The sequence below is a fragment of the Herminiimonas glaciei genome (genome assembly GCF_042664955.1).
Classification (GTDB): Bacteria; Pseudomonadota; Gammaproteobacteria; order Burkholderiales; family Burkholderiaceae_D; genus Oxalicibacterium; species Oxalicibacterium glaciei.
The window spans coordinates 1,627,960-1,685,630 of sequence record NZ_JBHTBU010000001.1; the positions used below are offsets into that span (position 1 = coordinate 1,627,960).

At 54.7% G+C, this 57,671-nt stretch carries 49 protein-coding genes, 1 tRNA gene and 1 riboswitch (2 of these 51 only partly in view); of the genes, 16 read left to right on the top strand and 34 right to left on the bottom strand.

What is annotated here, in order from left to right; translation table 11 throughout:
• Together ACFQPC_RS07320 and ACFQPC_RS07325 are read right to left on the bottom strand one after the other, a co-directional pair.
• Positions 1–330 carry the start of an HAD-IIIA family hydrolase gene (locus tag ACFQPC_RS07320; RefSeq protein WP_382271157.1) on the bottom strand. It extends 330 nt beyond the left edge of the window, so 330 of the gene's 660 nt are visible here — the first part of the coding sequence; it begins with the start codon at positions 328–330; its stop codon lies off the left edge, out of view.
• An 82-nt stretch (positions 331–412) separates the two neighbouring features.
• Complete coding sequence (locus ACFQPC_RS07325) at positions 413–1,432, bottom strand: RluA family pseudouridine synthase (RefSeq protein WP_012079204.1); 1,020 nt, start codon at positions 1,430–1,432, stop codon at positions 413–415.
• 709 nt (positions 1,433–2,141) lie between these two features.
• On the opposite strand from ACFQPC_RS07325, the gene ACFQPC_RS07330 reads away from it, so the two are divergent.
• A complete protein-coding gene (locus ACFQPC_RS07330) occupies positions 2,142–5,072 on the top strand; it encodes an Rne/Rng family ribonuclease (RefSeq protein ID WP_382271158.1) in 2,931 nt (976 codons plus the stop codon).
• A gap of 126 nt (positions 5,073–5,198) precedes the next feature.
• On the opposite strand, the gene ACFQPC_RS07335 is transcribed toward ACFQPC_RS07330, so the two are convergent.
• The 4 genes from ACFQPC_RS07335 to ACFQPC_RS07350 all read right to left on the bottom strand — a co-directional run bounded on the left by ACFQPC_RS07335 (position 5,199) and on the right by ACFQPC_RS07350 (position 10,543).
• Complete coding sequence (locus ACFQPC_RS07335; protein WP_382271160.1) at positions 5,199–5,702, bottom strand: 6,7-dimethyl-8-ribityllumazine synthase; 504 nt, start codon at positions 5,700–5,702, stop codon at positions 5,199–5,201.
• 76 nt (positions 5,703–5,778) lie between these two features.
• Positions 5,779–5,953: riboswitch (FMN riboswitch) on the bottom strand.
• 102 nt (positions 5,954–6,055) lie between these two features.
• Positions 6,056–7,537, bottom strand: a complete 1,482-nt coding sequence (locus ACFQPC_RS07340) for a DNA recombination protein RmuC (protein WP_382271162.1) — start codon at positions 7,535–7,537, stop codon at positions 6,056–6,058.
• Between the two features lie 48 nt (positions 7,538–7,585).
• Positions 7,586–7,990 (bottom strand): group II truncated hemoglobin, encoded by a 405-nt coding sequence (locus ACFQPC_RS07345; protein ID WP_382271164.1) that lies wholly within the window; start codon positions 7,988–7,990, stop codon positions 7,586–7,588.
• A gap of 51 nt (positions 7,991–8,041) precedes the next feature.
• A complete protein-coding gene (locus ACFQPC_RS07350) occupies positions 8,042–10,543 on the bottom strand; it encodes an ABC transporter permease (RefSeq protein ID WP_382271165.1) in 2,502 nt (833 codons plus the stop codon).
• Positions 10,544–10,829: 286 nt separating this feature from the next.
• On the opposite strand from ACFQPC_RS07350, the gene ACFQPC_RS07355 reads away from it, so the two are divergent.
• Positions 10,830–11,114, top strand: coding sequence for a hypothetical protein (locus ACFQPC_RS07355; protein WP_382271167.1), 285 nt, complete (start codon positions 10,830–10,832; stop codon positions 11,112–11,114).
• A gap of 13 nt (positions 11,115–11,127) precedes the next feature.
• Here the strand turns inward: ACFQPC_RS07355 and ACFQPC_RS07360 are convergent, their stop codons facing one another.
• The 3 genes from ACFQPC_RS07360 to ACFQPC_RS07370 form a co-directional block, all read right to left on the bottom strand.
• Positions 11,128–13,788: an autotransporter outer membrane beta-barrel domain-containing protein gene (locus tag ACFQPC_RS07360; RefSeq protein ID WP_382271168.1), complete on the bottom strand. Its 2,661-nt coding sequence runs from the start codon at positions 13,786–13,788 to the stop codon at positions 11,128–11,130.
• 127 nt (positions 13,789–13,915) lie between these two features.
• Entirely contained in the window at positions 13,916–14,602 is a 687-nt protein-coding gene (locus ACFQPC_RS07365; RefSeq protein ID WP_382271170.1) for an RES family NAD+ phosphorylase, read from the bottom strand.
• The gene (locus ACFQPC_RS07370) at positions 14,602–15,039 is read right to left on the bottom strand and encodes an antitoxin Xre-like helix-turn-helix domain-containing protein (RefSeq protein WP_382271171.1); all 438 of its coding nucleotides are present in this window, start codon (positions 15,037–15,039) and stop codon (positions 14,602–14,604) included. Before ACFQPC_RS07370 ends, ACFQPC_RS07365 begins: the two co-directional genes overlap by 1 nt.
• A 165-nt stretch (positions 15,040–15,204) precedes the next feature.
• On the opposite strand from ACFQPC_RS07370, the gene ACFQPC_RS07375 reads away from it, so the two are divergent.
• The 3 genes from ACFQPC_RS07375 to ACFQPC_RS07385 all read left to right on the top strand — a co-directional run bounded on the left by ACFQPC_RS07375 (position 15,205) and on the right by ACFQPC_RS07385 (position 18,439).
• Positions 15,205–15,603 (top strand): helix-turn-helix domain-containing protein, encoded by a 399-nt coding sequence (locus tag ACFQPC_RS07375; RefSeq protein ID WP_382271173.1) that lies wholly within the window; start codon positions 15,205–15,207, stop codon positions 15,601–15,603.
• A gap of 247 nt (positions 15,604–15,850) precedes the next feature.
• A complete protein-coding gene (locus tag ACFQPC_RS07380) occupies positions 15,851–16,435 on the top strand; it encodes a hypothetical protein (RefSeq protein WP_382271175.1) in 585 nt (194 codons plus the stop codon).
• A 321-nt stretch (positions 16,436–16,756) separates the two neighbouring features.
• The gene (locus ACFQPC_RS07385) at positions 16,757–18,439 is read left to right on the top strand and encodes a methyl-accepting chemotaxis protein (RefSeq protein ID WP_382271177.1); all 1,683 of its coding nucleotides are present in this window, start codon (positions 16,757–16,759) and stop codon (positions 18,437–18,439) included.
• Positions 18,440–18,994: 555 nt separating this feature from the next.
• Here ACFQPC_RS07385 and ACFQPC_RS07390 read toward each other — a convergent pair.
• From ACFQPC_RS07390 to ACFQPC_RS07415, 6 genes are all read right to left on the bottom strand, one after another.
• Positions 18,995–19,084 (bottom strand) — tRNA-Ser (locus ACFQPC_RS07390).
• A gap of 152 nt (positions 19,085–19,236) precedes the next feature.
• A complete protein-coding gene (gene hemW, locus ACFQPC_RS07395; protein ID WP_382271179.1) occupies positions 19,237–20,481 on the bottom strand; it encodes a radical SAM family heme chaperone HemW in 1,245 nt (414 codons plus the stop codon).
• Positions 20,478–21,062 carry an RdgB/HAM1 family non-canonical purine NTP pyrophosphatase gene (gene rdgB, locus ACFQPC_RS07400; RefSeq protein ID WP_382271180.1) on the bottom strand — a complete coding sequence of 195 codons (585 nt, stop codon included), beginning with the start codon at positions 21,060–21,062 and terminating at the stop codon, positions 20,478–20,480. The genes hemW and rdgB overlap by 4 nt, the downstream gene beginning before the upstream one ends.
• Before the next feature lie 127 nt (positions 21,063–21,189).
• Positions 21,190–21,924, bottom strand: coding sequence for a ribonuclease PH (rph, locus tag ACFQPC_RS07405; protein WP_382271182.1), 735 nt, complete (start codon positions 21,922–21,924; stop codon positions 21,190–21,192).
• Between the two features lie 6 nt (positions 21,925–21,930).
• A complete protein-coding gene (locus tag ACFQPC_RS07410; RefSeq protein WP_012079188.1) occupies positions 21,931–22,860 on the bottom strand; it encodes a PP2C family protein-serine/threonine phosphatase in 930 nt (309 codons plus the stop codon).
• A gap of 33 nt (positions 22,861–22,893) precedes the next feature.
• Positions 22,894–23,901, bottom strand: coding sequence for a serine/threonine protein kinase (locus tag ACFQPC_RS07415; protein ID WP_382271184.1), 1,008 nt, complete (start codon positions 23,899–23,901; stop codon positions 22,894–22,896).
• A 179-nt stretch (positions 23,902–24,080) separates the two neighbouring features.
• Between ACFQPC_RS07415 and ACFQPC_RS07420 the strand changes: the two genes are divergently transcribed.
• From ACFQPC_RS07420 to ACFQPC_RS07435, 4 genes are all read left to right on the top strand, one after another.
• Entirely contained in the window at positions 24,081–24,983 is a 903-nt protein-coding gene (locus tag ACFQPC_RS07420) for a YicC/YloC family endoribonuclease (protein ID WP_382271883.1), read from the top strand.
• 66 nt (positions 24,984–25,049) lie between these two features.
• Positions 25,050–25,694 (top strand): guanylate kinase, encoded by a 645-nt coding sequence (gene gmk, locus ACFQPC_RS07425; protein WP_382271186.1) that lies wholly within the window; start codon positions 25,050–25,052, stop codon positions 25,692–25,694.
• 22 nt (positions 25,695–25,716) lie between these two features.
• Entirely contained in the window at positions 25,717–25,920 is a 204-nt protein-coding gene (gene rpoZ, locus ACFQPC_RS07430; protein WP_012079184.1) for a DNA-directed RNA polymerase subunit omega, read from the top strand.
• A gap of 41 nt (positions 25,921–25,961) precedes the next feature.
• Entirely contained in the window at positions 25,962–28,241 is a 2,280-nt protein-coding gene (locus ACFQPC_RS07435) for a RelA/SpoT family protein (protein WP_382271187.1), read from the top strand.
• Between the two features lie 19 nt (positions 28,242–28,260).
• Here the strand turns inward: ACFQPC_RS07435 and greB are convergent, their stop codons facing one another.
• From greB to metE, 4 genes are all read right to left on the bottom strand, one after another.
• Positions 28,261–28,815, bottom strand: coding sequence for a transcription elongation factor GreB (greB, locus tag ACFQPC_RS07440; RefSeq protein ID WP_382271189.1), 555 nt, complete (start codon positions 28,813–28,815; stop codon positions 28,261–28,263).
• A 107-nt stretch (positions 28,816–28,922) separates the two neighbouring features.
• A complete protein-coding gene (locus ACFQPC_RS07445; protein WP_382271191.1) occupies positions 28,923–30,200 on the bottom strand; it encodes an EAL and HDOD domain-containing protein in 1,278 nt (425 codons plus the stop codon).
• 378 nt (positions 30,201–30,578) lie between these two features.
• The gene (locus tag ACFQPC_RS07450) at positions 30,579–31,496 is read right to left on the bottom strand and encodes a 23S rRNA (adenine(2030)-N(6))-methyltransferase RlmJ (RefSeq protein ID WP_382271193.1); all 918 of its coding nucleotides are present in this window, start codon (positions 31,494–31,496) and stop codon (positions 30,579–30,581) included.
• A gap of 217 nt (positions 31,497–31,713) precedes the next feature.
• Positions 31,714–34,002: a 5-methyltetrahydropteroyltriglutamate--homocysteine S-methyltransferase gene (metE, locus tag ACFQPC_RS07455; RefSeq protein ID WP_382271195.1), complete on the bottom strand. Its 2,289-nt coding sequence runs from the start codon at positions 34,000–34,002 to the stop codon at positions 31,714–31,716.
• 100 nt (positions 34,003–34,102) lie between these two features.
• Here metE and ACFQPC_RS07460 point away from each other — a divergent pair, with 100 nt between their 5' ends.
• From ACFQPC_RS07460 to ACFQPC_RS07470, 3 genes are read left to right on the top strand one after another with little or no spacing between them, the layout of a single operon-like run.
• Positions 34,103–35,023 carry a LysR family transcriptional regulator gene (locus ACFQPC_RS07460; RefSeq protein ID WP_382271197.1) on the top strand — a complete coding sequence of 307 codons (921 nt, stop codon included), beginning with the start codon at positions 34,103–34,105 and terminating at the stop codon, positions 35,021–35,023.
• Positions 35,024–35,070: 47 nt separating this feature from the next.
• Positions 35,071–38,781: a bifunctional proline dehydrogenase/L-glutamate gamma-semialdehyde dehydrogenase PutA gene (gene putA / locus ACFQPC_RS07465; RefSeq protein ID WP_382271199.1), complete on the top strand. Its 3,711-nt coding sequence runs from the start codon at positions 35,071–35,073 to the stop codon at positions 38,779–38,781.
• Positions 38,782–38,812: 31 nt separating this feature from the next.
• Entirely contained in the window at positions 38,813–39,409 is a 597-nt protein-coding gene (locus tag ACFQPC_RS07470; RefSeq protein ID WP_382271200.1) for a hypothetical protein, read from the top strand.
• Positions 39,410–39,504: 95 nt separating this feature from the next.
• On the opposite strand, the gene clpB is transcribed toward ACFQPC_RS07470, so the two are convergent.
• From clpB to ACFQPC_RS07510, 8 genes are all read right to left on the bottom strand, one after another.
• Positions 39,505–42,087: an ATP-dependent chaperone ClpB gene (gene clpB / locus ACFQPC_RS07475; protein ID WP_382271202.1), complete on the bottom strand. Its 2,583-nt coding sequence runs from the start codon at positions 42,085–42,087 to the stop codon at positions 39,505–39,507.
• 217 nt (positions 42,088–42,304) lie between these two features.
• Positions 42,305–42,679, bottom strand: a complete 375-nt coding sequence (crcB, locus tag ACFQPC_RS07480) for a fluoride efflux transporter CrcB (RefSeq protein WP_382271204.1) — start codon at positions 42,677–42,679, stop codon at positions 42,305–42,307.
• Positions 42,676–43,143 carry a molybdopterin synthase catalytic subunit MoaE gene (moaE, locus tag ACFQPC_RS07485; RefSeq protein ID WP_382271206.1) on the bottom strand — a complete coding sequence of 156 codons (468 nt, stop codon included), beginning with the start codon at positions 43,141–43,143 and terminating at the stop codon, positions 42,676–42,678. Before moaE ends, crcB begins: the two co-directional genes overlap by 4 nt.
• 18 nt (positions 43,144–43,161) lie before the next feature.
• Positions 43,162–43,419 carry a molybdopterin converting factor subunit 1 gene (gene moaD, locus ACFQPC_RS07490; RefSeq protein WP_382271208.1) on the bottom strand — a complete coding sequence of 86 codons (258 nt, stop codon included), beginning with the start codon at positions 43,417–43,419 and terminating at the stop codon, positions 43,162–43,164.
• Positions 43,420–43,426: 7 nt separating this feature from the next.
• Positions 43,427–44,668, bottom strand: a complete 1,242-nt coding sequence (locus ACFQPC_RS07495; RefSeq protein ID WP_382271210.1) for a molybdopterin molybdotransferase MoeA — start codon at positions 44,666–44,668, stop codon at positions 43,427–43,429.
• A gap of 95 nt (positions 44,669–44,763) precedes the next feature.
• Positions 44,764–46,224, bottom strand: coding sequence for a threonine synthase (gene thrC, locus ACFQPC_RS07500; RefSeq protein ID WP_382271884.1), 1,461 nt, complete (start codon positions 46,222–46,224; stop codon positions 44,764–44,766).
• A 215-nt stretch (positions 46,225–46,439) separates the two neighbouring features.
• Positions 46,440–47,750: a homoserine dehydrogenase gene (locus tag ACFQPC_RS07505; protein ID WP_382271212.1), complete on the bottom strand. Its 1,311-nt coding sequence runs from the start codon at positions 47,748–47,750 to the stop codon at positions 46,440–46,442.
• Between the two features lie 80 nt (positions 47,751–47,830).
• Entirely contained in the window at positions 47,831–49,054 is a 1,224-nt protein-coding gene (locus ACFQPC_RS07510; RefSeq protein ID WP_012079168.1) for a pyridoxal phosphate-dependent aminotransferase, read from the bottom strand.
• 278 nt (positions 49,055–49,332) lie between these two features.
• Here ACFQPC_RS07510 and ACFQPC_RS07515 point away from each other — a divergent pair, with 278 nt between their 5' ends.
• The 3 genes from ACFQPC_RS07515 to ACFQPC_RS07525 all read left to right on the top strand — a co-directional run bounded on the left by ACFQPC_RS07515 (position 49,333) and on the right by ACFQPC_RS07525 (position 52,363).
• Positions 49,333–49,701 (top strand): Mth938-like domain-containing protein, encoded by a 369-nt coding sequence (locus ACFQPC_RS07515; RefSeq protein ID WP_382271214.1) that lies wholly within the window; start codon positions 49,333–49,335, stop codon positions 49,699–49,701.
• Positions 49,702–49,974: 273 nt separating this feature from the next.
• Positions 49,975–50,469, top strand: a complete 495-nt coding sequence (locus ACFQPC_RS07520) for a peroxiredoxin (RefSeq protein ID WP_382271216.1) — start codon at positions 49,975–49,977, stop codon at positions 50,467–50,469.
• A 214-nt stretch (positions 50,470–50,683) separates the two neighbouring features.
• On the top strand, positions 50,684–52,363 hold the full coding sequence (locus ACFQPC_RS07525) for a PhoH family protein (protein WP_382271217.1): 1,680 nt from the start codon (positions 50,684–50,686) through the stop codon (positions 52,361–52,363).
• A 67-nt stretch (positions 52,364–52,430) separates the two neighbouring features.
• Here ACFQPC_RS07525 and ACFQPC_RS07530 read toward each other — a convergent pair whose 3' ends face one another.
• The 7 genes from ACFQPC_RS07530 to rpsF form a co-directional block, all read right to left on the bottom strand.
• A complete protein-coding gene (locus ACFQPC_RS07530) occupies positions 52,431–53,438 on the bottom strand; it encodes an inorganic phosphate transporter (protein WP_382271219.1) in 1,008 nt (335 codons plus the stop codon).
• A gap of 129 nt (positions 53,439–53,567) precedes the next feature.
• A complete protein-coding gene (locus ACFQPC_RS07535) occupies positions 53,568–54,194 on the bottom strand; it encodes a DUF47 domain-containing protein (RefSeq protein WP_012079163.1) in 627 nt (208 codons plus the stop codon).
• 106 nt (positions 54,195–54,300) lie between these two features.
• Complete coding sequence (locus ACFQPC_RS07540; protein WP_012079162.1) at positions 54,301–55,686, bottom strand: replicative DNA helicase; 1,386 nt, start codon at positions 55,684–55,686, stop codon at positions 54,301–54,303.
• 111 nt (positions 55,687–55,797) lie between these two features.
• Entirely contained in the window at positions 55,798–56,250 is a 453-nt protein-coding gene (gene rplI, locus ACFQPC_RS07545) for a 50S ribosomal protein L9 (RefSeq protein WP_382271222.1), read from the bottom strand.
• Between the two features lie 26 nt (positions 56,251–56,276).
• The gene (rpsR, locus tag ACFQPC_RS07550; protein WP_012079160.1) at positions 56,277–56,561 is read right to left on the bottom strand and encodes a 30S ribosomal protein S18; all 285 of its coding nucleotides are present in this window, start codon (positions 56,559–56,561) and stop codon (positions 56,277–56,279) included.
• Positions 56,562–56,576: 15 nt separating this feature from the next.
• The gene (priB, locus tag ACFQPC_RS07555; RefSeq protein ID WP_012079159.1) at positions 56,577–56,870 is read right to left on the bottom strand and encodes a primosomal replication protein N; all 294 of its coding nucleotides are present in this window, start codon (positions 56,868–56,870) and stop codon (positions 56,577–56,579) included.
• A gap of 27 nt (positions 56,871–56,897) precedes the next feature.
• On the bottom strand, positions 56,898–57,266 hold the full coding sequence (gene rpsF, locus ACFQPC_RS07560) for a 30S ribosomal protein S6 (RefSeq protein WP_012079158.1): 369 nt from the start codon (positions 57,264–57,266) through the stop codon (positions 56,898–56,900).
• Between the two features lie 271 nt (positions 57,267–57,537).
• Here rpsF and lexA point away from each other — a divergent pair, with 271 nt between their 5' ends.
• Positions 57,538–57,671, top strand: the 5' portion of a protein-coding gene (gene lexA / locus ACFQPC_RS07565; protein WP_012079157.1) for a transcriptional repressor LexA. The gene runs 526 nt beyond the window's last position; only the first 134 of its 660 coding nucleotides appear in the window; the start codon lies at positions 57,538–57,540; its stop codon lies off the right edge, out of view.

Genomic DNA, 57,671 nt, shown 5'->3' on the forward strand with positions numbered 1-57,671 from the left:
TGCCACCGCCAGGAAATAGCCCTGCTGTGACAAATCTTCCAGCATCTCGCGCACGCCCTTGAACAGGGTCAGCCCGCCATCCTGATTTAAATAGTGATAGCGGTAACGCTCGACCATGCGTGGGTAATATTTTGGATCGATGCCCGGCAACGCCGCTTCCATCGCTTTTTGCAAACTCAGGCCTATCACATGCGCGGCGGCTTTTTCGCCCGGGATCGGTAATCCCAGGTCTTTGGCTGCTGCTTGTATACAGTTGACGATGACCGCGGTGCTATCCATCAAAGTGCCATCCCAATCGAAAACGATGAGATCAAATTGCTTTCTTGCCATGTAACCTGACAGCGCGCTGCCAGCTCCTTTAACTATATATACGGGAATTCTGCGCTGCCTGGCGGCGGCAACGCAGCATCAATTAATTAGCGGTCTTCTTCAAACTTTTCAGGAAGCGCTCGCATTCCGGCGGCAAAGGCGCGTTCAGGGTCACAGGCTTGCCGCTTTCCGGATGGATGAATGTAATCTGATGTGCGTGCAAAAACATGCGTTTCAAGGCCACGCGCTCGCCATCGGCTTTTTGCAAATCACGGTTCAGCGCGAAATCGCCATATTTATCATCGCCGGCAATCGCAAAACCGCTGGACGCCAGATGCACGCGAATCTGGTGTGTGCGGCCGGTTTTCAATTCAGCCTCCAGCAGCGAAAACGGACCATAGCGCTGGATCAGGTTGAACACCGTATGCGATTCCATGCCGTCGGCCTGCACGCGTACGCGGCGCTCGCCTTCCGGCGTCGTGTATTTATGCAAGGGAAGTTTAATGTGCTGACGTGCATTCTTCCAGTCGCCATGCACCAGCACCAGATAACGCTTGTCAGGTTCGCCGCCGCGGATTTGTTCATGCAAATTTGTCAACGCCGAGCGTTTCTTCGCCAACACCAGGACACCCGAGGTATCCCGATCCAGCCGGTGTACCAGTTCGAGGAACTTGGCGTCCGGACGCGCCGCCCGCAATTGTTCGATCACGCCATAGCTGACACCGGAGCCGCCATGCACGGCAACGCCGGCCGGTTTATCGATGACGAGCAAATGATTGTCTTCAAGCAATATTTTGAATTCGGCACCCGGCGCAGTGGATGGCGCTTTTTCGGCAATCCGGATGGGCGGGATGCGCACGATATCGCCTTCGACCAGACGATAGGTTTGATCTATGCGACCTTTATTAACGCGCACCTCTCCGGAGCGCAGCACGCGATAAATATGGCTTTTTGGCACGCCTTTACAAATACGCAACAAAAAGTTATCTATCCGCTGCCCAGCGTCTTCATCATTGATCGTGACAAGCTGGACTTGTGCCGGAACTTGAGAATGGACCTGTGATGACCGGGAGGGCGATAGGGTTTGAGCCTCTTTCCCAGAAAATATCGCTAAGTCCTTCATTTTGAATATATAATCAATTCGCAATGGTTACCAAACCATTGCAGGTGTAAGAATAAAAAGCACATTCTACACAGGGGCGTCTCCATCGGCCTCGCCAATTTGCAAATTCGATGGAAAAGATGTGTATGCACCGCCCCTGTGCGAGTCAAGGTTGCACCGTTGTTGTAATCGGATAACGCGCAAGGGTGTTGGTCAAGAATGTTTGGATTGTTAGGATAAGTCCGGCAAGCTCACTATATTTAATAGCGAGCTTGCTGGTTGATAAAGTTGAAACTGTTTGCCGATTCTGCCCATGCTTTGTATGGCTCAACCAATTTGCTCACCACTCGCGATTGTGTTCGTTGCGCTCGATTCATTCGACGCGCACGATGCGGATCAAGTGCGCATTCGGCATCCGATTCACTTTATCCGCGCCCCGTTGTGACTACAGCGCGTTTGCGCTAAGTATCACACACCAAGGCAATTCCCTCCCCAAACCTTCCTGCCCCGCGTACATCCCTGTACTGTTGCTGTAGATGGCGCATATCGCCGTTGATGCCACATGGAAACGCACTGTAGCCTGCAGTTTGCTGCGAATTTCCCCGATAGCCGAGCTATCGCCGCTATTCGCTTCACGCAGTCCGCATGTTCGCGATTCGCTTGTGCACCAATGTAAATATGTAGCGCTACCGCACATAAAAAAACGGCCTTAGAGCCACGGAGCACTTACATGAAACGCATGTTATTTAATGCAACACAGCAAGAAGAATTGCGTGTTGCCATTGTCAATGGGCAAAAACTCATAGACATTGATATCGAAACAACCGGACGCGAACAACGCAAGTCCAACATCTACAAAGGCGTCATCACCCGTATCGAGCCTTCGCTCGAAGCCTGCTTTGTCAGCTACGGTGAAGATCGCCACGGCTTCTTGCCATTCAAGGAAGTCGCCCGCACCTACTTCAAGGAAGGCGTCGATGTCCGTAACGCTTCCATTAAAGATGCGTTGCGCGAAGGCCAGGAAATCATGGTCCAGGTCGAAAAGGAAGAACGCGGCAATAAAGGCGCTGCGCTGACCTCCTTCATTTCGCTGGCCGGTCGTTACCTGGTCCTGATGCCGAACAACCCGCGCGGCGGCGGTGTATCGCGTCGCGTCGAAGGTGAAGATCGCCAGGAACTGCGCGAAACCATGGACAAGCTGGACTTGCCGCAAGGCATGTCGGTCATCGCCCGTACCGCTGGTATCGGCCGCAATGTCGATGAATTGCAATGGGATTTGAATTACCTGATGCAATTGTGGCGTGCGATTGAAGGTGCCGGTCAATCCGGTGGCGGCGCATTCCTGATTTACCAGGAATCCTCGCTGGTCATCCGCGCAATCCGCGACTACTTCCAGCCGGATATCGGCGAAATCCTGATCGATACCGACGAAATCTACGAACAAGCGCAGCAGTTCATGAGCCACGTGATGCCCGACATGGTGCACCGTGTGAAGCGCTATCGTGACGACGTGCCGCTGTTCTCGCGTTTCCAGATCGAACACCAGATCGAAACCGCCTACTCGCGTACCGTGCCCTTGCCATCCGGCGGCGCCATCGTCATCGATCACACCGAAGCCCTGGTATCAGTCGACGTCAACTCGGCCCGTGCCACCCGCGGCAGCGACATCGAAACCACTGCATTCCATACCAACTGTGAAGCGGCCGAAGAAGTTGCCCGCCAATTGCGCTTGCGCGATCTGGGCGGCCTGATCGTCATCGACTTCATCGACATGGAAAACGCGAAGAATCAGCGCGAAGTCGAAACCCGCCTGAAAGACGCACTGCACTACGATCGTGCCCGCGTCCAAATGGGCAAGATTTCACGTTTCGGCCTGATGGAGTTGTCGCGCCAGCGCCTGCGTCCGTCGCTGTCCGAAGGCAGCCATGTGACCTGCCCGCGTTGCAACGGCACCGGCCATATCCGCGATACCGAATCGTCCGCATTGCAAGTCCTGCGCATCATCCAGGAAGAAGCAATGAAGGAAAACTCGGCTTCCATCCACGTCCAGGCACCAGTCGACGTTGCAGCTTTCCTGCTCAACGAAAAACGTGGCGAAATCCTGAAGATCGAAACACGCCACCGCGTTTCCGTCATCCTGATCCCGAACAAGCACCTGGAAACACCGCACTACAAGCTGGAACGCATCAAGCATGACGATCCACGCCTGGAAGAAACACAAGCCAGCTATGCGATGACGGAAGAAGCAGATACCGACATCAGCTATGGCAAGCGCCAAAAAGAAGAAGGCAAGCCACGTCAGGAAGCCATGGTCAAAGGCATTACGCCGGATCAGCCAGCTCCTATCGTCGAACGCAAACCAGTCGAAGCAGCCAAGGCAGCACCGGTCGAAGCCAAGGGCTTCTTCCAGAAACTGTTTGCTTTCCTGGGCGGCGGTGCTGAACAGCCAAAAGCGGCAGCAGCCCAACCGGCAGCGGAAGAAAAACAATCGCGCAACCGCGAACGCGGTGAACGCAATGCGAATGGTGGTCGCAACCAACGCAACCGCAGCCGTGGTGGCCGTGGTCGCGAACGTGAAGAACGTGACGAAACAGCCAAACCTGCACAAGCACCGGCTGCAACCGAAACGCAAGCAGCACGTCCGCCACGCCCACCGCGTGAGCCACGCGAGCCGCGTGAACCACGTGAAAACAATGCAGAAGGCCAAGGTCGTCGTGAACGTACACCGCGTCCACCACGCGAAGAACGCAAGGAAGTCGTGGCGGAAGATCCGGCCTTGTTGCAAGGCGCAGCGATTGCTGCCAGCGTCGCTCCAGCCCGCAATGCGGTTCCGGCCGGCGAAGCAGGTGAAGCGATCGTGGTACTGGATGCAAACGGTATTCCGGTTCCAGCCGCAGAAGGCGAAGAACAACCACGTCGCCGTCGTCGTCGCGGTGGCCGCAACCGTAATCGCCGTGATCGTGACAATGCAGAAGCAGGCACTGAAAACGAAGGCAATGAAGATGGTGTAAATGCAGCGCAAGAACAGCAGGATGATGGCGAACAAACCGCCGCCGCGCCACAAGTTCAGCCACGCGAAGTCGCTCCTGCCGCAGTGAACGCAGCAGTCGCAACGGAAGCACCTGTCAGCGCCCTCACCGCCGCCATCGCAGCACCGCTGGTGCCACAGGAAGTAGCACGTGAAGAAGTCGCCGTACCTGCAGTCGTGTTTACCCACGAACCAGTCGCAGAGGCAGTCGAAGCTGCCCCAGCACCGGTAGTTGCAGCCGCGCCGGTAGCAGAAGCCGCTGTAGCGGAACCAGCAGCAGTAGTTGAAGTTGCTGCAGTTGAAGTCGCCGCAGTGGTGGTAGAAGCTGCACCGGCACCAGTCGTTGCCGCAGCAGTGCAGGAAGCGCCAGTCGCGGCTCCGGCTGCTGCACCAGCACCAGTTGCTCCAGCCCCGGCACCAGCAGCACCAGTCGCTGCGGCACCGACGTCAGACAACCTGACAGCAGTCTTGCAGGCAGCAGGCCTGGTACTGGCATCGACCAATCCTGAAAAGCTGCGCGCAGCCCAGGAAGAAGCTGCCAAGTATGTAGCGCCAGCACGTGTACCACGTGAACGCAAACCACTGCCGCCGCAATCGACGGAACCATTGATTCAAATGGAAACAAAACGGTAAGCAGCACATGCATCCCTTACGGATGCATAGCCGCAAAAAAGGGAGCCTCGGCTCCCTTTTTTATTTGCTGTACCAACCAGACGCATCGGAACGACGAGGCGCGGCCTCATCGCTCATGGATAGACATCAGGCAGCAATACGTTCCTGCGTCAGTGCTTCGATCTTTTGCAAGCGCGCAATGGTATCGGCGCAAGCGTGTGCGGCTTCCTTGCCCTTGACCAGGAAGTGCTGGAAGAAGAAGTTTTGATGTTCGTCGTGCGAATGGAAATGATGCGGGGTCAGCACGGCTGAAATCACCGGCACTTCCGTTTCCAGTTGCGCCTGCATCAAGCCGCTGATGACAGCCTGCGACACGAATTCATGGCGATACACGCCGCCATCGACCACCAGGCCGGTACCGACGACAGCGGCGTAACGACCGCTCTTGGCCAGCACTTTGGCGTGCAAGGGGATTTCAAAGGCTCCGGCTACTTCAAAGAAGTCGATACTGTCTTCCGTATAACCACGCTCGGCCATCTCGGCGATGAATGCGATGCGGCATTGGTCAACAATTTCCTTGTGCCAGCTGGCTTGTATAAAAGCGATACGACGTACTGCAGATTTGGTTTTGATATCAATCGGATGTTGCATGCGAAGCTCCTGTTTACAAATAAAATACAGGGCGTACAGGAATGGCAAAGCGCACCTTACAGTGCGTGGAAAGTCATTCCGTTCTCTATCATCCGGACTATGACCGTCGGCCCCGGGATCACACCGGGTCTGCTGACCTTGTCGAAGATGCCTGCAGAAAGCAGGCAGAGAACTTCGCCAAGCGCTCGCGGGCTATACGCCTAAACGTAATTACCGCCGGTGGGGAATCGCACCCCGCCCCGAGAACGTTAAACTGATGAAATGAATGCATCGGTGAAGCTATACATTCATTGCATCAGGTGTCGACAATTTATCATGATTTAAAAAAGGCTGCTGACGAGCACCGGATTTGCCTATTCCTTGTCGTCCAGCAGGTCACCCAGAGGCAGGTCGACACCGAGCAATTGCTGCGCCGTTTCACTCGGCAATGCTTCCACCGATTTGAGTTTGCGTGTCATCTGGCGGCTGCGTGTTTCAGCCTGTTCGATATTCTTTGCAGCACGCTCCAGCGTGGCCTTGGTCGCGGCGAGCACATCACCAAACTTGCCGAACTCAGTCTTGACCGCACCCAGCACCTGCCAGACTTCGGATGAGCGTTTTTCCAGCGCCAGCGTGCGGAAGCCCATCTGCAAGCTATTCAGCAATGCCGACAAGGTCGAAGGTCCGGCAATGCTGACGCGGTGCGTGCGCTGCAAATCGTCGGCGAGGCCGGGACGCCGCATGACTTCGGCATACAAGCCCTCGGTCGGCAGGAACAGGATCGCGAAGTCAGTCGTCAATGGTGGCGATAAATATTTCTCGGCAATCTTCTTCGCTTCAAACCGCACGACGCGCTCCAGTTCGCGTCCGGCCAACGACACACCATCGGCATCAGCACGATCCGCCGCTTCCGCCAGGCGCTCGTATTGTTCTTTTGGAAATTTCGCATCGATAGGCATCCAGATCGGTGTCTGCCCGTCATCGGTACCCGGCAACTTGATCGCGAACTCGACGCGTTCACCGGTGCCGGGAACGGTTTCCACATTCTTCGCATACTGATCAGGCGTCAACACCTGTTCCAGTAACATCTCCAGTTGCACTTCGCCCCAGGTGCCGCGTGTCTTCACATTCGTCAACACGCGTTTGAGGTCGCCGACGCCGATTGCCAGCTGCTGCATCTCACCCAGGCCTTGATGCACTTTTTCCAGGCGGTCCGACACCAGTTTGAAGGATTCACCGAGGCGCTGTTCCAGCGTCGCATGCAGCTTCTCATCAACCGTCTTGCGCATCTCTTCCAGGCGCGTGCCGTTATCGGTTTGCAAGTCCTTGATCTTGGCTTCCAGCGTCGCCCGCACTTCCGCCATGCGCTGCGCATTCGATTCGGTCAACGTGGTCAATGTCTGGTTCAGCGTATCGCCAAAATGCTTGAGCGCAGTCGCCTGCTCTTCGCGCCCCGCTTGCGCCTGTGCGCCGATGGCGAGACGCATCGCTTCCAGTTGCTGGGCATTGGCTTCATTGAGTTTCGCCAATTGCTGCGCAAAGGAATCGATCTGATTGTTTTGCAGCGTCGCGACACTGGTCATTTGAGTCGACAATGCCTGTTGAAACTGCGTAAAGTTGCTACCCAATTCCTGCCGCGTGGATTGTGCCGTCGATTGCACCTGCTCACGCAGTTCACGCTCTATGCGCTCGCTGCCTTGTTGCTGGTGCGCTTGTACTTCATTCTGCAATTGCTTTAATTGCGGCGCGAGTTGTGCTGCGAGGTCCGTGCCGCGTGCGCGCAAGAGGAGCACTACCTGCAAGCCAATGATGACTACAGCAAGCACTGCCAGGATGATGAAATGCAGTTGAGTCATGGTTGGACTTTATCCGGGTGAAACGCGTTAGGGAAAGACTGAGACTGCTTAGCCATGCGTGTTGCGCATCCAGTCAGCGGTGTCATAAAAAGCCTGTTGCAAGCGCTTTTGTATCCGCTCTTCTATGCCGACATCCTGCATCGCCGTTTCCATGCAGCGCAACCACTGGTCACGTTCATCAGTGGCTATCGCGTAAGGCAAATGGCGTGCACGCAGGCGCGGGTGGCCGAAGCGTTCGACGAACATATTCGGACCGCCGGTCCAGCCGGAGAGGAACCAGTAAAGTTTGTCGCGTGAACCTTCCAGTGTGGTCGGATGCATCGCGCGAATGCCGGCAAAGGCCGGCTCCAGGTCCATCAAGTCATAAAACCGGTCGACCAGTTCGCGTACTTTGGCATCGCCACCTATCAATTCATAGATGCTTGCAGGCTGTGTTTCTTGTTCAGTAGTCATAGCCTGCATGATACCGCATCGCTATTCGATACGGCATCCCGCCGCGCGAAATCAGGCTTCGCGCAGGGTCTGCAACGGAGGTTGCTTGAGGACATGGCGCAAGCCTACCCAGCCGCCGATAAAGGCACAGGCCGCGCCAATTCCAAGGCCTGCCAGCCATACGACAGGGCTGAATATCCACTCGAAATCAAAGACGAAATGCGCGAGGCTCCAGCCGACTGCAGTGGCTCCGGTTGCCGCCAACAAACCGGCCAGGCCACCCACCAGCGCAAATTCTATCCATTGCGATTGCGACAACTGCTTGCGGGTCGCCCCCAATGCGCGCAACAGACCTGCCTCACGCGTCCGCTGATCCTGCGAGCTGGCCAATGCGGCATACAAGACCAGCATGCCAGAAGCCAAGGTGAACAGGAACAGGAATTCAACCGCTGTCACTACCTGGTCAACCACATCCTGGATCTGCTTCACCACGCTGCCGATATCGACCACCGTCAGGTTCGGGAAATCACGTGTTAACTGATTTTCCAATCCGGTATTTGTTTGCGGTAAATGGAAGGCGGTAATCCAGGTTTGTGGCATATCCTTCATCGCAGCCGGATTGATGATCACGAAGAAATTCACCCGCATCGAACCCCACTCCAGCTTGCGCAAACTGGTGATAGGTACATCAACTGTTTCACCGGCGATATCGAATTTCAAATGATCACCAAGCTTCAGGTTCAGGGTCTTGGCCAGTCCCTCTTCCACCGATGCTTCCGGCTTGCTGTTGTCATACCAGCGGCCGGCGGTAATTTCATTTTGTTCCGGAATCTGCGTCATCGTCGACAGATTGAATTCCCGGTCAACCAGGCGCTTGGCGCGGTCTTCGATGAATGTTTCGCCGGTAATTTCCTTGCCGTTAATCGCCAGCAAACGACCACGTATCATCGGATACAGATCGGCGCCGACAATATCGTTTTGTTTCAGGCGCGCTTCGATTTGCGCTTTTTGTTCCGGCTGGATATTGATCACGAAGCGATTTGGCGCATCCGGCGGCGTCGCACTACGCCAGGCGGCAACCAGATCACCGCGTATCACTGTCAGCAACAGTAAAGCCATCAAACCCAGGGCCAGGGCCACCACCTGCACCACTGTCGCGCCGGGACGCCGCTGCAAAGCGGTCACGGCAAAACGCCAGCTCGGATGATTGATCATGCCGCGCAAGGATTGCAGCGATTTCAAGGCAAACCAGCTAATGACTGCGAATCCGGCCAGACCACCGAGGAAACCGGCTGCAGTCAGCAAACCGAGTTTCACATTCCCCGCCTGCCACAAGAGCAAGCCGACAAAGGTAGCCAAACCCAGCGCATACGTCGCGATGGTGATCGGCTGCGGCATATCCTGCTCACGGCGAATCACGCGGTTATGCGGCACATTGCGCAATTGCAGGATAGGCGGCACGGCAAAACCGATCAACAAGAGCAAGCCGGTGGCGATGCCCTGCAATGCCGGCAGGAAGGACGCGGCAGGCAAGACATTCGTCACCAGCCGGCCCAGCCATTCGATCAGGACGAAATGCGCGGCAAAACCGATCGCGGCACCAAGCGCACTACCCAGCAAGCCGACGATCAGGAATTCAATCAGGTACAAACTCGTCACCTGGTTTTGCGTCATGCCGAGGCAACGCAGCATCGCACAGGCATCCACATGGCGCAGCATGAAGCGACGTGCCGCCATTGCCACTGCGACGGCGGCCAGCATCGCCGACAGCAAGCCAACCAGTGACAGGAATTGCTCGGCGCGCTCCAGTGTGGCGCGCATTTCCGGGCGGCCCGACTCCAGCGATTCTGTACGCAGGCCCTTCAGGTTTTGTTTCTCTATCTGCTCCTGCACCTGTTTATCGAAGGCGCTGACGTCCGCCTGCTTGCCGGCCAGCAGCAAGCGATAGCTGACGCGCGAACCGTTCTGTACCAGGTTGGTGGCAGCGAGGTCGCTTTGCGCCAGCATCACGCGTGGCGCGAAGTTCATGAAGCCGGCACCGCGATCCGGTTCAAAATTCAGTACCTTGGCAATCGTGAACGTCTTGTCACCCAGTTTCAGCGGACTGCCGACTGCGACATTCAGACTTTCCAGGATGCCCGGATCCACCCATACCGTGCCGGCCGCAGGAATCGTATCGGTCACCTCGCCCTCGCCGACCAGGGTCTCCGATACCTTCAGCTTGCCGCGCAGCGGATAACCGGTGGTAACAGCCTTGATCGAAGCTAGCTTGGAGACGGCCTGCTCCCCTTCACCGGCAATCGCCATGCTCGGGAACACCGTGGTATCGGCCAGTTGCAAGCCGCGCTGTTGCGCTTCCTTGCGCATGGCAGCGGCAATCGGTTCATCGGCACGTATCACCAGGTCCGCACCCAGCAATTGATGGGCATCGCGATTCAAACCGGCGCGCATGCGATCGACAAAGAAACCGACCGAGGACAAAGCAGCTACCGCGACTATCAGTGACACCAGCAGGAAGCGCAACTCACCGGCGCGCCAATCGCGCTGCGTCATACGTAGGGATTGCAGGAACATGGATACAGATGCTTTCTAAAAACGGGTACGCCAGCCGCGACGCAGATGCCGGTCGGCAAATCCACGCTGCTCATGAATTCTGCTGGGAAAGAAATAAGCCAGGTTGCGTAAGACTAACTGAAAAACGCCGGTCTTGTGGCAGACGCCTGAAACAGCGATGTTGATAGTCGGCAAATGGAATTTTTGCCAGGCGGCAGAGTCGGTACTATATTAAGCATTGAAGCGTAACAAGACGAGTAGCCGCCAGGAAATTCGTCCGCCCACCTCGTAGAGGAAAGGATAGCGCATGACTGTCAGTAAAAATAAATTCGGGGTACCGCAATATCCGCTGGATGATGCACGCAGGCTATTCGTGCTGGCTTCCGCCATTGATTTGCTGGAACGCCCTACCCCTACCGCTATCGACGACCTGACCGGCATCGACAAAAGCTCTATCGATGAACAGGTCGACAAACTGCGCGAGCAATACGGCATGGTGATACACAAGTTCGGCGATATCTACCGTATCGAATCGTGGGGCGATGTCTTGAACAAGGAAAGCGTGGCAAAAGCCATGCGGCAGGATGCCTGATCTGGGGCAAGCACTACCAGGCATAACGCAGGCCAGCAGTCACTGTATGCGCCGTGTCGCGTTTGGCAACGGTTGCATCGTAACTAAGGTAGACATGCATATTCGCGCTATTGGCATAAATCAGGTTCATACCCAATAGTGCCGCATCGCGCCACGCTTCCGCACCCTTGATAGTGAAAGTCTGGCCGGTCACATCACCGGCAAAAGCCGCCTGGAATTGTGCTGTGCGATCGGCAAACTCGTGCAACCAGCGCGCCTTGCCTTCTACCGTCAACACGCCGCCACTAACTGCAAAATCCTTAATCAAGGCCGCACCCAGCCCGGAGCGAACACTTTGCGTCGTCGCGCTCTGTCCATTCAAGCCTATCTCGCCGGCACCGTTTTCACTGAAACCCGGTTCACGTTGCCGCACATAGCCCAGGGATGCCAGGGGCTTGAGGACCAGTTGCCCTGACAATGGCAGCTTATAGCCGGTCTCTAAATAGAGATTCACATGCTGGCCGGTGTAGGCGGCATTGGCACGTGCATTCGTACCGGCGAAACTGATATTGCGATCGACGGTATTCTTTTGCCGCCCGGCGCTAAGAATGCCATCCACATAAAAATCATCGCGTTGATAACTGCTGTACACACCAAGCTGGTAAGCATCGGTTTTCGCATGCGCATCATAAGACGAAAAATTGCCGTGCAGCTGCGATATATCAATACCCGCACCCAGCAACCATTCCGGATTGACCCAGCGATCCATACCGGCAGCCACCCCACTGATGCGGTAATCCGCGTCAGCCACGACATCGCTACGGACGCGACCGTCGCTGTAATAAGGTCGAACCCACAGCCCGCTATCGCGCGTCATGTCACGCGGCAAGGGACCCGACAAGCGTTGCGTCAAGGCGCGTGCAAACATGCCACTCTGGCGCATATTCAAACCGGCCAGCGTGGCGTGCACATCACCGCCACCCAGACTATTGAAAGCACTTTGCGCCTGCGCGGCTGACATCACCACCAATTGATTAACAATACTCGTCATGCCACCGGCATTCGCGTTTGCATCGAGCGAAGCAGCCAGGGCCTTGTCGTTTTCGGTAGTCGCTACATCGGCGAAATCGACATCGTTACGCTGATAGCCTATGAATACACTGTTGTTACCCACACCGTTGAATACGGTGGTATCGACAAATGCAGAAGGCGTATATGCGGTGAAGCTGCCGGTCACGCAATTGCCGGTGCAATGTATGATTTCCTGCTGCTGGAAGGCGTCATAGTTACCTGGCTTGAAATTCGCCGTCACCTGTCCGCCTTGCAGATTCACGTTACCTGTCACGTTCAGCTTGCCAGCAGAGGTGGGCGTGAGATCGATCGCCAGTGTGCCGGAACTCAGATTGGCGTAATTGCCGTTGATCGTCAGCGCACCAGTACCGTCGCCTGCCCCTGGGTGCACGGTACCGCCATTCACCAGATTGCCTGCCACACTCCCTGTGCCGGACAACACACCAACCACGGTGCCGGGCGCAGCGCCTGCCGCACTGCCGGCCACTGTGGTGGTCCCGCCTGTGGTCGCCAGCGTTCCTGCGGTATCGATATACACCGGGCTGGTCAATACACTGTCCAGCGTCAGGGTGCCGGTCTGGATCGTGGTGTTATTGAAAGTCGCATCGGTAGTCCAGTTCCACGCCGTACCGCGCATCGTCAATGTATTGAAATTACGGAATGCGCTATCAACCAGGCCGTTGCCTTCCAGGTAAACATTGCTGTTGCCACGCCCGCCGTCGGCCGCACCGACAATCTGTGAACCGGTGCGCAAGATCAGTGAATTATTGACGCTGTTACCGAGGATGATGGCGGTATCACCGGCTGCCCCGCCATGCCCTTCCAGATAACCGGAATTGATCACCGTATCACTGCCGTTGAGGCCCCGAATCGCATACGAATTCGCGCTGGTGATACTGCCATTATTCGTGATACTCGATGTGAAAGTCGAGCTCACCGTATTCATGAAAACGCCATCGGAACCATTGCCCACCACATTGATGGTACCGTTATTGGTAAAGCTGTTGGCATTGCCCTGTGCGTACACAGCTGTCGACGAAGAACCGCTGGTGCTGATCGTGCCGTCGTTCGTGATCGTATTATTACCACCCACCACATGGATCGCATCGGAGCCGCTATTGAGCGTAGTGATCTGGCTGCCTGCGCTGTTGACGATCGTGTTGCCGACACCGCCACCACCGGCGGCCGAAGTACCGATGGAAATCCCATAAATACTCGGTCCGGTGACCGCAATCACGCCATTATTGATGATCGTATTATTGTTGGTCAGCGCCGAGATCGCCGCCTTCAAGCCACTGCCCGAACCGGCAGCCGTCGTAATGGTGCCGTTATTGGTAACGTTGCTGCCACCAACCACTTGTATGCCCATGCGCGCAAATGAAATGGCGCCTGAGGAATTGACGGTAACGCCGGTGCTGCCCGGCACGGCAATCACGCTGGTGGCGGTGCCAACCGAAGCGGTACAAGTGACAGTGTTGCCGGACGTTGGCGCGGTATTGTCGCAATCGGCCCAGGCACTTGTTGCGAACAAGACACTGATACCGAAAGCAAGGTGATAGCCAATCCGATGCGGATGGCCCGGAGTAAGGATGGCGGATGGCAGCGTGACTAAAAATATTCTCAATATTTTCTCACCGGCAAGAGCAATTCTGATTGCTTCTCTTCAATCCCTGTTTGTGCGCTCCAGTATAGATAAACAAAAACAATATTGTCTATGTTTCATCTAAAAAACGACAAACTGTCAGCAGACGTTAACGACGGACTGCCTTTACCTTGGCTTGCGGCGTACCGGACCATGACAGCTCATACACCTGTCCACGCCGTACATTCCCTACCAGTGCCGGACGGAAGCAAGCCAGGTTGGTGCCCCCAGCGTGGCGTACGCTGGGATAAATAATCCCCAACGAACCCGCTTCCAATAATTGCACCGCCAGCTTTTGCGAAGCAATATAACTATCCGGTGCCAGGCATTTGGCATAGCGTGTCGCACCGCGCAAATCATGGAATTCATTATTGAAATCTGCGAGTAAAACCTGGTAACGGACGGTATCGTCAAAACGGTCAATCTCGACATACTCGACGGTCTTGTGAAAAATGATTTCATCGAGTGCCGTCTGCACGTCAAAGGCGCAATACCAAGCACCGCGCTCATCGGTATTGAAACGACTGCCTTCGGGCCGGGCATAGGTATAGGCCGCATTAATCATGCGAAAGTTGGGTACGCCGAAGACCAGTTCATCCACACCTATGCCGGTCGCACGACCATGTTCGGCGATCAGGCGAGCATTGGTAGCATTATCCAGTTCAAAGATATCGGCCAGATGCTTCGCATCTTCCGACAGCGGCACCAATACCGAATCTTCCTTATCGACAAAACGTGATGGAATCAAACGACAGGTATCAAACTGACGCAACTGCACAAGCGGAGGTGCAGCCATTACAGCCCTCCGCGCCGGGCATCCAGCAACTTGCGCACGACTTGCATCGCCAGCAAACCACCGGCCTGCATATAAGCAAGCGGCGACAAACCGGAAAAGATCGCATTTTTATTTGGCAAACCAACCCACTCGTTTGCCAGCTTCTCGCCATACAGGATGTGCAAAGCCTTATAGATCCCGATCAGGTAAGAAATACGTGTGATGCGATCGACCTCGAGCAGGCGGTCAGGGTTCTTCTTCCATTCATAGAAAGCACTGCTGGATAAACCACCCAGCAATTCACGCGCATCTTCATCGCGCAAGTTCCAGGCATCTGCCAGCAAGAAAAAACCTTTGAGCGCGGAACGGGACAAGCGCTCCCTTTCCGACTTCGCATTCAGGTCCACCAGCGCGGCCGGTTCAAAACGACTCTTGGGATAAGCGTATGCTGCACTCATGATTTCCTCCGTATATGGATATAATATACTCCACATTTGGAATTTCAAGTTTAAGCCGGAAGGATACAAACGTAGAAAAAGACATGCAATACACGAATGACTAATTATCCATGCATAAATGGTTATTGCTTTGATCGTGTTTATGCGCATATGTATAGTCGGCACATGACTATTGGAAACCGCCTGGATCAGGCCATGAAGGCCGCAAGGATCAAATCGCAAAGCGAACTCGCGCGTACTTCGGGCGTGCCGCAAGCGACGATCAGCCGCATCCTGAAAGGCGTGGGCAGCAAAGGGCCGGAAACAGAAACCGTCAAGAAATTGGCGAAGGCTTGCCGCGTTTCTTTCTCATGGCTCAATGAAGGCAGCGCTGACGATAGCGAGCATCCAGGCTCACAAGAAGCCGGTAAAGACAGCTATCCTGCGATGGATAAACGCATAGCACATGCAGTCAAGCTGATGCAGCAAATGCCGGAATACAAACTGAATCAAACCATTAAAATCATCGACACCATTGCCGAACCGCTGCCGGATACAAGCCCGGACAAACCTGCCGACAACTGATTTTTCATTCAGCGCATACATCCCCAAGTCCCCTGCTTTACCGCCCCTTTTCAACCGTCCTTCACATCTTCCTGCACTACCTCTCAACTTCTTCCAGATGATTCCCGCTTAACTTTTCAGGAAAAACACGCATTATTCTATTCATTCACGAATAATTATCCGTCGGGATGCGATTTATACAAGGCCGGTGCAACAGTTTGAATAGTGTGACTACATCTGACCGGCATCATCAGGGAAAGTGACGCGCATGAAAAAAGCAGGCCATCAATATTCACCTCGTCCAGGCAGCAAGATTGCGGAAGCAATTGATGCAATCCGCAACGGCCCAATGACGCCAAGGGAATTGGCCAAGGTACTGCAACGAGATAGTTCCGCAATTAATACGTTATTGCTGCGTGCCTTAACGCATGCCGCCATCATCAAGGTCAAGGACCAGCGTGGCCGCCTCTACTTCGCTGCGCCGGATACGGTACTGGATCGCCAGTTCACCGTAGTAAGTAAAGACGACTCCGAAATCACGGTTGCAAACTCACGGTCGAAACAAAACATCTTGCGCTTGCAGCACACGCAAACTGGGGAAGGGGCGACATTGATCTCGTCGAACGTGCATCCGATCACCGGCCATGAACATGGTGGCAGGTATACGCCAGACCACAGTGACACTGAGGCAGTGGCGCCGATTCCCGTCAACTCAACGTCGACGCCTGTCATTGCAGGTTTATTTTCAGACGGCGAATTGACCATCTCGATAGGCGGCGAATGCCTGCAACTCGATACCGCACAACGCCAGCAGCTCTATGCGTATCTGCACAAAATCAGATACCTCGAATAACACCCGTCACCACTCCTGCCCTATCACCAATCCAAACAAGCATGTGAAGATTTCGATAAATAACTTGTAAAGCTCACATTAAAAGATGTGGGTCTTTCCCTAACTCCCGATATTTATCGCCAAAGTCGTCGCAATTACGCATCAAATCCTCTCAAAATCTCATATTTATGGGAGCGTTTATTTCCATAGCACATGGTAGCGTCATGAAAATTTCCTCATGGCATCAACCATGTTTGGGCCTTTGTATCCTTTTTCACAAACGCGTTTCGTACTAACCATCACTCAGCGAAGTATTTCAATGACGTAAATTGGGAGATAACGATGTTTGCAAATATGAAGGTAGGAAGCAAGCTAAGCCTCGGATTCGGCATCACCGCCCTGCTCACATTGCTGATCGCGGTATTTGCCTTGATGCGAATAAACCAGATCGACGGCGTCATCGCTACCCAGAACGAAATCCGTACCCAACAGCTCGAGCGTCTTTATACGGCACGCGAAGCGCTCGGACAAACCGGTCTGGCGGCACGTAACGCGTACATCTTTACGAACAAGACAGACGCCCTGAGAGAGCTGGATATCCTGGATGAGCAAAAGGCCATCTACCTGGATGCGCTGGCCCAGATGACACCGTTCTTCAAAGGTGACGCCAACTTCGAGAAAGTCAGCAAAGGCTTGCTGGCCATGGCGGAAGAGCTCAAACGTCCGCGCCAGTTCCGCGATGCCGATCAAATGGAAGCCTTCGGCAAATTCCTGGTCAATGAATGCAGCCCGCTGCGTCGGCAAATCGTTGCTGATATCGGCACCGTCGTCACTTCGATGCAAAAAGTGGTAGATGCAAAAAGTGCTGAAGCCGACCTCGCAGCGAGACAATCGATCACTATCATCATTGCGATCTCCGCAGTGGCGCTACTACTCAGCATAGGCCTAGGCATCATCATCAGCCGCTCGATTACACGTCCGCTGAACGAGGCAGTGCTGGTGGCACAAACGGTTGCCAGCGGCGACCTGACCAGCCAGATCAACGTCAAATCCAAAGATGAAACCGGCCAGTTGCTGCAGGCACTCAAGGATATGAATCAAAGCCTGATCGGTATCGTCGACGAAGTACGCAGCGGTACCGCCACCATGGCGACCGCTTCGAACCAGATCGCCAGTGGCAATATGGATCTCTCTTCACGCACCGAAGAACAAGCCAGCTCGCTGGAAGAAACCGCATCGTCGATGGAAGAACTGACCTCCACCGTCAAACAAAATGCAGACAACGCGCGCCAGGCCAACAGCCTGTCATTGTCAGCCTCGGAAATCGCGGTCAAGGGTGGCCAGGTTGTCAGCGAAGTCGTCGTCACGATGAATGGCATCAATGACTCGGCGAAGAAAATCACCGACATCATCGGCGTCATCGACGGCATCGCCTTCCAGACCAATATCCTGGCATTGAACGCGGCAGTCGAAGCAGCCCGCGCCGGTGAACAGGGTCGTGGCTTTGCGGTAGTCGCCAGCGAAGTACGCAACCTGGCGCAGCGCTCGGCGGCAGCGGCGAAAGAAATCAAGGCATTGATTGATGATTCGGTAGGTCGCGTCGATACCGGCAGCAAGCTGGTAGTACAGGCAGGCTCCACCATGACCGAGGTTGTCGACAGCGTGAAACGCGTGACTGACATCATGGCGGAAATCATGGCGGCCAGCCAGGAGCAAAGCGCCGGCATCGAGCAAGTCAATCAGGCAATTGCGCAAATGGATCACGTCACGCAGCAAAACGCTGCATTGGTAGAGGAAGCTGCCGCAGCCGCCGGTTCGCTCAAAGACCAGGCGGTCAAACTGGAACAAACCGTCAGCGTCTTCAAGATCGACGCCAGCGCACCACAACAAGTCGAGCAGCAGGAAACATCCGTACGCTCCACTCCTGTTCGCCCGGCACTCGCCTCCAAACTATCCAGCATCAAACGCGCGGTAACGCCACCGCGTCGCCTGGCTGTCGTCGCATCGGCAACCGGTATCGATTGAACACAATTCAAATCGGTTTCGGATTAACAAGAGCGGCCAGGGTCATCACCTGACCAGGCCGTACAAATAGCTATAAAGCATTTCCCGCCTTGAGTGATCTTGGCGGGATTTTTTTTAATAGAAAGGTAGCAGGCATCCATGAAAAGCATGACCGCCTAAACATCTACCTCTGGATAGATCTCGTGAAAGACATCCCCACGCACATAATCGCAATAAGCACGCCAGCATGTAACGATTATTCCAAGTATAAAAGCGGCGTAGCAAAGATAGTCAATGGCGTCATGAAGAAATTGTCCGGCAGGATAAGAAACGCCACCTCCGCATGGACATGTAACACTTGATAAGGAATATAAAAAATGGGGAATTTCCGTATCAAACCTGTATAGGAAACTGGAAATTTCCGTATCAAACTTGTTATACGCAATGACCAGAACAAATGCCGGGAAAGAAACGCAGATGAGCGGATAGAGAAATCGAATACGCAGCTTGAGTACTGAAAATTTGTGGTGTGACATGGCCAATCAATGACAAGTCAGCATGAGCGTTGCAGCCAGTTGGCGGAAGCGGTGAGATTCGAACTCACGAACGGGATAAACCGTCGCCAGTTTTCAAGACTGGTGCCTTCAACCACTCGGCCACACTTCCGTTTTGGGATATTGACGAATGAACCACATTCATCCGGTTTACTGCGCATTGCACGAGCGTGCAATTAACCGGCGAAGCAGTCCATCAACTTCCAAGAGGTCGCATTATACCTAACTCCCCTGGAATTGCCGACTGTCCGACGATTATTTGTTTCAATCCGCCAGAAACATTTCCTGCAAATCATTCAGGAAACGCTGGCCCAGCACTGTCGGCTTAATCGTTTTATGGTCGCGGTAGAGCAAACCCTTGGCTTCAGCCTCGTTTAGCGCCCGCTCCACTGCATTCAGCGGCATGCCGGTGCGTTCGGCGAACATATTGACCTCCACGCCTTCCACCAGGCGCATCGCGTTCAGCATGAATTCAAAGCCTAGTTCGTCGCGCGTGATTTCCTTTTCTTCCTGGATAGGGTTGCCCAGGCGCATTTGCTCCATATAGCTCTTGGGCTGCTTGTAACGCGCCTGCCGGATCACGCGATGCGGAAATGACAGTTTGGTGTGCGCCCCTGCGCCTATGCCGAGGTAGTCGCCGAACTGCCAATAGTTGAGGTTATGCCGCGCCTGACGCTTAGGCTGCGCGTAGGCTGAGACCTCGTAGTGCTGGTAACCGGCGGCACTGGTTTCCTGCTCGATCATATCTTGCATATCGGCACTCGCATCGTCGTCGGGCACTGCCGGCGGGTACTTGGCGAAGACCGTGTTCGGCTCCATCGTCAGGTGGTATAGCGACAGATGCGGCGGTGCATAGGCAATCGCGGTCTGCACATCGAGGCGCGCTTCGTCCAGCGTTTGTGACGGCAAGGCATACATCAAATCAAGATTGAAGTTATCGAAGTTGCTGGCGGCGATATCGACCGCGCGCTGTGCCTCATCGCCGTTGTGGATGCGACCCAGTGCATCCAGGTGACGTGAGTTGAAACTCTGTATGCCTATCGACAAACGATTGATGCCGCTGGCACGATAAGACTTGAATTTCTCGGCTTCGAAGGTACCGGGATTGGCCTCCATCGTAATCTCGACTGCGCCATCCAGCGGCAACAAGGTACGGATGTCGGACAGCAAACGATCCAGTCCGGCTGCAGACAACAGGCTGGGTGTACCGCCACCGATGAAGATCGTATAAATCTTGCGCCCCCAGATCAGCGGCAAAGCCATCTCGAGGTCGGCACGCAAGGCGGACAGGTATTCATCTTCCGGGAAACCGCCAGTCGCTTCATGCGAGTTGAAATCGCAATAAGGACACTTCTTCACGCACCACGGGAAATGCACATACAGCGACAGCGGCGGCAATGCAGTCAGGCTTAACGCACCTGGCTTCAGATAGGTCGTGGCAACGCGTGCCGGTCCCGAGTGATCGAGCGCAGCAGCGACATCGGCGCTGATCGGTTTAATCGGGATCATCGCAATTTTTCTATCAACGCACGCAAGGCCTGGCCGCGATGCGACAGGCGATTTTTTTCTTCAGCTGTTAATTCTGCCGCAGTTTTTTGCTGCTCGGGCAGCCAGAAGTAGGCATCGTAACCAAAGCCGCCCTGCCCGCGTGGTTCTGCCAGCATTTCGCCATTCCAGCGTCCTTCTGCAATCACAGGTTGCGGATCGTCCGCATGACGCACAAAGACCAGCACGCAATAGTAGTAAGCGGATTTATCCGCGTATGCCGCGAGATCAGTGATGAGCTTTTCATTGTTACGTTGATCTGATTTAGGCTCACCGGCATAGCGCGCCGAGTACACACCCGGCGCACCACCCAATGCATTGACGCAGACGCCAGAGTCGTCGGCCAGTGCCGGCTTGCCGGTCAGGCGTGCCGCGTGACGCGCCTTGGCGATCGCGTTTTCCACGAAGGTGACATGCGGCTCTTCCGCTTCAGGTACGTTGAATTCGCCCTGTGCATGCACATCAAAATTGATGGACGACAGCAAGGCACCGAATTCTTTCAATTTACCGGCATTATTGGAGGCAAGGATAAGGGTACGCGACATGATGATCCGAAAATAAAAACGATAAAAAACCCGGCCTCAAAAACAGCCGGGTGATTTGCAACTATCCGCTGGGGCCAGGCGCTGCGACATTTACATAAAAGCAAGTCTGCGCAGTGCAGGCTCTATTTTACGCAGCTATTGCCAAGGCCTGTTTTTGCAGCACGATCAGGTCACTGATGCCGTCTTGCGCCAGGTCCAGCAATTTATCCATGGTCGCACGATCAAATGCCGCACCTTCCGCCGTGCCCTGCACTTCAATGAAGTGGCCGGCATCGGTCATGACGATATTCATATCGGTATCGCAATCCGAATCTTCGTCGTAATCAAGATCCAGTACCGGCTGGCCTTTGTACACGCCGACCGAGATCGCCGCGACAAAATGCTTGAGCGGGATCGCCGGGATGACGTTTTGCGCGACCAGCTTGCTGAACGCATCGTAGGCGGCAACCATGGTGCCGGTAATCGCTGCGGTACGGGTGCCACCGTCGGCCTGGATAACGTCGCAATCCAGGTGCAAGGTACGCTCACCGAAAGCCTGCAAATCGAAGGCGGCGCGCAGCGAGCGACCGATCAGGCGCTGGATTTCCTGCGTACGGCCGGATTGCTTACCGCGTGCGGCTTCGCGATCCATACGGGTGTGGGTCGAACGCGGCAGCATGCCGTATTCGGCCGTCAACCAACCCTGACCTTTGCCCTTGAGGAAGCCGGGGACGCGGTCTTCGATGCTGGCGGTGCAGATGACTTTGGTGTCGCCGCACTCGATCAGGACCGAACCTTCGGCATGCTTGGTGTAGTTACGGGTCAGTTTGATGGCGCGCAAGGCGTCAGCGGCGCGTCCGCTGGGACGATTTTCATACGACATGTGGCTTTAATTCCTGGAAGTGATACGTGATGATTTATCGATCGCGTTGCGGATTTCCTCAATCGCTTTTTCGATTTCTGAATCGTTATAGGTGTCGGCATTCTCCAGATCGAGGTGCCGTGGTGCCTGGATCGTGGTAGTGACACTGCCTATCGGCAAGGTATGCGTGGTGATGGTGCTATTGCCATGCAGGTTTTCGCTGCTTTCCCACATCATCGCCAAAGCGGTGACATTATCCCCTGTTTTGCCGGCAATGCCAGTAGCGGTGGTCAGTAATTCCGGTACCGCCCGCACGATGGTGTTGTTGTGCAGGCGTTGCGCCAGCTCATGGTCCGGCAGCACCGACCACAAGCCATCCGAGCACAAGAGCATGATATCGCCGGCCTGCAGGCTGGCGCGGCGCGAGATTTCTACGATGGGCATATTCGGCGCACCGAGGCAGTTGAACAGCTTGTTGCGTTCCGGATGCGTGTCGCGCTCAGACGGATCGACCTTGCCTTGCGCAATCAGGGTTTCTATCCGCGAGTGGTCGCGGGTGCGCGCCAGGATCTGGCCATTGCGCATCCAGTACAAACGCGAATCGCCGCAATGCGCCCACATCGCACTATTGTGCTGGATCAGGCAGGCAACAATGGTGGTACGCGGCGTTTCCGGCAAATTATTGATGGCGCGGTAACGGTGGATCTCGCGGTGCGCGGCGAAGAAGCTGTCTTCGAGGAAGCGCTCCGGTTTCTTGACGTAAGGGGTGGCGTTTTCCTGGAACAGTGAAGCAATGGTTTGCATCGCGATCTGCGCCGCCATCTCACCCATGATGTGACCGCCCATACCATCCGCCACCAGCAACAACAGAGCGTCGCGGGTGAAGCTATAGCCCATGCGGTCCTGGTTATTTTTGCGACCGCCTATATGGCTTTCTTGGTAAACAGAGAATCGCATGGCTGCTTTGGATAGGGATGGTTAAGGATAAGTTTAACGCGTATGTTCTTGTATCGTGGTCGATACATTTGCCGAGCGCTTACCCATATTGTTGAATATATTTTTGATCTTGCGTGCCACCTGCTGCAGCCTGGCATCGCCCTGCTGTTCCTGGATCGGTTCACGCAAGGCTTTTTGCAAGGCAAACACGCTTTGCGGGCGTTCCAGCGGATCAACCATCAGGCTCCAGCGGATCACCTTGATCAGGTCGGACGAATACACGCCTTCCAGTTTGTTGAAATGACCGTCCATCTTGTCATTCAGCTTGCGCTGGTCTGCCGGTTGCGGCGGCGCTCCGACCATGCAGGCAAACATCGACGCGCCTATGCTGTAGATATCTGTCCACGGCCCCAGGCTGCCATTCTTCACATACAGTTCCGGCGCGGCAAAGCCCGGCGTGTACATCGGGTAGAGCTTGGGCATATCGGATTGCAATGTCTGGCGTGCCGCACCGAAATCCAGCAGGATGGGTGTACCGTCCACGCGCAGGTAAATATTCGCCGGCTTCAGGTCCAGGTGCAGTAGTTTATTCGTGTGGACTTCACGCAAGCCGTTCATCACATGGCTGAACATCTTGCGGATGAAACGCTCGGACACCAGCGGCTTTTCGCCCTTGTCACGACGGCGCAGGATGTGGTCCTGCAGCGAACGGCCGGACTCGTAACCCATCACCATATAAACGGTTTCATTGGCACGGAAGAAGTTGGTCACGCTCACCACATTCGGATGGGCAATGCGTGCCAGTGCACGGCCTTCTTCAAAGAAGCATTTCAGGCCGATACGGAAGACCGGCAGGTTTTCCGGCGAAATAGCCGGTACCAGTTCGCCCGGCTGGCGCAGTGCCAGCGAGCTCGGCAGGTATTCCTTGATGGCGACTGCATTACCATCTTCATCGTAGGCCAGATAGACAATACTGAACCCGCCAGACGCAATCTTCTTTACAATGCGATATCCAGCGATTTCCAATCCATCCGGCAACGGGGCATTGTTTTGCGCAGCCATGTCGTCCTATAAATAATGTCCAGCGAGCTTGGGAAATACAGCACGGCAAAAGCGAGACGGCAGCAAGGCCAGCCTCTTTTACGGCTGCCTGAATCCGGCAACCTTGTTCGTTCTGGATTGTGTGGACAAATCGCCGCTTTGTAAAGAAAAACGAGGAACTCATTTTGACAATCTGCAGCATGACCGGCTATGCCGTCACCACCCATGAGACCAGCAGCGGCACCTTGACCATAGAGGTCAAAAGCGTCAACTCGCGTTTCCTTGATTTGCAATTCCGCATTAACGACGATTTACGCGCGCTGGAACCGGTGTTGCGCGAAGCCATCATGGCCCGCATCACGCGCGGCAAAGTCGAATGCCGCCTCAGTTTCGGCCGCAAGGTTGCCGGTGGCACCACCCAGGCGCTGAATTCGGGGGCATTGGACGCGCTGGCCACCCTGCAAGCGGAAATCCGCCGCTACTTTGCCGATGCGGCACCGCTGTCAGTCAATGAACTATTGCGCTGGCCGGGCATCATCGAAGAAGCTGAAATGAGCCAGGAAACCCTGCAGGCGGATGTCGCCGCCGCGATGCAAACCACCATGAATGCATTCGTCGACAGCCGTGAACGCGAAGGCAATGCGCTGCAAACCATGTTGTTGTCCCGTGTCGACGATATGGAAGCCATCGTGCTGCGGATTACGCCATTGATCCCGCAAGTCGTCGCGCAATTCCAGCAAAAAGCCACCGAACGCATGCAGGAAGCACTGGGCCTCGCTGCCGGCAATGGCAGTGGCGCCGCACAAGCCAGCGTGACACGCGAAGAAGCATTGGATCGCATCCGCCAGGAAGTCACGCTGTACGGCATACGCGTCGATGTCGCGGAAGAATTGACCCGCCTCGGCGCCCATTTGAGCGAAACCCGCGCCATCCTGAAAAAAGGCGGCCAGGTCGGCAAGCGCCTGGATTTCATGATGCAGGAGCTCAATCGCGAAGCCAATACGGTCGGCTCCAAGGCCGCCGTCAAGGAATTGTCGGATGCGTCGATGGCGATGAAACTGCTGATCGAGCAAATGCGCGAACAAGTACAAAATCTGGAGTAAATCCGGCGCTACAATCACTGAGCACCGATTGCCACTTTAATATTCAACCATTCATCAAGGACACCGATGTCTGAGCAAGCCCATTCTTCCGGCAGCCTGTTTTTAGTCGTAGCGCCGTCCGGCGCCGGCAAATCCAGCCTGGTCAACGCCCTGTTGCAACAGGAACCAAGCATCAAGCTGTCGATTTCCTACACCACGCGTCCACCGCGCCCGGGTGAACAACATGGCCGCGAATATTTCTTTACCTCGCCAGATGACTTCCTGGCACGCCGCCAGAGCAATGAATTCCTCGAATCGGCTGAGGTTTTTGGCAACTATTACGGTACTTCACGGATACAAATCGCCGACCAGATGGCGGCCGGCACCGATGTTTTGCTCGAAATAGACTGGCAAGGCGCGCAGCAGGTGAAAAAGCAATTCCCGCATGCAGTCGGCATTTTCATCCTGCCACCGTCGATTGCCGCACTGGAAGAACGCCTGAAAAAGCGCGGACAGGACGAAGATCACGTCATTACCCGCCGTATCCTGGCTGCCGGCGGTGAAATCGCCCACGCTTCCGAGTTCGAATATGTTATTATCAATCAAGAGTTTACAGTTGCTTTAGCTGAGTTGAGCGCGATCGTAAAAGCCACTCGTTGTCGGTTTGCACAACAATCAACTCGGAACGCATCCCTGTTCGCCCAATTGGGCATTCATGCCAATTTAAGCTGATATCGAATTTTTAGGAGTACGTATGGCCCGCATTACTATCGAAGATTGCCTGAAACAAATCCCAAATCGCTTTCAATTGACCTTGTCCGCTACCTATCGCGCACGTCAGTTGCTGCAAGGCCACACGCCTAAAGTCGATGCGAAAGACAAACCAACCGTGATCGCACTGCGCGAAATCGCTGCCGGCCATGTCGGCATTGAAATGTTGAAAAAAGTCCCAAGCTAATAATCTCTGGCTAACCGCGATGCGGCTGATAGACTATCAGTATGAACCTGACACCTACAGATTCAACAGCATCCATCGCTTCAACTAACCGAGCGGTTCCTGACCGCTCGGCCAAAATGCCCCAGAAAAAAACCGCATCTGCTGCCTCAACGCCCGCCCCAGTCGCAGGCGTTGCATCGGTCACGCAACTCACGACCAAGCTCGCCGAATACCTGACACCTTCCGAACTGAAGAAGGTCAAGGAAGCCTATCGCTTCTCGGACGAGGCACATCTGGGCCAGATGCGCATGTCGGGCGAACCATACATCTCGCATCCTATCGCTGTCGCCGAAATCTGCGCCGACTGGAAGCTGGACGCGCAAGCCATCATGGCCGCGCTGTTGCACGATGTCATGGAAGACCAGGATGTCCGCAAGGATGAGCTGATCGAACGCTTCGGCGCACCGGTCGCAAACCTGGTCGACGGCTTGTCCAAGCTGGAAAAAATCGAATTCCAAAGCCAAGTCGAAGCACAGGCGGAAAACTTCCGCAAAATGCTGCTCGCCATGGCACGTGACGTCCGCGTCATCCTCGTCAAGCTGGCCGACCGCCTGCACAATATGCGCACGCTCGGTTCGATGGCACCGGCCAAAAAGCGCCGGATCGCACGCGAAACGATGGAAGTCTATGTGCCGATTGCGCATCGTCTCGGCTTAAACAATATTTATCGCGAGCTGCAGGACCTCGCCTTTTCCCATCTTTACCCTATGCGTTACAAAACGCTGGGCAAAGCAGTCAAGGCGGCACGCGGCAATCGCCGCGAAGTGGTCAGCAAGATACTCGAGTCAGTCAATAACACGCTGGACGCAACCGGCATCCCGGCGCAAGTCTACGGCCGTGAAAAGACGCTGTACGGCATTTACACCAAGATGCTGAACAAGCGCCTGTCCTTCTCGCAAGTGCTGGATATTTACGGCTTCCGCGTGGTGGTCGACAGCTTTGCGAATTGCTACGTCGCGCTCGGTACCCTGCATGCGCTGTTCAAGCCTATGCCCGGCAAGTTCAAGGATTACATCGCCATTCCCAAACTGAATGGCTATCAATCGCTGCACACAACATTGATCGGCCCTTACGGCACCCCGATTGAATTCCAGATCCGTACCCAGGACATGCACCGTGTCGCCGAATCCGGCGTCGCCGCACACTGGTTGTACAAGGATGACGAAGGCAGCCTGTCAGACCTGCAGCAACGTACGCATGCCTGGCTGCAATCGCTGCTCGATATCCAGAAACAGACCGGCGACTCGGCCGAGTTCCTCGAACACGTCAAGGTCGACCTGTTCCCCGACTCGGTCTATGTGTTCACGCCGAAGTCCAAGATCATTGCATTGCCACGCGGCGCAACTGCGCTCGACTTCGCCTACACCATCCATACCGATATCGGCGACCAGACCATCGCTGTCAAGATCAACCTGGAACAGGTACCGCTGCGCACTGAATTGCGCAACGGCGATATCGTTGAAATCATTACCTCGCCAAGTTCACGCCCGAATCCGAACTGGCTGGGCTTTGTCCGTACCGGTAAAGCACGTTCGGCAATCCGCCATCACCTGCGTACCATCAACCTGACGGAATCGATAGAACTGGGACGCCGCCTGCTGTCGCAAGCGCTGGTAACCCTGAACCTCGATCCTGAATTGCCTGCACCGGTAGCGGAGCGCCTGCTGAATGAATCGAGCGCAAAATCGCTGGACGATTTGTATGCGGATATCGGCGTCGGTAAACGCATGGCGGCACTCGTCGCGCGCCACATCCTCGGCATGGTCGAGAACGATCAACTGGTACCACGTCCGCAGATCGATGTGAACGGCGAAGTCCTGCCGAAGAAAATCGATCCGGTTGTCATCTACGGCAGCGAAGGCGTGTCGGTACAACTGGCATCCTGTTGCCAGCCTATCCCGGGTGACGCCATCATCGGCCAGATGAAACGCGACCAGGGCCTGACCATACACACGCATGATTGCGACGTCGCCAGAAGGCAGCATTCGAAAGAACCGGATCGCTGGATAGATGTGGTCTGGGGTTCAGACATCGATCGTCGCTTCGATTGCAGCATCACGCTGCTGGCACGCAATGAAAAAGGCATCCTCGCGCGCGTCGCTGCAGAGATCGGTGAGTCCGACTCGAACATTACGCATGTCGGCATGGATGAAGACAAGGATCACATGATCACTTACCTGCACTTCACGGTACAGGTCGAGGATCGCGTGCATCTGGCGCGCCTGATGCGCAACCTGCGCAGCATCCCGGGCGTCACCCGCCTGCTGCGCGACAAAGGCTGATCAGCCCTGCTGTCCGGCCTCATTGCGGGGCCGGATAACTCACTTCCAGTATCAATAGTTCTTCCAGACCACCTGGCGTTTTCAGGATCACGGTATCGCCTTCACGCGCCTTGGTCAGTGCACGCGCCACCGGTGAAATCCAGCTGATCTTGCCATTCAGCGGATCCAGCTCATCAATACCCAGTATCGTGACCGTGTGTTCATCACCGGCCTGCGTTTCATAGCGCACAGTCGCGCCAAAGAAAATCTGGTCGCTGCCATGGTGGATGCTCGGGTCCACCACTTCCGCCAGGTCCAGCCGTTTGGTGAGAAAACGTATACGCCCGTCAATCTGGCGCAAACGGCGCTTGCCATAAATGTAGTCACCGTTTTCAGAGCGATCACCATTCGATGCCGCCCACGAAACGATTTGCACCACTTCCGGCCGCTCGACATCGATGAGCTTCAACAACTCGGTTTTCATGCGCAAATGTCCCTGCGGCGTCATATAATTTTTTGAGCCGGCAGGAATCGGCGGCGCACTGTTGTCGCCGTCTTCATCGTCGTTGTCGTTGGAATTTGCTTGATTCGTCATGTCGCTATTCTAACGTCATGCGCGACTGTGGGCAGCTATGCATGACACTTGTTTAGCGAATGATGCAGGGATTGCGGGAGGAGGGATTAGTTTGAAGCAGCAGCTACTCAAACCACGCCAGATACATTGTTGCTCCATTCAAACGCTGCCAATTGCAAGGCATACAGGTCTTCTATCGACAACTGTAACTTCTGCAAGGTAGGAATCAATAAAGCACCGGTCTTTTCAATCTGCTCTATGTATTCGGCCAGTTTCAGCAAATCACCGTAGAAGCCCTTGCGATACAGCAGGGCATCGGTCACCTCTTCCACTACCGACACCTGCTCAAGGATTTCTTCCATCGATTGGCTGAACAGCGTATCCATCAGCGACATGATGCCCACGGTAAAAGCGGTGTCTGCCATAGCCCGGTTATCCGGACGCAGTTTTTCGGTGATCAATTCCAGCAATTTGCCGCGCGTCGTCGCCAGTTGCAGCAAGGGTGAAGTGAAATGGCTGCCCTTGTTGTGTTCCGCGTACAGGATGATTTGCAACCAGCGCTGCAGTTGACGCCGTCCGAGTACCGTCAGGGCCTGGCCCAGCGAATCTATTCTTTGCGTAACGCCGACACCAGGCGTATTCGCCAGACGCAGCAAAGTCAGCACCAGCGAAGCGTCCTTTTTGATATTGCGTTCGATTTCGGCGGTATCCGCATCAGCCATGATGAGCGCCATCAACTGCATGATCGCGAGTTGCGACGGCGCGAGCTTCTTGCCGGAAAGGATGACCGGCCGCGCAAAATAATAACCCTGGAAATAATGGAAGCCGAGCTTCATGCATGTTTCGAATTGCTCAAGGGTCTCGACTTTTTCAGCCAGCAAGAGCTTGCCTTCGAGGCGGAAGTGGTCCGCCAGCTTACCCAGCTCAATTGTGTTCATCCCGGTGATATCGATCTTGATGATCTTGATCAGCGGCAGCAAGTCTTTCAATGCATCAGAATGCGAAATAACGTCGTCAAGTGCGAAGGTAAAACCTTGCGCAACCAGTGCCGAAACACGCTCCACCAATTCATGCGTGATCTCGACCGTTTCGAGGATTTCCAGCACCACTTTGTCGCTCGGCAGGAAGTTCACAAAATCGCACATCAGCACTGCTGCATCGACGTTGAAGAAACCCAGCGAATTGCCTATGACGTTACCTATCCCCAGCTCCGATGCGTGCGCAATGACTGAGGCGGTTGCGGCCAGGTCATCGACTACATTGGCAGGGCCCGACGAAGCGCGGCGGAACAATAGCTCATACGCGACCAGGTCCTGGTCGTTGTTCAATATAGGTTGTCGCGCCAGGAAGAACTCCTTCACGCGGGGATGGTCATCAGGCAAATGCTGATTGAGGTTGGTGATCATCAAGATTGTTGTCTCTGTCTATTAAGCAGAACGCGTAGATCAACCAAGGCACGTCCCTGTCAAATCTTGAAAAATACCTGCCATGCACAGGCATCGCAGCATACACATTCGATCAAACATTCGGTACATCCTGACAGCATCTTCATTGTTATTCATTAGACGATACTGCATGGATAGATGGTGTCTCACCACAGACTGCAAGTCACGCTCACTAACGGACCGACAATTTGTAGCTGCTGCTGCAAATCAATTCAGGCCATTATTCCGTTAATATTTCTATGACGCAAGTGTTCCAGTTCCCTTGTGTTTTCAATATTAAAAAAACGGAATTGTCTGTGGTTTTTCGGTACAACAATCGTTTCTGACTATCCCCTGCCCTTATACTCGCCGCGTTCCGGTATTGGTCGCGACAGTCTGGCCGCTTTCCAGCGTAAAGCCGGCGCCTTCATCGCCGCCCAAAGTCTTCACCAGGTAAGGCATTAACTCGCGCAACATCGGCTCCAGCGTCCACGGCGGGTTATGTACAAACATCCCGCTGCTATGCAAACCAAAGCCATCCGGTGACGGCGTGGTCACCGACAATGTGACATTCAGCCAGCCATTCGCCGGCAGGCGCTTCAATTTATCCGGCATCTGGCGTGATTCCAGGCGATTCAGCACCGGATACCAGACGGCATAGGTGCCGGTCGCGAAACGGGTCAAGGCATCCGATACGGTCTGCACCACGGTGCGGTAATCAGTCTTGTCTTCGTACGGCGGATCGATCAGCACCAGGCCGCGCCGCGATGGTGGCGGCAGCAAAGCCCTCAAGCCCTGGAAGCCGTTCCCGCGTTCTATCATGATGCGCTTGCCGCGCACGGTCGGACGCTTGCCCTGCTCGGCGGCATGCGCTTCCAGTTTGCGGAAATTATCGGCCAGCAGCTTGCTGTCGGCCGGATGCAATTCAAACAGGCGCAATCTATCCTGCTCGCGCATGACGGCATCGGCGCAATACGGTGAACCCGGGTAATAGCGTAGCTTGCCGCTCGGGTTCAGGGCCTTGATGACCTGCACATATTCAGCCAGCGGTGCCGGCAAATCCTTGCGATCCCACAGTTTGGAAATCCCGGTTTCGAATTCGGCGTTCTTGGCGGCGTAATTGCCGTCGAGCGCATATACACCGGCACCGGAGTGCGTGTCGATATACATATACGGCGTGTCTTTTTGATTCAGGTACTTCAGCAACTGAATCTGGACCAGATGCTTGAGTACATCGGCGTGATTGCCTGCATGGAAGGCATGACGGTAACTCAACATAGGGAATGTCTATCTTGGCAAGAAAAAAGGAAGGAAAGTCGCGCGGCACAAGCGGCGCAGCTCGGTAATACGCCATTCTAACAATTACCGGCTTGAATACATACGATTACCGCGTATCCGGGGCTGGCGAGGCCGGTTTAAGCTCCTGCCGTCGCCCATAAGAAAAAACGGGTACAAGGCCGACGCCCTGTACCCGTTTTACCAGGTCAACAGCTGTTTATGCCGCCTGTTCCTGCTGCGCGACTTCCTCACGCAGTGTGCGTGCGGCCAGCACCATATTTTCCAGTGCCGTAGTGGTTTCCGGCCAGCCACGGGTTTTCAGGCCGCAATCCGGGTTCACCCACAGGCGCTGGTCAGGAATCACACCACGCGCCTTGCGCAACAGGCGCTGCATTTCTTCCACTTTAGGTACGCGTGGTGAATGGATATCGTAGACGCCCGGGCCAATGTCGTTAGGATATTCAAACTCGCCAAAACCATCGAGTAATTCCATATCCGAACGCGAAGTTTCTATCGTGATCACATCAGCATCCATCGCGGCTATCCACGGCAGGATGTCGTTGAATTCCGAATAGCACATATGCGTATGAATCTGCGTATCGTCCTGTACGCCGCAGGCACTGATGCGGAAAGCCTTTACCGCCCAATCCAGGTAATGCGGCCAGTCGACGGCTTTCAACGGCAAGCCTTCACGGAAGGCCGGCTCATCGATCTGGATCATGCCGATGCCGGCTTTTTCCAGGTCCACCACTTCATCCCGCAAAGCCAGCGCGATTTGCAAGGCGGTCTGCTCGCGCGGCTGGTCGTCGCGCACAAAAGACCATTGCAGCATCGTGACAGGGCCGGTCAGCATGCCCTTCATCGGCTTGCTGGTCAGGCTTTGCGCAAATTGGCTCCAGCCGACTGTCATCGCTTCCGGGCGATACACATCACCGTAAATGAATGGCGGCTTGACGCAGCGTGAGCCATAACTTTGTACCCAGCCGTTGGCGGTGAAGGCATAACCCCACAGTTGTTCGCCAAAGTACTCGACCATATCGTTACGTTCCGGCTCGCCATGCACCAGCACATCGAGGCCGATTTCTTCCTGCTTTTGCACCACCAGGCGCACTTCTTCGCGCATGCGGTTCAGATAATCCAGATGGCCGATTTCGCCGCGTTTGTATTGTGCGCGGGTCTGGCGGATATCGGCGGTTTGCGGGAAGGAGCCGATATTGGTGGTCGGGAAAGCCGGCAATTTGAACCGCGCCTGTTGCTTGACGATACGCTCGGCAAATACATTGTTGCGCGTCGCCGGAATCAGATCGATCTGGCGCAAGCGTTTTTGCACCAATGGATTGTGGATGCGCGGCGAAATCTTGCGTGCGGCAACTGCCAGTGCAGCGGCTGTGAATTGCGCTTCGACTGCTTTTGCTTCGCCGTTCAACGCCCGTTTGAGCGCGGTGATTTCCGCCACCTTCTGTGTGGCGAAGGCCAGCCAGCCCTTGAGCTCTGCATCCAGCTTGTTTTCATGCGCCAGGTCCACCGGCACATGCAACAGCGAGCAGCTTGCGCTGATCCACAGGCGCTCACCGAGGCTGGCCTGCAATGGTTGGAGCAAGGTCAGTGCGCTATCCAGGTCGGTGCGCCAGATATTGCGTCCATCCACCACGCCAGCCGACAGCACGCGCTCTGAAGGCCAGTCTTGCAGGAATCCAGGCAACTGGCCGGCACCGCGCACAAGGTCCAGATGCACACCCGCCACCGGCAAGCTGCGCAGCAAGACACTGTGTTCACGCACCTGATCGAAGTAAGTCGCCAACAAGAGCTTGGGTGCGCCAACTGACAAGGCCTGGTAAGTCGGCTCGAACGCTGCACGCCATGCGGCATCCAGTTCCAGCGCCAGGATGGGTTCATCGATCTGCACCCATTCGACGCCTGCATCCTGCAAGCGCTGCAGCACTTTTTGATAGCCGGCGATGACCTTGGGCAGGATATCCAGTTTGTTCGCGATGCCGGATTTGATCTTGCCGAGGTAGAGCAGGCTCAATGGCCCGACCAGCGTCACCTTGGTCGCATGGCCCAGCGCGACTGCTTCTGCATTTTCTTCAAACAGCCAGTCGACGCCGCCGTCAAAGCTGATATCAGCAGTAAATTCAGGCACCAGATAGTGGTAATTGGTATCGAACCATTTGGTCATTTCCATCGCAAAATGCTCAGGATTGCCGCGCGCCAGCGTGAAGTAATCAGCCAGCGTCAGCCTTTCAGGATCGAATTTGAAGCGGGTCGGCACCGCACCCAACAAAGCCAGTGTGTTCAAAACCTGGTCATACCAGGCGAAATCACCAACTGCAACATAATCCAGCCCGGCTTCAGCCTGGATTGCCCAATGGCGTTGGCGCAGGGTTTTGCCGGTTTCCTGCAATGCTGCAAGTCCGGTGTCGCCACGCCAGAAGGATTCCACCGCGAACTTCAATTCGCGCTGTGCTCCGATGCGGGGAAACCCCAAGATATGCGCCTTTGCCATGCCCTGCTCCAATATAGATTTTCGAAGCTTGCCATCTTGCGCGAGGATGGACTATGATTCAAACGATAAATATTCAGATTCATCATGAGTAAAATTCATAATGCAATCCATCCTTGAATTACGCCACCTGAAAACCCTGCTGGCCCTGCGCGAAGCAGGCAACCTGCTGCGCGCGGCCGCCCTGCTGAATGTCACCCAATCCGCTTTATCCCATCAAATCAAGCAGTTGGAAGACCATCACGGCACGCCGCTGTTTGAACGCAAGTCGACGCCGGTACGCTTCACCCCGGCCGGCGAACGCCTGCTGAAGCTGGCCGATACCGTCTTGCCGCAAGTCGCCGAGACCGAGCGCGACCTGGTGCGACTGGCGCAAGGTGTAGCCGGACAGTTGCGCATCGCCGTCGAATGCCATACCTGCTTCGACTGGCTGATGCCGGCAATGGATGTATTCCGCGGCCGCTGGCCGGAAGTCGAACTGGATATCGTCTCCGGTTTCCAGGCCGATCCGGTCGGCCTGCTTTATGAACACCGGGCCGACGTCGCCATCGTGGCTGAAGTCGACCCGGATGAAAAAGTCGATTACCACGCGCTGTTTCGTTTTGAAATCGTCGCCCTGGTCGCACATGACCACCCGCTCGCCAACAAGGAGTTCCTGACGGCGGAAGATTTCATAGGCGATACGCTGATCACCTATCCGGTACCGGACGACATGCTGGATGTCGTGCGCCAGGTATTGAAACCGGCAGGTGTGCAGGTGGCACGTCGCACCACCGAACTGACGGTCGCCATGCTGCAGCTGGTGGCGAGCCGACGCGGCATCGCCACCCTGCCGGTCTGGGCCGCGCAAAATTACCTGAATCGTGACTACGTCAAAGCCAAACGCATCACGCGCGAAGGCTTGACCGGACGCCTGTACGCCGCCTGCCTGCCGGAAACGTCCGTGAAGCCCTATCTGGCCGACTTTGTCACGACCACCCGGGAAAGCTGTTATTTGAATCTCGATAGCGTGGAATTGCTTTAATCGTTTCGCCCCAGGCTGTATGCTGGCAATACAGGATGAATCATTTTATGGTGCATCAAACTATGCGTCCCGACAGCGATCCTGCTCCAAGTTCCGCGGCAAGCAATGCCCTGCCCTTCGCCGCACTCGCGGCTGAAGTATCCGTTACCGCCACTCCCCTGCACCAAGCCGTCAGCACTGCCTGTCGGCAGGATGAAGCCACCGCGGTACAGCACTTGCTGGCGCACATTAAAGTCGATCGCGCTTTGCAGGACGCGAGCCAGGCGCTGGCACGGCAACTGGTGGAAACCGTGCGCACCAAACGCAGCCGCGCGTCTGGCGTCGATGCCTTGATGCATGAGTTTTCACTATCGTCGGAAGAAGGCATCGCCCTGATGTGCCTGGCCGAAGCACTCTTACGTATTCCCGACCACCAAACCGCAGATCGCCTGATTGCGAACAAAATCAGCAAAGGCGACTGGCAACGCCATCTGGGTGAGTCACCATCGCTATTCGTGAATGCTGCGAGCTGGGGCTTGCTCGTCACCGGTAAATTACTGCATAGCGCGAGTGAAGATGGCTTGGGCGCCGCACTGACTCGCCTCATCAGCAAGGGTGGTGAGCCACTGATACGCAAAGGCGTAGACCTCGCAATGCGCATGCTGGGCAGCCAGTTTGTCGCCGGCCAGACCATAGCCGAAGCTTTGGAAAGAAGCTCTGTACATGAGCCGCATGGCTATCGCTACTCCTACGATATGCTGGGCGAAGCCGCAATGACTGCGGCCGATGCTGATGCGTACTATCAGTCCTATACCACCGCGATCCACGCAATAGGCCGGGCCGGTGCACAACGCGGTATACGCAATGGCCCGGGCATTTCGGTCAAACTATCGGCCTTGCATCCACGCTATGCACGTGCACAGCGCACGCGCGTGATGCAGGAATTGCTGCCACGCCTGAAGCAATTGCTGCTACTTGCAAGGCAATACGATATCGGCCTCAATGTCGATGCCGAAGAAGCGGACCGTCTGGAACTGTCGCTGGACCTGATGGAAGTGTTGGCCTTCGATGCGGAGCTGGCTGGTTTCGACGGCATGGGCTTCGTGGTGCAGGCGTATCAAAAGCGCTGCCCGTATGTCATAGACTACCTGATCGACCTTGCACATCGCAGCGGCAGGAAATTCATGCTGCGCCTGGTCAAAGGCGCGTACTGGGATAGTGAAATCAAGCGAGCACAAGTCGACGGCCTGTCCGGTTACCCCGTTTACACACGCAAAGCCTATACCGACCTCTCCTATCTGTTCTGTGCGCAAAAGCTGTTGGCCGCCAACGATGTGATCTACCCGCAATTCGCCACCCACAATGCACTGACCGTCGCTACGATCTACCAGCAGGCGCAAGCCATGCAAGTGACCGATTATGAATTCCAGTGCCTGCACGGTATGGGTGAAACCCTGTACGACCAGATCATCGGCCCGGAACATTTGAATGTGCCATGCCGCATTTATGCACCGGTCGGCTCACATGAAACCCTGCTCGCCTATCTGGTACGCCGCCTGCTGGAGAACGGCGCAAACTCTTCTTTCGTCAATCAAATCGTCGATGACAAAATCAGCACGGAAGATTTGCTGCAAGACCCTGTCGCGCTGGCCGCAAAGTTCGGCGGCGTACCGCATCCTGCGCTGGCTTTACCAAAAGATTTATACCAGCCGGAACGTGCCAATTCTTGCGGCATGGATTTGAGCGATGAAATTACATTACATGAACTCGGCAAAGATTTAAGAACATATGCTCAACGGCAATGGCATGCGCTGCCTTCATACCTGCAAGCCGCGCCTCTCACCACTATCGACATACACAATCCTGCCGATCATAGTGAGCTCGTCGGCACCGTGCAGCAGGCGAATGCCGCCATGCTCGAACTGGCTTTGCAGCATGCCACATCAGGCATCAATACATGGCAAGCAAAACCCATAACAGAACGCGCCGCCATCCTGTTGCAAGCGGCAGATATATTCCAGCAATATGCGGCTGAATTGATCGCCCTGCTGGTCCGTGAGGCCGGCAAGACCCTGCCGAATGCGATAGGCGAATTACGTGAAGCGATCGACTTCCTGCGTTACTACAGCGCACAAGCCATCGCCTCTGATGCGAACCAGCCCCTGGGCCTGGTGGTTTGTATCAGTCCATGGAATTTTCCCCTGTCCATCTTCACCGGCCAGCTGGCTGCTGCGCTGGCCGCGGGCAATGTCGTGGTGGCGAAGCCGGCCGAACAAACACCTTTGATCGCCTGCCGCGCCGTGCAGCTCTTGCACCAGGCCGGTGTACCGGAACACGCTTTGCTGTTCCTGCCCGGAAGCGGCGAAACCATAGGCGCGCAACTGGTCGCTGATCCGCGCGTGTCGGCAGTCGTCTTCACCGGTTCGACACAAGTCGCGCAAAGCATCCAGCGCAAACTGGTACAACGCAGCATCGCCGAAGAGAAAGACATTCCACTGATCGCAGAAACCGGCGGACAAAATGCAATGATTGTCGATTCATCTGCACTGTGTGAGCAAGTCGTGCGCGACGTCATCAGTTCCGCTTTCGACAGCGCAGGCCAGCGTTGCTCGGCCTTGCGCGTGCTGTGCCTGCAAGACGATATTGCGGAACAAACCCTGCACATGTTGCACGGTGCGATGACAGAACTGCGGATAGGCAATCCGGACCGGCTGGCAACTGATGTCGGCCCGGTGATCGATACCGAAGCACAGGAACATTTGCAGGCTTACGTCCGGCGCTCGGAAGCCGCAGGCAAGAAAGTGCAACAGCTGCCCCTGCCCACCGGCAAGGGCAGCTTCGTCGCGCCCTGCACCATAGAGATCAGCAATATCTCTGAACTGCAACGCGAAGTATTCGGCCCGGTTTTACATGTGATGCGCTATCGTCGCGATGACTTGCCGCAACTGCTCAGGGATATCAATGCAACCGGTTTCGGACTGACGCTGGGCATACACTCCCGGATTGATGAAACCATAGACTACATAGTCCGGCATGCACACGTCGGCAATATCTATGTCAACCGGAATATCGTCGGCGCCGTGGTCGGGGTCCAGCCTTTCGGTGGTGAAGGTTTGTCCGGCACCGGACCTAAAGCCGGCGGCCCCTTATATCTGAAACGCCTGCAACGAGTAAGCACCAGCCTGACTGGGATAGCTGTAAAGGGCGATGAAGATGCAGATGAAACCAAGCAGATGCAAAGCACCCTGACTGAATTCCTGTTGTGGAGCATGAAGCACAAGCAGCAGGAGCTCAGCAAATTGATCGCCGACTATGCGCATACCAGCCTGTACGGCAAGACCACCCAATTACAGGGTGTCACCGGCGAATTAAACACCCTGCACTTCAGCGCCCGCGGTGCAGTGCTATGCGTCGCCGAATCGACGCAAGCCTTGCTGCATCAATTGGTCGCGGTCTACGCCACCGGCAATCAAGTCGTCTTATTGCAAAATACCGCACTCCTGTTGCCTGCCGATTTCCCCACACTGCTACGCGCCGGCATGATTGTTATTGAACAGCAGCACGAAGCCAGCGAACTGCGACTCGCCTTGCTGGAACAGGGACAGCACAAGCCTGATTTGCGCACGGCACTGGCAGCACGCAAGGGTGCCATCGTATCTATCGTCTACACTGCGTTTCCGCACACCATCCCGCTCTGGCGTCTCGTGACCGAACGTGCGCTCTGCGTCAACACGACTGCGGCTGGTGGCAACGCTAGTTTAATGACCATTGCACCTTAAACAATAAGCAAAGTATCCTGTGCGAGCTTTATTGAGTCTCGAATTTATAAATGTAAAACATACCGGGCAATTTCTTCCCACTCCTGACCGCGCGCTATCAATGCTTAAATATATCTTACCCATCATTGCAACAGGGCTGCTTGCCGGCTGCGCAATGCACGAATCAGTTATTCCCAAAGAGTACACCGGGCCGACTGCGCTTATCAGCGAACATGGCTTCACTGAAGAACCGGCAAAAGCACAGATCTTCTATATCGAATCGATCGATGATAAGAAAATACGATCGAGTTATGACTTGACCCAACTCTCGACGATTAGCTCAGGATTATCTTTTTCAGGATTTTCACCTTCAGGATTTTCACTTTCGCTACAATTTGTCAGCCATCAGGTGCCCGCACAGCCTATGAAATTGAAAATCATAGGAAGGCATATATCAGCGACACCTATCCACGAACTGGCAAGCAAGTCGATGGGAACATTTTTCTATGTTGAAAATGAAATCATCTTCACACCGGAAAAAAATAAACACTATTTTGTAACCGGGAAACTATTGAAGGAAGGTTCAGATGTGTGGATTGCCGACGCTCTCACAGAACAACGTGTATCTGAGCCGTGGTCCATGAAATAAAGCAGGGAAATAAAGAAGAAAAATAACTACAGGCTATGTGCACGCCTGTAAATTTCCTCCCCCACGAATGTGGGAGAGGAAATCAGGAAGAACAATTACGGTTTCCGTGCGAACACCAGCTCGCCGTCTTGCACGTCGAGCGAGATCACATCCTTCGGTCCAAACTTCCCTTCGAGGATAGCCTTGGATAAAGGATTTTCGATCTGATGCTGGATGGCACGTTTCAAAGGGCGTGCGCCATACACTGGATCGAAACCGGCTTCTGCAATTTTTTGCAGTGCATCTTCCGATACGTCCATCGACATATCCATACGCGCCAGGCGATTTTCCAGAACCTGCAACTGGATTTTCGCGATCGAACCAATGTTCTTTTCATCCAGTGCATGGAACACGACGATTTCATCAATACGGTTGATGAACTCCGGCCGGAAGTGACCCTGCACTTCAGCCATCACCGCCATCTTGATCAGCGCCGGTTCATTGCCTTCCATCGACTGGATCTTGTGCGAGCCAAGGTTCGAAGTCATCACGATCACGGTATTCTTGAAGTCCACCGTACGTCCCTGACCATCCGTCATGCGACCATCGTCCAGCACTTGCAGTAAGACGTTGAACACATCCGGATGCGCCTTTTCGATTTCATCGAGCAGGATCACGCAATATGGCTTGCGCCGCACCGCTTCGGTCAGGTAACCGCCCTCTTCGTAACCGACATAACCCGGTGGTGCGCCGATCAGACGCGCGACCGAATGCTTCTCCATAAACTCACTCATATCGATACGAATCAATGAATCCTCGGTATCGAACATGAAGGAAGCCAGCGCCTTGCACAACTCAGTCTTACCGACACCGGTAGGTCCGAGGAACATGAAGGAACCATATGGCCGATCAGGGTCGCCCAAACCGGCACGCGAACGACGGATCGCATCCGACACTGCAACGATCGCTTCATGCTGGCCGACCACGCGCTTATGCAGTGCATCTTCCATCTGCAATAATTTCTCGCGTTCACCGGTCATCATGCGCGAAACCGGAATACCGGTAGCACGCGATACGACTTCGGCAATTTCTTCAGCACCGACCTGGGTCCGCACCAATTGCGGCTTGCCAGCCGACACTTCACCTTTGACCGCATTTTTCAGTTGTGCTTCCAGTTGCGGCAAGGTGCTGTACTGCAGTTCGGAGACACGCTGCCAATCGCTCTTGCGCGTTGCTTCTTCCATCTGCAGTCGGACTTTTTCAATTTCTTCCTTGATGTGCTGGCTGCCCTGCGCCGATGATTTCTCGGCTTTCCAGATTTCTTCCAGATCCGCATACTCGCGACCGAGACGTTCTATCTCTTCCTCGATCAGGGCCAGGCGTTTTTGTGAAGCTTCATCTTTTTCTTTCTTGATGGCTTCACGTTCAATCTTCAACTGGATGACGCGACGATCCAGCTTGTCCATCACTTCCGGTTTGGAGTCGAGCTCGATCTTGATCTTGGATGCAGCTTCATCAATCAGGTCGATCGCCTTATCCGGCAGGAAGCGGTCAGTAATGTAGCGATGCGACAATTCAGCCGCTGCGACAATAGCCGGATCGGTAATATCGACGCCATGATGCAGCTCATACTTTTCCTGCAAACCACGCAGGATGGCGATCGTTGCTTCCACCGTTGGTTCAGCCACGATAATTTTCTGGAAGCGACGTTCGAGCGCGGCATCTTTTTCAATGTACTTGCGATACTCATCCAGGGTGGTGGCGCCGACGCAGTGCAGCTCACCGCGTGCCAATGCCGGTTTGAGCATATTGCCGGCATCCATCGCGCCTTCAGCCTTGCCGGCACCTACCAGCGTATGCATTTCATCGATGAAGACGATAGTCTGGCCTTCATCCTCGGCCAGTTCGGTCAGTACCGCTTTCAGGCGTTCTTCAAATTCACCGCGATACTTGGCACCGGCCAACAGCGACGCCATATCCAGCGATAGCACGCGTTTGCCTTTCAGGCTGTCCGGTACTTCGCCGTTGACGATGCGTTGCGCCAGGCCTTCGACGATGGCGGTTTTACCGACACCCGGCTCACCGATCAGGACCGGATTGTTTTTCGAACGACGCTGCAATACCTGGATCGCGCGACGAATCTCATCGTCACGGCCGATGACAGGGTCCAGCTTGCCGATACGGGCGCGCTCGGTCAGGTCCAGCGTGTATTTTTTCAGGGCTTCGCGCTGGCCTTCGCCATCCGCCGAATCCACTTTTGAACTGCCGCGCACAGCCTTGATCGCAGCTTCCAGCGCTTTGCGCGTCAAGCCGTTTTCACGTGCAATCTTGCCGGCTTCGGATTTGTCTTCGGTCAGGGCCAGCAAGACCATTTCGGTAGCGATGAACTGGTCGCCATGGATTTGGGATTCTTTATCTGCCAGATTCAGCAACGAGCTGAGGTCGCGCCCGATCTGGACTTCGCCGCCGTTGCCGGAGACCTTGGGCAGGCGATCCAGTGCGCTCCGTAGCGCCGTGGTCATGCCGTTGATGTTGGCACCGGCGCGTTGCAGCAGCGAACGCGTGCTGCTGTCATCCTGGCTTAACAGGGCGACCAGCACGTGTACCGGTTCTATATATTGATTATCGTTGCCGACTGCATGGCTTTGCGCATCAGCGAGCGCTTCCTGCAGCTTGGTGGTTAGTTTATCGAGACGCATTGCATACTCTCCAAAGAAGAATTCATTAATGGAAAGAAAATTGGGTCAAGCAACTACTTTTCAAGCGGGAGATGCCGGAATAGCTGTAATAAGCCCGCAGTATGGCCCCAAATGGGCAAAAATCGGGGGAAAAGATGCGATATCAGGTGATACAGGTATTACAGGTGTTATCAGACTCCTGGCCAGCCTAAACGCGGCTGGCAGCGTCCATAGTAGTCTATGCAGCGAATGCGCGATAGGTGGCAAAGCCGGCAATACAGCACGCGATCGAACCGACCAGGTGCAACACGGTATGCGTCAGCGCCCACACATAGTCGCCACGCTGTAGCAGCATGACGGCTTCAGCCGAGAAGGTAGAGAAAGTGGTCAGGCCACCGAGGAAACCGGTAATAGCGAACAAGCGCCATTCGGGAGGCACGCCCGGATGACCGCTAAAGAAGGCAACCGCCAGCCCGACCAGATAACCACCGATCAGATTGGCCGCCAGCGTACCTATAGGTACGAAATTATTTACCGCATTGAACCAGAGGCCCAGCCCCCACCGCAGCCAGGCACCCAGTGCTGCACCGAGGCCAACTGCGAGCCAGCTCACTTGGCTGCTCCTGGTTGCTTCCACTTGGCCAGCGCGGTGTCGTCAGTGGTACGGGCGTCGACCCAGCGCGCACCTTGCGGTGTCTGTTCTTTCTTCCAGAAAGGCGCGTCGGTTTTAAGATAATCGATGATGAATTCGCAGGCGGAGAAAGCTTCGCCGCGATGCGCGGAAGTGACGGCAACCAGCACAATTTGCTCGAGTGGCAGCAAAGGCCCGATGCGATGGATCACCAATGCATCAAAAATAGGCCAGCGTGCCTTCGCCTGCTCAACGATGTTTTGCAGGGCCTTTTCGGTCATGCCGGGATAATGCTCCAGCTCCATCTCGGCCACGCTGGAGCCATCGTTCATGTCACGTACGGTACCGATAAAGGTTACGACTGCACCGACCTGCGGGCTATGCGCACGCAAGGCAGCGACTTCATGGCTGACATCAAAATCTTCGGCTTGTACACGTACTGGCATTTACTCTGCTCCGTCTGATCAGCCGCCGGTTACCGGAGGGAAGAAAGCGACTTCACTGCCCTCTTCGATTGCGGTGTCAGCACCTGTCATTTCCTGATTGTAAGCCATGCGCAAGGGACGGCCGTCCGCCAGTGCCTCGGCCCAAACGCCACCGCGCTCACGCAGGAAGGCACGCACATCGCCTACGGTTTTGACATTCGCCGGTACGGTGACCGACTCCTGGGTTACCTTCAGCGCTTCACGTACGCTGGCAAAAAAACGAAGTTCAATATTCATATCACTATCAGTACATCAAATCGCTGAATGAAATAAAGCGCACGGTATCACCGGCCGCTATGGTCTTGCCCGACGGATGATCAATCAGGCCGTCGCCCCACACGGTAGAGGTCAACACACCCGAACTCTGGTTAGGGAATAAATCGAGGCCGCCCTGCTCATTGATCTTAGCGCGCAGGAATTCGTTGCGCTTGTCGGCCTTGTTCAGATTGAAATCGGCGCGCATCGGATAGGCCTTGGGCGCTACATTTTCCACACCTTGCAGGCGCAGGATGAATGGGCGCACAAACAGCATGAAGGTGACGAAACTCGATACCGGATTACCCGGCAAACCGAGGAAGTAAGCGGTGCCATCCTTGGCACTGCGATTCACTTCACCGAACGCCAGCGGCTTGCCCGGCTTGACGGCGATCTGCCACATATTCAAATGGCCTTCGGCTTCGACCGCAGGTTTGATGTGGTCTTCTTCACCGACCGAAACGCCACCGGAAGTAATGATCAGGTCGTTTTCAGCGGCGGCACGGCGCAAGGTATCGCGGGTAGCTGCCAGCGTATCCGGCACGATGCCGAAATCGCTGATTTCGCAACCGAGGTTTTCCAGCAGGCCACGCAATGTGAAGCGATTCGAATTGTAGATAGCGCCCAGTTTCAGCACTTCGCCCGGCATCGCCAGTTCGTCACCGGTAAAGAAGACCGCAACGCGCAACTTGCGCACGACTGGCAATTGCGCCAGGCCGACCGAAGCGGCCAGACCCAGCTCCTGAGCGCGCAAGCGTTGGCCTGCGGTCAGTATGGTACTGCCGGCACGGATATCCTCACCGGCACGACGTATCCATTCGCCGGAGGCCGGGCTGTGTTTGACCGTGACCAGGTCGCCGTCCGCACCTTTGGAGGCGACGCAGACTTCCTGCATGACAACGGCATCTGCACCTTGCGGGATCATGGCGCCGGTAAAAATACGCGCGGCACAACCAGCCTCCAATGGCTGGCCGACATGCCCGGCCGGTATGCGCTGGCTGACGCGCAAGACCGCTTCACCACTGGCGCAATCAGCAGCACGCACGGCGTAGCCATCCATAGACGTGTTATCGACTGGCGGCACATTCAGTTGCGACTCCTGTGCAACGGCCAGGACGCGACCATTCGCATCCAGCGTAGCCAGGGTTTCTGTCTCGGTAATTTTTTTTGCGGAAGTAAGCAGGAAGTCGAGGGCTTCGGCCACACTCAACATCGGTTTAGGTTCACTCATGCTGGGCTCGATAATGGATCATGGAACGATAGTAAGCGGAAACATGGTATTCCGCTTGCCCTGTCGATTGCCGCACGCAGGCGGCAATCACGGTATTACAAACCTGTATGCTTGGCGATGAAGTTCTTCATCTTGTTAACATCCGCAGGCATCACTTCAAAGCGCTGCGGCAAGTCTTCAATATTTTCAAAGCCGGCCGGACGGTCAGCATCACGTCCCAGCGCTTCGCGTATGGTTTCGTTGAACTTGGCCGGCAATGCCGTTTCCAGCACGATCATGGTAACACCAGGGGTCAGGTGTTCACGCGCGACCTTGACGCCATCCGCAGTGTGCGTGTCTATCATCAGGTCGTACTTGTTTTGCAAGTCACGGATGGTAGCGACACGGTCGCTATGTGTCGATTTACCGGAAACGAAACCGAACTTCGCAATGTCCTTGAACTCATCGCCATCGCTGCCCGGTTTGCCGGACAAATCGAAGCCGCCATGCGTTTCCACTTTCTGGAACAAGGCACGGACACGGTCGCCGTCACGATTGAGCAAATCGAAAACGAAGCGCTCAAAGTTGGAAGCCTTGCTGATGTCCATGCTCGGGCTGGTGGTGTGATAAGTCTCGGCCGATTTACGGACCCGATACACACCGGTGCGAAAGAATTCATCCAGCACATCGTTTTCATTGGTAGCCGCTACCAGCTTATCGATAGGCAAGCCCATCATGCGTGCGATATGGCCGGCGCAGATATTGCCGAAGTTACCGGATGGCACGGTGAACGAGACTTTTTGTTCGTTGCTGGTGGTCGCGCTGAGGTAACCACGGAAGTAGTAGATCACTTGCGCCACGACACGCGCCCAGTTGATCGAATTCACGGTACCGATTTTTTGCTGTTGCTTGAAGCTGTGATCGTTCGAAACCGCCTTGACCATATCCTGGCAATCATCGAACACGCCTTCCACCGCGATATTGAAAATATTCGGGTCCTGCAGGCTGAACATTTGTGCAGTCTGGAACGCGCTCATCTTCTTGTGTGGCGACAGCATGAAGACACGTATGCCCTTTTTGCCGCGCATGGCGTATTCCGCCGCACTACCGGTGTCGCCGGAAGTTGCACCGAAAATATTCAGCTCCGCATGATTCTTGGCCAGTGTGTATTCGAACAGATTGCCGAGCAATTGCATCGCCATATCCTTGAAGGCCAGCGTCGGGCCGTTCGACAAGGCTTGCAGGACCAGCTTGCTGCCGTTTTTCTCTTCCACTGTACGCAAAGGTGTGATGCGTGCGGCTTCTTCGCCGTGGCGCACATTGCGGTAAACGTCTGCGGTATAAGTTTTATGGACCAGCGCCTTGAGGTCGGCATCCGGGATATCGGTCGCGAACTTGCGCAGCACTTCGTAAGCCAGGTCGGCGTAGGACAAGGTGCGCCATGCATCGAGTTCGGCATCGCTGACCTGTGGGTAAGCCTCAGGCAGATACAGGCCACCGTCAGGCGCCAAACCGCCCAGCAAAATTTCAGAAAACGATAGTGCCGGCGCCAGGCCGCGAGTGGAAATGTATTGCATAGAGTAATAGATTTGGTTGGTGGCCGGCTTGCTCAGGAAACAGGATGATTCAGGCATGGCGACGCATTACATACAGACTCGTATTATAGCGTCGGGAGCGGGACAAACGGCAGTTGCCGGATCGTGCAGGCCAGTTTCGTCGAAATCGGCCTTGAATTCAGCATAAAAACGGTGAAGTCCGGCCTGAACCGGCTTCACCGCATATGACTGCAAGATCAGCTCAGGTGTTCCAGGCGGATCTTGGTTACTTTGCCGACAACTGTGGTCAAAGCTTCTATTTTCTTGATCGCAGCTTCGACGTTTTTCTCTTGCGTCTGGTGCGTCAACATGATGATGTCGGTCTGCGTTTCGCCGAGTGCAGGTTCTTTTTGCAACATGGCATCGATCGAAATCGTCGAATCCGCCAGGATGCTGGTGACATTTGCCAACACACCCAGTTTGTCCGCCACGTGCATGCGCAGGTAGTAGCTGGTGGTGACTTCCGAGATCGGCAGGATAGGCGTATCGGCCATTGCATTTGGCTGGAACGCCAGGTGCGGCACACGATGCGCCGGATCTGCATCGGCCAGGCGGGCGATATCGACCAGGTCGGCAATCACGGCCGATGCGGTTGGCTCAGCGCCCGCACCCTTGCCATAATACAGTGTGGCGCCGACCGCGTCGCCCTGCACCAGCACCGCATTCATCGCACCTTCTACGTTCGCGATCAGGCGCTTGGCCGGGATCAGCGTTGGATGCACACGCAATTCGATACCCTGCGAGGTGCGCTTGGCAATGCCGAGCAATTTGATACGGTAGCCGAGTTGTTCCGCGTAACGGATATCAACCGCTTCCAGCTTGGTGATGCCTTCCACGTGCGCCTTGTCGAACTGCACCGGGATGCCGAATGCAATCGCTGCCATCAGCGTTGCCTTGTGTGCTGCATCCACACCTTCGATATCGAAGGTCGGATCAGCCTCGGCATAACCCAGGCGTTGCGCTTCTTTCAGAACGGTATCGAAATCCAGGCCCTTGTCCCGCATTTCGGACAGGATGAAGTTGGTGGTGCCGTTGATGATGCCGGCGATCCATTCGATGCGGTTTGCAGTCAGGCCTTCACGCAAAGCCTTGATGATAGGAATGCCGCCGGCGACTGCCGCTTCATACGCGACCATCACGCCCTTGTTTTGTGCGGCCTGGAAAATCTCGTCGCCGTGGGTTGCCAGCAAAGCCTTGTTCGCTGTCACTACGTGCTTGCCGTTGGCAATCGCTTTCAGCACCAGGTCTTTGGCAATGCCGTAACCACCGATCAGCTCGACTACGATATCAATCTCGGGATTGGAAACGACCAGGTTGCCGTCGCTCACCACTTCACAATGCGTACCAACCAATTCCTTGGCGCGTGCGACGTCCAGGTCAGCCACCATCACAATTTCAATACCATGACCGGCGCGGCGGGAAATTTCTTCCTGGTTACGCTTCAGAACATTGAATGTACCCGCACCGACGGTGCCGATTCCTAACAAGCCAACTTTGATGGTTTTCATAATCTCTGAGTAAATAATGTCACATGAAAAACAGCGCTCTCCAAGGCGGAGAGCGTGGTGACTGAAATAGAGTCCGGGACTTAGCCCAGGCGCTTGCGATAGCCTTCAAGGAAATGCGCGATGCGTCCGACCGCAACCGTCAGATCATCCGAATTCGGCAAGAATACTACCCTGAAATGGTCTGTTGTCGGGCAATTGAAGCCCGTGCCCTGCACGATCAATACGCTTTCCTCTACCAGCAATTGCTGTGCGAAGTCCTGGTCGTCCTTGATCGGATACATTTTCGGATCAAGGCGCGGAAACATGTACAAGGCCGATTTAGGCTTGACGCAAGTCACGCCCGGGATCTCGGTCAGCAATTTGTGCGCAAGGTCACGCTGGCGCAACAAGCGACCGCCCGGCGCCACCAGGTCATTGATGCTCTGGTAGCCACCGAGTGCGGTCTGGATCGCGTATTGCCCCGGCACGTTGGCGCACAGGCGCATCGAAGCCAGCATGTTCAGGCCTTCGATGTAATCGCGCGCATGACGCTTCTCACCGGACACTACCATCCAGCCGGCGCGATAACCGCAGGAACGATAATTCTTCGACAAGCCATTGAAAGTGATGAACAGCACGTCATCGGCCAGCGAAGCCAGCGAGGTATGCGTGTTGCCGTCGTACAGCACCTTGTCGTAGATTTCATCTGCAAACACGATCAGTTGATGCTGGCGTGCAACTTCAACGATCTGCTCCAGCAGCTCTACCGGATACAAGGCACCGGTCGGATTGTTCGGGTTGATGACGACAATCGCCTTGGTATTCGAATTGATCTTGCTCTTGATATCTTCGATATCCGGGAACCAGTCGGCCTGCTCGTCACAGACGTAATGCACCGGCTTGCCGCCTGACAGGCTGACCGCCGCCGTCCACAGCGGGTAGTCGGGCGAAGGCACCAGCACTTCATCTCCGGTATTGAGCAAGGCATTCATGCTCATCACGATCAGTTCGGAAGCACCGTTACCGAGGTAGATGTCATCTATGGTCACGCCGGTGATTTTCTTTTCCTGCGTGTAATGCATGATCGCCTTGCGTGGCGCAAACAAACCTTTGGAATCGGTGTAGCCGGAGGCGTTCGACATATTGCGGATCATGTCTTGCACGATCTCGTCTGGCGCATCGAAACCGAATACGGCGAGGTTGCCGATATTCAGCTTGATAATCTTGTGACCGTCTTCTTCCATTTGCCGCGCTTTTTCGAGCACGGGGCCGCGAATGTCGTAGCAAACATCATCCAGTTTTTTCGATTTTTGAATCGGTCGCACAGCTACTGTTCCTTGTGATTTTCAGAACTTGTCTTTACGAAGCTCTAATTGAAACGCCTGTTCCCCACATCCATGGCCGGAGCGCAAAGGCCTAAGGGCAAGCGAAAAATGACGGCCGCAATGTTGCACCGCGAAAGAGATCCATTTTGCCGAAAGGAAGCGATTTTATCAATCGATAAAGGCTGCTTTAAAGCTGAAAACGTTACAATAAGGGTTCTTTACCTTCCAATTAATCGGAAAGGCGCGAAAACACGCTCCCCTGTCCGACAGCTACAGCCATGAAGCTACACAGCACCGCTACCCAGCAATACCAGACCGTCACCGCCTATGATGAAAATGGCATTGAAATCAATTTGATTCCATTTGATTACAGCCTGGTCGTTTTACCGGAAATCAAGCCGGCACCATGGCCAGTGACGTCCTTCGATGCACTGACAGCGGAGAATTTCGAGCAAATCAATGCGATAGAGCCGGATGTCGTGATCCTCGGCACCGGCGCTACCCAGCGCTTCGTGCACCCGCGCCTGACTGCCTCGCTCACCTCACGCCGCATCGGCGTCGAATGCATGGATAACCAGGCCGCCTGCCGCACCTACAACATCCTCATGGCCGAAGGCCGCAAGGTAGCACTGGCACTGATCCTGTAAGCCAGTAGCAAGCTGCGCAGGCTAAGCTGATGCTTGCCTGCAGCTGAACCAAGTTAAAAAATTATTGTCTTTTCAATAGCTCCCTGCTCGTCTGCAAGCGGCGTTAAAAGTTGCGAAATAAATTAATTTCGTTGCTTGAAGGATAAAAACTCGCCCCCATCTTCAAGCTCGGCCGTATTGTTTATCCTCGCGTACGCCGAACTGGTAGCAAATCGATCGACCATCAGCCGCTGCGCCGGCAGCGCCGCACTATCGGCAGAGAAAGTGAGATAAATGGATCAAGGCACTCCCGTAGCAGAACGCCCTTCTGCACTGAATAAAATCGTACCGGACTTTTCCGCGCCCATGACTGGCGAGCAAACCTTTCAACTCGCTGATTACAAAGGGAAAAAGATCGTCCTTTATTTCTATCCGAAGGACAACACGCCCGGCTGCACCACCGAAGGCATCCATTTCCGTGACCTGCATGCGCAGTTCCGGCAAGCCAATGCAGAAATTTTCGGCGTCAGCCGCGACAGCCTGCGTTCGCACGAAGGTTTCAAGGCCAAACTGGACCTGCCTTTCGAACTGATCTCCGACCCGGACGAAACGCTGTGCACCATGTTCGATGTCATGAAGATGAAAAATATGTATGGCAAGAAAGTACGCGGTATCGAACGCTCTACTTTTATTATTGACGAGTCAGGTAAATTGGTGAAAGAATGGCGTGGAGTGAAAGTGCCTGGACACATCGATGAAGTACTGGAGTTTGTGAAGGCTCTTGCTTAGGTTTGCAAAACCCATTGAATTCAAAAGAATTTTTCTCTAAGAAAGCCGTTTGCGGATTAGGCCATGAGCCTTCCCAAACGGCTTTTTTACTTTTTGATTTGCACACCCTCCTCCCGTCGGCATTTTCTTTTGCTGTCCTACAACGATTTTTCGCGTCTGCATCACCGTTAGCACCTGTTGTAAATGTTCTCAAACTTTCTAGATCGAGGTCCTGATGCCCCTGCCTAAATTACCGACCAAGCCTGCCGCATTGCTGTCACCGCAAGATTATCCGAAGGCGGATAAGGACAAGATTGTCAAATCGCTGACCCTGATTGAACCGGTAGCACGCAAAACTGCAGTAGCAACTCCAGTCGCCCCAGCCCCGGCCCCTGTCCGCGCCAAGATCGCCGACAAGACGCCCGCCACCAAACCGCGCGCCGCATCCTCTGCACAAACCGTCGCGCTGGCACCAAAATCCGGCGCCCGCCGCCCGACTGACAAGTCCGGCGTCACCAAACTGTTTGTGCTCGACACCAATGTCCTGATGCACGATCCGACTTCGCTGTTCCGCTTCGAGGAACACGACGTCTATCTGCCGATGATGACGCTGGAAGAACTCGACGATCACAAGAAAGGCATGTCCGAAGTTGCGCGCAGCGCACGCCAGGTATCGCGCTCGCTGGATGCGCTGGTAAGCGGTGTCGAAGAAAATGCAATAGACGAAGGCATCCCGCTGTCCAAGCTGGGCAACAAGGATGCCAAGGGTCGTTTGTTCTTCCAGACCAAGCTGCAAAACGTCACGCTGCCGGAAGGCCTGCCCATGGGCAAAGCCGACAACCAGATCCTCGGCGTGGTACGCGCACTGGAAGCCCAATATCCGGGCCGTGCCATCGTATTGGTATCGAAAGATATCAATATGCGCATCAAGGCGCGTGCAATGGGCTTGCCGGCGGAAGAGTACCTCAATGACCACGTACTGGAAGATACCGACCTGCTGTATTCCGGCATCATGCAATTGCCGGACGACTTCTGGATCAAGCATGCGAAAGGCATGGAATCCTGGCAGGAAAACAAGCACGGCACCGGCTACACCTTCTACCGCCTGAGCGGCCCGGTCGTCCCTTCGATGCTGGTGAACCAGTTTGTCTACATGGAACCGCAAAACGGCGAAGCGTCGTTCTACGGCCAGGTACGACAAATCAACGGCAAGACGGCGGTCATCCAGACCTTGCGTGACTATGCACACACCAAGAACAGCGTATGGGGCGTCACTGCCCGCAACCGTGAACAAAACTTTGCGCTGAACCTGTTGATGGATCCGGAATGCGATTTCGTCACCCTGCTGGGTCAGGCCGGTACCGGTAAAACCTTGCTGGCACTTGCTGCCGGCCTGGCACAGGTACTGGAAACCAAGCTCTACAGCGAAATCATCGTGACCCGCGTCACGGTGCCGGTCGGTGAAGACATCGGCTTCCTGCCTGGTACCGAGGAAGAAAAGATGTCGCCTTGGATGGGTGCCTTCGACGATAACCTGGAAGTGCTGAACAAGTCCGACAACGATGCCGGCGAATGGGGTCGCGCTGCAACGCAAGACCTGATCCGCTCACGCATCAAGATCAAGTCGCTCAACTTCATGCGCGGCCGGACCTTCGTCAACAAATTCCTCATCATCGATGAAGCGCAAAACCTGACACCGAAACAAATGAAAACCCTGGTCACCCGTGCAGGTCCGGGCACCAAGATCATTTGCCTCGGTAACATCGCGCAAATCGATACGCCTTACCTGACCGAAGGTTCGAGCGGCCTGACCTATGTGGTCGATCGCTTCAAGGGTTGGGGCCATAGTGGTCATGTCACCCTGGCGCGTGGTGAGCGTTCACGGTTGGCGGATCACGCGAGCGAAGTATTGTAGTAACTCTGCCCCGTCAGAAACAAAAAAGCCTGCTGAATCAGCAGGCTTTTTTTATGCGCGGGAATGATTACAAAATCATCGTCCCCAACCACCATGCAATCGCTGCCATAAACGCCGCAGCAGGAATCGTGAAGATCCACGCCCAGACAATATTACCTGCCACACCCCAACGGACTGCCGACATTTTGCGCGAAGCACCAACGCCTACAATTGCACCGGTAATGGTATGCGTGGTCGATACGGGCACGCCCAAAGCTGTTGCCAGGAATAAGGTAATAGCACCACCGGTTTCGGCACAGAAGCCACCAACCGGTTTCAGCTTGGTGATTTTCTGCCCCATCGTTTTGACAATACGCCAGCCACCGAACAAAGTACCAAGGCTGATCGCAGTGTAGCAGCTGATGATGACCCACCATGGCAGCGGATCGGCAGCGGTTGATACACCAGCAGCGATCAACAGCATCCAGATAATCCCCATGGTCTTCTGCGCATCGTTACCGCCATGACCCAGGCTGTACATTGCCGCAGAAAATAATTGCAATCTTCTAAACCAACGATCGACATTGCGCGGTGTCGACCTGACGAACAGCCACGACACCAACACCATCATCAAGGAACCAAACAGGAAGCCGAGCAAAGGTGACAATACGATGAAGGCGATGATTTTAATCAAGCCGGAAGCGATCAGTGCGTCGGTACCGGCCTTGGCCACTGCTGCGCCAACCAGGCCACCGATCAATGCATGCGATGAGGACGACGGCAAACCGAAATACCAAGTCACCACATTCCAGACAATCGCACCCACCAATGCGCCAAATACAACGTAGTGATCAATCACTATGGGATCAATCGTGCCTGTACCTATCGTCATTGCCACTTTAAGGTGGAAAACGCCGATTGCGATGAAGTTGAAAAATGCTGCCATCATCACGGCGGTTTGCGGCTTCAATACGCCGGTTGATACAACCGTCGCAATTGCATTTGCCGCGTCATGAAAGCCATTCATGAAATCGAATATCAAAGCCAATATGATCAAAAAGGCCAGGACATAAAGGCTCATGTGGAGAGTTTGCATGGATATTTATTCTTTGTTCAATCTGCGTATGTCACCGACAACTACGTCAGTAACCGCGAAACTTACAAGACAGCCCTGCACATCATTTAAAAGATAATGGCAAGGCGCACCAACGATACGCTCAATGAATCAAGCGTTCTCGACAATGATGCCTTCGATGATATTGGCTACGTCCTCGCAACGATCCGTCACGGTTTCCAGCAATTCATAAATGGCTTTGAGTTTGATCAGGTTACGGACATCCGGCTCTTCACGGAACAGCTTGGACATCGCCGCGCGCATTACATGGTCGGCATCCGATTCCAGACGATCGATTTCCTGGCAGATCGAGAGGATCTCGCGCGAGTTATCCATATTGTGCAAGAGTCCGACCGCAGCCTTGACCTTTTCGGTACAGGCCAGGCACAGCTCGGCCAGGCGTTTGGCTTCAGGCGTGATCGCCTTGATGTCGTACAGGGAGATGGTTTGTGCGGCATCTTCGAGCAAGTCGAGGATGTCGTCCATACGGGTAATCAGTTGATGGATGTCATCACGATCCAGCGGCGTGATGAAGGTTTTATGCAGCGCATCCAGCGTTGCATGGGTCACCTTGTCTGCCTGTTTTTCGATGCCTTCAATGGCGTGTACGCGGATTTCCAGGTCGTCAAAATTGGTCATCAGCGCGACCATTTCGCGTGCACCCTTTACGCAAAATTCAGCGTGCTCATTGAAGAGGTCGAAAAATTTACCTTCTTTCGGCAGAAGTCGTCCAAACATGATTACTCTCTTTGAATATTAAAATGTTGAAATACTGTAGTGGCAAAGGCCGGGCCTTCACCGGAATTCTAAAAAACAAGAACAGGCAAACTGACACTAAAAGACATCAATCCCCTTGATACAGGGCGGCTGAGCCGGTGTAATTTTCGAACTTGGTGTACTGACCCAGGAAGGTCAGGCGTACCGCACCAATCGGGCCGTTACGCTGCTTACCAATAATGATCTCGGCAGTACCTTTATCCGGCGAATCGGGGTTATAGACTTCGTCGCGATAAATAAACAGGATCACGTCGGCATCCTGCTCAATCGCGCCGGATTCGCGCAGATCGGACATGACGGGACGTTTGTTCGGGCGTTGTTCCAGCGAGCGGTTCAGCTGCGAGAGTGCAATCACCGGGCAATTCAATTCCTTGGCCAGACCTTTCAGGCTACGCGAGATTTCCGAAATCTCGGTGGCGCGGTTTTCACCGGCGGAATTGGCCGACATCAGTTGCAGGTAATCGATGATGATCAGGCCCAGCTTGCCGCATTGACGCGACAGGCGACGCGAACGGGCGCGCAACTCGATCGAGTTCAGCGCCGGGGTTTCATCGATGTACAACTGTGCATCGTTCATTTTCTGGATCGCATGCGTCAGGCGCGGCCAATCCTCATCGGCCAGGCGACCGGTACGCAGGCGATGCTGATCGAGACGACCGACCGAACCCAGCATACGCATCGCCAGCTGGGCGCCGCCCATCTCCATCGAAAAGACCGCGACCGGCAAACCGCTTTCAATCGCCACGGTTTCACCGATATTGATCGAGAACGCGGTTTTACCCATCGATGGACGGCCGGCGACGATAATCAGGTCACCCGGCTGCAAGCCTGAAGTCATACGATCCAGGTCGGCAAAGCCGGTCGGCACACCGGTAATATCGCTGGTGCTGTCGCGGTTATACAGTTCATCGATACGTTCGACCACTTGCGTCAGCAAGGGCTGGATTTCCTGGAAGCCTTGCGCGCCACGCGCGCCCTCTTCCGCGATCGCAAAGATCTTGGATTCAGCTTCATCCAGCATCTGTTTGACTTCCTTGCCTTGCGGATTGAAGGCATTGCCGGAAATCTCGTCCGAGACGGTAATCAGTTTGCGCAGTACGCCGCGATCACGCACGATTTCGGCGTAGCGGCGAATATTGGCAGCGGAAGGTGTGTTTTGCGCCAATGCGTTGAGGTAGGCGACGCCGCCCACTTCTTCGGCCTTGCCGCTATTGGTCAGCGCTTCAAAGACGGTGATGACGTCTGCCGGACGCGCGTTATTGATCAGCTTGACGATGTGCTGGAAGATGATCCGGTGGTCGTAGCGATAGAAATCGTCGTGATTGACGAAATCGGCAATACGATCCCAGGCCGCATTGTCGAGCAGCAAGCCGCCAAGGACGGATTGCTCTGCTTCTATCGAATGCGGGGGAACGCGAAGGGACTCTAATTGCGGATCGGCACGGGTGTTCATGGCGCGAATTATACCTGTTGCGAGGCTTCCCTTTAAGAAATCAGGCAATAAAAAAGCCGGGAAAACCCGGCTTTTTCTGGGCAACTGGTGCCCGTGTTACTTTAATACGACTTAAGCGTGATCGCCGATAACGGTGATCGTTACTTCCACGACTACGTCGGTGTGCAATGCAACTGCAACAACGTGATCGCCGGCAACTTTCAACGGACCGGTTGGCAGGCGAACCTGGGCTTTTTCAACTGCAAAGCCTTGTTTCGTCAACGCTTCAGCGATATCGGAGTTGGTAACGGAACCGAACAAACGGCCGTCAACACCCGATTTTTGCGTGATTTGAACGGTTTGACCGGTCAATTTCTCGCCTTGAGCTTGCGAAGCTGCCAGTTTGTCTGCAGCGATTTTTTCCAGTTCTGCGCGCTTGACTTCGAATTCAGCGACTGCAGCAGCGGTAGCACGGCGTGCTTTACGTTGTGGGATCAGGAAGTTACGTGCGTAACCGTCTTTGACTTTTACAACTTCACCGAGGTTGCCGAGATTAACGACTTTTTCCAACAGAATGACTTGCATGTTTTTCTCCTATATCAAGTCGTTAATTACGCGTTGTGCAGATCGGTGTACGGCAACAGCGCGAGGTAACGTGCGCGTTTGATTGCTGTATCAACCTGACGTTGATAGATAGCCTTGGTACCGGTCAGGCGTGCTGGCATGATTTTGCCGTTTTCCTGAACGAAGTCTTTCAAGGTGTCTACGTCTTTGTAATCAACTTGTTCTACGTGTGCAGCGGTGAAGCGGCAGAATTTTTTACGCTTGAACAAAGGGTTTTGTTGTTTGCGTTTTTCTTTGAGTTTGTTCTTGTCGAATTTTTTACCGAATGCCATTTTGGGCTCCTGTATCTAAATGTGGTTCTCGAAATCTGTGAGATGGAAAACAAGGCTTTTGCTGTTACGGCTCTTGCGTGCCAGAAATCCAGTGAACTGATATGTCCCGCCTAATTCGGCTTGATTGAATCGACCTGAAATTTCACCCGCGGCAATCGCGGCAATTTCAAACTCAACCAATCGTGGAACACCTGCTTCTATTTGTTGCGAACTGTGCAGCAAAACTGCTGACACTATCGGTACGCCTGCCGGGGTGTAGCGCAAAATTTCACGCTCGGCAATGGTCGCAATAAACTGAAGCTGATTCACTCTCCGTCTGGTAACGTCAAAGGGCTATTAGGCAGCAGGTGCCTCGGCGCGATGGCTCTTGGCAGCATCTTCCTTCTGCACAGCCTTCATCATTGGCGATGGTGCGGTTTCAGCCTTCTTCATTTTCACTGTCAGATGACGCAGAACGGCATCGTTGAATTTGAAGCCGGTTTCGATTTCAGCCAGCGTTTCGCCGTCACATTCGATGTTCAGGCAGACGTAGTGCGCTTTTGCCAATTTCTGGATCATGTACGCCATTTGACGACGGCCCCAGTCTTCGACACGGTGGATAACGCCGCCGCGTGCGGTGACGATACCTTTGTAGCGCTCGATCATTGCAGGCACTTGCTCGCTTTGATCCGGATGAACGATAAATACGATTTCATAATGACGCATGTAAGCTCCTTTTGGACGGATTGAAAATCGCCCACCTCGGCGTCAAGACGAGTGTGGGAAGAGGAAAACCCGCAATCATACGCGCAGAAGCAGGAAAACTCAACGCTTTCAGGCATTTATCGGCGCAATACCGCATGAATACGTGGCAATTTCTGTCGAAACCACATAAATCAGCTTGCGTTTAGGCATGTACTGTATAAAAATACAGACTGTTCATACGAACAGTTTACGGTCGTCACATGTACGAACCACAACAAAACAGGCCAAGGCAATGATCAAACTGACAGCACGCCAGGAACAAATCCTGAATTTGATACGCGATGCGATCGAAAATACCGGTTTCCCGCCGACCCGTGCCGAAATTGCAACAGAACTCGGTTTCCGCTCGGCCAATGCGGCGGAAGA

Coding starts and splice junctions, on each gene's coding strand:
- ACFQPC_RS07325 (WP_012079204.1), bottom strand. CDS start 1,432: ATGAAGGACTTAGCGATATTTTCTGGGAAAGAGGCTCAAACCCTATCG.
- ACFQPC_RS07330 (WP_382271158.1), top strand. CDS start 2,142: ATGAAACGCATGTTATTTAATGCAACACAGCAAGAAGAATTGCGTGTT.
- ACFQPC_RS07335 (WP_382271160.1), bottom strand. CDS start 5,702: ATGCAACATCCGATTGATATCAAAACCAAATCTGCAGTACGTCGTATC.
- ACFQPC_RS07340 (WP_382271162.1), bottom strand. CDS start 7,537: ATGACTCAACTGCATTTCATCATCCTGGCAGTGCTTGCTGTAGTCATC.
- ACFQPC_RS07345 (WP_382271164.1), bottom strand. CDS start 7,990: ATGACTACTGAACAAGAAACACAGCCTGCAAGCATCTATGAATTGATA.
- ACFQPC_RS07350 (WP_382271165.1), bottom strand. CDS start 10,543: ATGTTCCTGCAATCCCTACGTATGACGCAGCGCGATTGGCGCGCCGGT.
- ACFQPC_RS07355 (WP_382271167.1), top strand. CDS start 10,830: ATGACTGTCAGTAAAAATAAATTCGGGGTACCGCAATATCCGCTGGAT.
- ACFQPC_RS07365 (WP_382271170.1), bottom strand. CDS start 14,602: ATGGCTGCACCTCCGCTTGTGCAGTTGCGTCAGTTTGATACCTGTCGT.
- ACFQPC_RS07370 (WP_382271171.1), bottom strand. CDS start 15,039: ATGAGTGCAGCATACGCTTATCCCAAGAGTCGTTTTGAACCGGCCGCG.
- ACFQPC_RS07375 (WP_382271173.1), top strand. CDS start 15,205: ATGACTATTGGAAACCGCCTGGATCAGGCCATGAAGGCCGCAAGGATC.
- ACFQPC_RS07380 (WP_382271175.1), top strand. CDS start 15,851: ATGAAAAAAGCAGGCCATCAATATTCACCTCGTCCAGGCAGCAAGATT.
- ACFQPC_RS07385 (WP_382271177.1), top strand. CDS start 16,757: ATGTTTGCAAATATGAAGGTAGGAAGCAAGCTAAGCCTCGGATTCGGC.
- hemW (WP_382271179.1), bottom strand. CDS start 20,481: ATGATCCCGATTAAACCGATCAGCGCCGATGTCGCTGCTGCGCTCGAT.
- rdgB (WP_382271180.1), bottom strand. CDS start 21,062: ATGTCGCGTACCCTTATCCTTGCCTCCAATAATGCCGGTAAATTGAAA.
- rph (WP_382271182.1), bottom strand. CDS start 21,924: ATGTCGTATGAAAATCGTCCCAGCGGACGCGCCGCTGACGCCTTGCGC.
- ACFQPC_RS07410 (WP_012079188.1), bottom strand. CDS start 22,860: ATGCGATTCTCTGTTTACCAAGAAAGCCATATAGGCGGTCGCAAAAAT.
- ACFQPC_RS07415 (WP_382271184.1), bottom strand. CDS start 23,901: ATGGCTGCGCAAAACAATGCCCCGTTGCCGGATGGATTGGAAATCGCT.
- ACFQPC_RS07420 (WP_382271883.1), top strand. CDS start 24,081: ATGACCGGCTATGCCGTCACCACCCATGAGACCAGCAGCGGCACCTTG.
- gmk (WP_382271186.1), top strand. CDS start 25,050: ATGTCTGAGCAAGCCCATTCTTCCGGCAGCCTGTTTTTAGTCGTAGCG.
- rpoZ (WP_012079184.1), top strand. CDS start 25,717: ATGGCCCGCATTACTATCGAAGATTGCCTGAAACAAATCCCAAATCGC.
- ACFQPC_RS07435 (WP_382271187.1), top strand. CDS start 25,962: ATGAACCTGACACCTACAGATTCAACAGCATCCATCGCTTCAACTAAC.
- greB (WP_382271189.1), bottom strand. CDS start 28,815: ATGACGAATCAAGCAAATTCCAACGACAACGACGATGAAGACGGCGAC.
- ACFQPC_RS07445 (WP_382271191.1), bottom strand. CDS start 30,200: ATGATCACCAACCTCAATCAGCATTTGCCTGATGACCATCCCCGCGTG.
- ACFQPC_RS07450 (WP_382271193.1), bottom strand. CDS start 31,496: ATGTTGAGTTACCGTCATGCCTTCCATGCAGGCAATCACGCCGATGTA.
- metE (WP_382271195.1), bottom strand. CDS start 34,002: ATGGCAAAGGCGCATATCTTGGGGTTTCCCCGCATCGGAGCACAGCGC.
- ACFQPC_RS07460 (WP_382271197.1), top strand. CDS start 34,103: ATGCAATCCATCCTTGAATTACGCCACCTGAAAACCCTGCTGGCCCTG.
- putA (WP_382271199.1), top strand. CDS start 35,071: ATGGTGCATCAAACTATGCGTCCCGACAGCGATCCTGCTCCAAGTTCC.
- clpB (WP_382271202.1), bottom strand. CDS start 42,087: ATGCGTCTCGATAAACTAACCACCAAGCTGCAGGAAGCGCTCGCTGAT.
- moaE (WP_382271206.1), bottom strand. CDS start 43,143: ATGCCAGTACGTGTACAAGCCGAAGATTTTGATGTCAGCCATGAAGTC.
- moaD (WP_382271208.1), bottom strand. CDS start 43,419: ATGAATATTGAACTTCGTTTTTTTGCCAGCGTACGTGAAGCGCTGAAG.
- ACFQPC_RS07495 (WP_382271210.1), bottom strand. CDS start 44,668: ATGAGTGAACCTAAACCGATGTTGAGTGTGGCCGAAGCCCTCGACTTC.
- thrC (WP_382271884.1), bottom strand. CDS start 46,224: ATGCAATACATTTCCACTCGCGGCCTGGCGCCGGCACTATCGTTTTCT.
- ACFQPC_RS07505 (WP_382271212.1), bottom strand. CDS start 47,750: ATGAAAACCATCAAAGTTGGCTTGTTAGGAATCGGCACCGTCGGTGCG.
- ACFQPC_RS07515 (WP_382271214.1), top strand. CDS start 49,333: ATGAAGCTACACAGCACCGCTACCCAGCAATACCAGACCGTCACCGCC.
- ACFQPC_RS07520 (WP_382271216.1), top strand. CDS start 49,975: ATGGATCAAGGCACTCCCGTAGCAGAACGCCCTTCTGCACTGAATAAA.
- ACFQPC_RS07525 (WP_382271217.1), top strand. CDS start 50,684: ATGCCCCTGCCTAAATTACCGACCAAGCCTGCCGCATTGCTGTCACCG.
- ACFQPC_RS07530 (WP_382271219.1), bottom strand. CDS start 53,438: ATGCAAACTCTCCACATGAGCCTTTATGTCCTGGCCTTTTTGATCATA.
- ACFQPC_RS07535 (WP_012079163.1), bottom strand. CDS start 54,194: ATGTTTGGACGACTTCTGCCGAAAGAAGGTAAATTTTTCGACCTCTTC.
- ACFQPC_RS07540 (WP_012079162.1), bottom strand. CDS start 55,686: ATGAACACCCGTGCCGATCCGCAATTAGAGTCCCTTCGCGTTCCCCCG.
- rplI (WP_382271222.1), bottom strand. CDS start 56,250: ATGCAAGTCATTCTGTTGGAAAAAGTCGTTAATCTCGGCAACCTCGGT.
- rpsR (WP_012079160.1), bottom strand. CDS start 56,561: ATGGCATTCGGTAAAAAATTCGACAAGAACAAACTCAAAGAAAAACGC.
- rpsF (WP_012079158.1), bottom strand. CDS start 57,266: ATGCGTCATTATGAAATCGTATTTATCGTTCATCCGGATCAAAGCGAG.